Genomic DNA, 43,253 nt, shown 5'->3' on the forward strand with positions numbered 1-43,253 from the left:
AGCAACGCAGCGATGCTAAAACTCCCCTCGAGGCGTGAGCGTGAATATGCAAGGGAAGTGAGAGAAAAAAGGTCGAAATATCCCTTAAAAAACAATGCCGGTCACCTTAAGTGACCGGCATTAGCCGATTGGCTCCCTTTTTTACTTCTGCGCGACCGCGCGCGCCGCTATCCGTGAGTTTCGCTGCGTATAAACCGCATCCAGAATAAATAATGCCAGCGCTGCCCAGATAAACCCAAAGGTCAGCAACTTATCTTTACCAACCACTTCACCGTAGAACGTCACCGCCAACAGGAACATTAACGTCGGGCCGATGTATTGGAAGAAGCCCAGCGTCGAGAGGCGCAAACGCGTCGCCGCTGCGGTGAAGCACAGCAATGGAATCGTGGTGACCACGCCCGCCGCAATCAGCAGTAAATTCAGCGATATCGAGTTTTGCCCCATATGGCTGGTTGAACTGTCCGCGATGCCAAACAGGTAAATCGCGGCAATTGGCAGCAGCCACAGCGTTTCAACCAGCATGCCGGTTTGCGCATCCACGGCAATTTTCTTACGCACCAGCCCGTAAAACGCGAAGCTAAATGCAAGGCCCAGAGCGATGATTGGCAGCGAGCCGAATGTCCAAAGCTGAACCAGAACACCACAAGCGGCAAGGCCAACGGCGACCCACTGCATTCTGCGGAAGCGCTCACCGAGGAAAATCATCCCCAATAGCACGTTAACCAGCGGGTTGATAAAATAACCCAGGCTTGCCTCGAGCATGTGGTTGTTATTCACCGCCCAGATGAAGAGCAGCCAGTTACCGCCGATGAGCACCGCAGAGAGTGCCATGGCGAATACCTTTTTGCGGTTCTGACAGGATCTCTTTACCTGAGGCCACTGGCGACTAAGGCTAATTAACACCACCATAAAGAAGAATGACCAAATCACGCGGTGCGTCAGGATTTCATCAGCCGGAACATAGTGGATTAATTTGAAGTAAGCAGGCGCGATGCCCCACATAAAGTACGCCGCCAGTGCTAGTAATACGCCCTGACGGGTTTGTTTCGCATCCATGAAAAGAACTCGTTGATCAATAGTGTCCTAATTGTATCAGCAATAATTACATCACCCCACCATGTAGGTAGCGGTCGCACTGGCGATATGCAATTGATCTTCGTTGTGTAATTCCACGCGTGCCACGGCCACTTTGCGGCCTGCACGTAGAAGGGTGCTGCTGGCGGTGAAACGTTGCCCGCGCCCCGGACGCAGGTAATCGACACGCAGGTCGATGGTGCCCATTTTCGACAGTCGCTGGCGCAGTTCTTCCTCGCTAATACTGTCATGGCGAGTCAATGTGCTGCCCACGCACACCAGGCCTGCCGCGACATCCAGCGATGACGCAATCACCCCGCCGTGCAAAATACTTTGCGCCCAATTTCCTACCATCATCGGCTGGTTATTAAAACAAAGCTCGGCGTAATCTTTCTCGTAACGGATAAGCTCCAGGCCCAGAGCCCGGTTAAATGGCATGTGATAGACAAAAATTTCACCGACCAGTTGTAAAGCGGCTTCCGGGGTCAAAAATGGGGTAGACATGGATCGTTCCTCGACCAAAATAAAATCACAATGTTAATTAATTGTGTATTTTATGCTTCGAAATCGTTGATTGCCACTTTAAGAACTGTAGACCGAGCGTCCAGATTAAGAACTATGTAGAATGTGTCCCTGATAATAATTTGAAACCTTTTCTTTCAGGAGAACACCATTGATGCGCAAGTATCTAGGATGGCTGATGGCGGCATGCCTGCTTCCTTCTATGGCTAACGCAGCTGAAGCGACCATAAAGCAAGTGCATGATAAACCGGCTGTGCGTGGCAGCATCATTGCGAATATGCTTCTGGAACATGACAATCCATTCACACTTTACCCGTATGAAACTAACTATCTGATCTATACGGTGACTGATGATCTGAATAAAGAGGCGATTCGCAGTTATAACTGGTCTGATAATGCCCGGAAAGACGAAGTAAAATTCCAGCTTAGCCTCGCGTTCCCTATCTGGCGCGGTATTCTGGGGCCTAACTCAGTGTTAGGTGGCTCATATACCCAAAAATCCTGGTGGCAGTTGTCCAACAGTGGAGAGTCTTCTCCTTTCCGTGAAACCAACTATGAACCGCAGCTTTTCCTCGGTTTTGCGACCGATGAATCTTTTGCCGGTTGGACATTACGCGATGTCGAGTTTGGTTATAACCACGACTCCAACGGCCGTTCAGACCCAACGTCCCGTAGCTGGAACCGTTTATACACGCGTCTGATGGCTGAGCACGGTAACTGGATGGTTGAAGTGAAGCCGTGGTATGTGATTGGCAGCACCGACGATAATCCGGATATCACCAAATACCTGGGCTACTACCAATTACGCGTGGGCTACCAGTTTGGCGATGCGATTCTGAGTATGAAAGGGCAGTACAACTGGAATACGGGTTACGGCGGTGCAGAATTAGGCTTTAGTTATCCGGTCACTAAGCACGTGCGCCTTTATACCCAGCTTTACAGCGGTTACGGCGAGTCATTAATTGATTACAACTTTAACCAGACACGCTTCGGTGTCGGCGTTATGCTTAACGATCTGTTCTAAAAATTTGGCGGTTTTAGTGGTGTGGAAAGCGTGACACAGGCGGAAGTAATTAATCAGGCAGTACTGGCCAGACAGGTTTTGCAAGATACCTTCGGCTATCAACAGTTCCGCCCGGGTCAGGAAGCCATCATCGAAACGGTGCTGGAAGGGCGCGATTGCCTGGTTGTCATGCCGACCGGCGGTGGCAAATCTCTGTGCTATCAGATTCCGGCGCTGGTATTTGGCGGGCTGACTGTCGTGGTTTCGCCGCTGATTTCCCTGATGAAAGACCAGGTTGATCAGTTGCTGGCAAACGGTGTTGCGGCAGCGTGTCTTAACTCCACTCAAAATCGCGAACAGCAACAAGAAGTGATGGCGGGCTGCCGTTCCGGGCAGATTCGCCTGTTATACATCGCGCCTGAACGGTTGATGATGGATAACTTCATCGACCAAATCAGCCAGTGGCACTTGTCGATGGTTGCGGTTGATGAGGCGCACTGTATTTCGCAGTGGGGACACGATTTCCGCCCTGAATATGCAGCGCTTGGCCAATTGCGCCAGCGCCTGCCTTCTGTGCCATTCATTGCTTTGACTGCTACGGCTGATGACACAACGCGCGCGGACATTGTTCGCCTGTTAGGTCTGCACGACCCGCTAATTCAAATCAGTAGCTTCGACCGCCCGAACATTCGCTACATGCTGATGGAGAAGTTTAAACCTCTCGATCAGCTGATGCGCTACGTGCAAGAACAGCGCGGGAAATCCGGCATTATTTACTGTGGCAGCCGCGCTAAAGTGGAAGACACAGCTGCGCGTTTGCAAAGCAAAGGTATCAGCGCCGGGGCTTATCATGCCGGGCTTGAACACCATGTGCGTGCGGAAGTGCAGGAAAAATTCCAACGTGATGACCTGCAAATCGTCGTTGCGACCGTCGCCTTCGGTATGGGCATCAATAAACCCAACGTCCGTTTTGTCGCGCACTTCGACATCCCACGCAATATCGAATCCTATTACCAGGAAACGGGCCGTGCCGGGCGTGACGGCCTGCCTGCGGAAGCGATGCTATTTTACGATCCGGCTGATATGGCGTGGTTGCGTAAATGCCTCGAGGAAAAACCAGTCGGGCAATTACAGGATATTGAGCGCCACAAACTCAATGCAATGGGCGCGTTTGCCGAAGCGCAAACCTGCCGCCGTTTGGTGTTGCTGAATTACTTTGGTGAAGGTCGCCAGCAATCTTGTGGCAACTGCGATGTTTGCCTCGATCCACCGCGCCGTTACGACGGGCTGGTGGATGCGCAAAAAGCACTGTCCTGTATTTATCGCGTCAATCAGCGCTTTGGTATGGGTTATGTCGTGGAAGTCCTGCGCGGTGCCAATAACCAGCGCATCCGCGAGTTTCAGCATGACAAACTTCCGGTCTACGGCATTGGTCGCGACCAGACGCACGAACACTGGGTGAGCGTGATTCGCCAGTTGATCCACCTCGGCGTAGTGACGCAAAACATCGCGCAGCACTCCGCGCTGCAACTCACCTCTGCGGCACGTCCATATTTACGCGGCGAAGAACCGCTAATGCTGGCGGTGCCGCGAATCGTAGCAATCAAATCGAAATCCAGCCCGAAAGTGTTTGGCGGAAACTACGATCGTAAGCTGTTCGCCAAACTGCGCAAGCTGCGTAAAGCCATTGCCGACGAGGAGAATATCCCGCCGTATGTGGTGTTTAACGACGCCACGCTTATCGAAATGGCCGAACAAATGCCGATTACGCCTGGTGAAATGCTAGGAGTTAACGGTGTAGGTACGCGTAAACTTGAACGCTTTGGGCGTGAGTTTATGGCACTTATCCGCAGTCATGTCGACGGCGAAGATGAGTAGTAGCCAATACCCTTCATTCTTCAAGCTGCAGGGGTGTTGGCTGCACTCACTTACCCCAGTCACTTACTTATGTAAGCTCCTGGGGATAAGTTCCCTGGCCGCCTACCTGCAACTCGAAGTATTTAGGGTATAGTTATTGTCCAATTAATTATCCAGCGAGCTATTCCTATGTTGACGCTTTTTTTGACCGTAGCGGTATTACACATCGTTGCGTTGGTCACTCCCGGTCCCGACTTCTTCTTCGTTTCGCAGACCGCCGTTAGCCGTTCCCGCAAAGAAGCTATGATGGGCGTGCTGGGCATTACTGGTGGCGTGATGGTCTGGTCAGGTGTGGCGCTGCTCGGCCTGAATCTGATCCTTGAAAAAATGGCGTGGCTACACAGCATTATTATGGTCGGCGGTGGTTTGTATCTGTGCTGGATGGGCTACCAGATGCTGCGTAGTGCGCTGAAAAAAGAGAAGCCTTCCGAGGAAGTACCTGCGGTAGAGCTGGCACATGGTGGACGCAGTTTCCTGAAAGGGCTGCTCACTAACTTGTCGAACCCTAAAGCCATTATTTACTTCGGCAGCGTGTTCTCGCTGTTCGTGGGCAATGATGTGGGAAGCGCCGAACGTTGGGGTTTATTTGTAATGATCGCGCTGGAAACCTTCGTGTGGTTTACGGTCGTGGCTAGCTTGTTCGCACTGCCGAAAATGCGCCGCGGTTATCAGCGCCTTGCGAAGTGGATTGATGGAACAGCCGGTGCGTTGTTTGCCGGATTCGGCATCCACCTGATCATCTCCCGCTAATCTTCCGCTGAAAATTAGGCCTGGCGCGCTCCCGCAAGGAGTGCGCCAACCAACATAAACAGCGAACCAAATACGCGGTTCAACGCTTTCATCTGCTTTGGTCCTTTAATCCAGCCTGCAATACGTGTCGCAAGCGTCGCATAGCCAATCATCACAATAATATCGACTACTACCGTGGTCACGCCGAGCACTAAATACTGTACCGCCTGTGGCTGGTGCGGTGAGATAAACTGCGGGAAAAGTGCAGCGAGAAAGACGATGCTTTTTGGGTTTGTGAGATTCACAAAAACCGCGCGCTTAAACAGACGGCTGCGTGGTTGGGTAGTCGCCAGAGTATTCAAGTCCAGCGCACCCGCGGCACGCCATTGCTGAATACCAAGCCAGACAAGATAAGCGGCACCCGCCCATTTCAAAATTTCAAAAGCCAGCAACGAGTGTGAGAACAGCGCACCAAGCCCAATCCCAACCAGCACAATATGAATCGCAAGCCCCGTTTGCAGCCCGGCAATCGACGCGGCAGCCCCCCGATAGCCGTGGCTAATGGCGGTGGTCATGGTATTAATTGCCCCGGAACCGGGTGACAGACTCAGAATTAATGTGGTTACGAGATAGGTAAACCACCACTCAACGCTCATGTGAAATTCCCTGATCGAACACTTTTATGCCACAATACGCTATTGTTGATGAGCGTGCTACGAATCACAAAAAAGCGATATGACTCAGCATAAAAATGGATGGTCAAACAGGGAAAACGCCTTTGCGGCTTTCACCACGGGTCCACTGATGGACTTCTGGCGGCAGCGCGAAGAGTGTGAATTTTCAGGCGTCGACGAAGTGCCGGTACGCTACGTACGCTTTCGCGCACAGGATCACGACAGGGTCATTGTCGTTTGCCCTGGCCGTATCGAAAGTTACGTCAAATATGCCGAACTGGCATATGACCTTTTCCATTGCGGGTTCGATATTTTAATTATCGACCACCGTGGGCAAGGGCGTTCCGGACGCATGCTTTCGGACTCACATCGTGGCCATGTGGCGAAATTTAGCGACTATGTCGACGACTTTGACCGCTTTTATCAGCACGAAGTCGCCAACGGCCCCTGGAGAAAACGCTACGCGTTAGCGCATTCCATGGGCGGCGCGATAATTACGCTGTGGCTTGAGAAAAACTCACAATGCTTTGATGCAGTTGCGCTGTGTGCGCCGATGTTTGGTATCGCCTTGCGCTGGCCTGACTGGATGGTGCGCCATATTCTTGATTGGGCGGAAGGCCATCAGCGTATTCGTGAGGGTTATGCAATCGGAACAGGCCGCTGGCGTGCATTACCATTTAGCGTTAATGTCCTGACCCATAGCCGTGAACGTTACCGCCGTAACCTGCGTTTTTATGCTGATGAGCCAGCATTGCGGTTGGGTGGACCAACGAATCACTGGGTAAGAGAAGGGATACTCGCAGGAGAACAGGTTTTAGCAGGAGCCACTGCTATCACCACGCCGATTTTTATCCTGCAGGCAGAAGAGGAGCGTGTCGTAGATAACCGTGCGCATGACCAATTCTGTGAGATTCGCGCCGCGGCGGGCCACCCTTGTGAGGGGGAAACACCTTACGTCATAAACGGTGCGTATCATGAGATCCTGTTCGAAAAGGACGATATGCGGACCGAAGCGCTGAATGCCGTCATCGCGTTTTTTGACAGGCATAATTAATCTGAATTCAACACCAGAGGTTCCAAATCCTATGTACCATGTCGTTGCGTCTGACTTAGATGGCACGTTGCTGTCCCCTGATCACACTCTCTCCTCGTATGCTAAAGAAACGCTGAAATTGCTCACCGCTGAAGGTGTTCATTTCGTCTTCGCAACGGGCCGCCACCATATCGACGTGGGGCAGATTCGCGATAACCTAGAAATCAAAGCCTACATGATCACCTCTAACGGTGCGCGTGTGCATGATACTGACGGCAACCTGGTGTTCAGCCACGATCTCGACCACGACATCGCGCAGGACTTGTTCGGTGTGGTGCATACTAATCAAGATATCGTGACCAACGTCTACCGTGGCGACCAGTGGTTTATGAACCGCCACCGCCCGGAAGAGATGAAATATTTTAAAGAAGCGGTGTTCAATTACACCCTGTTTGAACCAGGCTTGCTGGAAGCCGATGGCGTCAGCAAAGTGTTCTTCACCTGTGATTCACATGAAAAACTGCTGCCGCTTGAGCAAGCATTGCTCGCTCGCTGGGGCGACCGCGTGAATGTGAGTTTCTCGACCCTGACTTGCCTGGAAGTGATGGCGGGTGGCGTGTCGAAAGGTCACGCGCTGGAAGCGGTATCCAAAGCGATGGGCTACGGCCTGAAAGACTGCATTTCCTTTGGTGACGGCATGAATGACGCGGAAATGCTGAGCATGGCGGGTAAAGGCTGCATCATGGGCAACGCTCACCAGCGCCTGAAAGACTTGCTGCCAGAGCTTGAAGTCATCGGCACCAACGGTGATAACGCGGTTCCGCATTACCTGCGCAAGATGTTCCTCGGCAAAGACTGATTCGTAATAAACGAGTGGTGGATTAATCACCACTCGTCAACCAAATAGTTCAACTTCTGCACATTCCCTTCGCTACAATGAAGCATTAATCTCCCGTAGTAGAGACTTCATCGTGCCGTTACTGATCATCACCACTATTCTGTGGGCCTTCTCTTTTAGCCTGATTGGCGAATACCTTGCCGGGCATGTCGACAGCTACTTTTCAGTGCTGATGCGCGTCGGGCTGGCGGCGATAGTGTTCCTGCCATTCCTGCGCTTTAAAGGCTACAGCGCGAAAACTCTGTTGCTGTATATGCTGGTGGGCGCACTGCAACTCGGCGTGATGTACCTGTTTAGTTTCCAGGCGTATCTCTACCTCACCGTTTCAGAATTCCTGCTATTTACGGTAATGACGCCGCTTTACGTTACGCTGATTTATGACTTGATCAGCGGCAACAAGCTACGTTGGGGCTACGCATTGAGTGCCGGACTTGCGGTGATTGGCGCGGCGATTATTCGCTACGACAAAGTGAGCGATCACTTCTGGATTGGCCTGCTGCTGGTCCAGGTGGCAAACATCTGCTTCGCCATCGGTATGGTGGGTTACAAACGGCTGATGGAAACACGCCCGATGCCGCAACGTTGCGCATTTTCGTGGTTCTACCTCGGCGCGGCAGTCGTGGCTGTAACGGCCTGGTTTGCGCTGGGAAATCCGCAAAAACTCCCAACCACCAACCTGCAATGGGGCATTCTGGTGTGGCTTGGCGTGGTGGCTTCCGGGCTGGGCTACTTTATGTGGAACTATGGCGCCACGCAGGTGGATGCGGGCACGCTTGGTATCATGAACAACGTACATGTTCCGGCGGGGCTGCTGGTTAACCTTGCCATCTGGCAAGAACAGCCTCACTGGCCGAGTTTTATTATTGGTGGGTCGGTGATAATGGCTTCGCTATGGGTACATCGCCATTGGGTCGCTCCGCGTTCTTCACAAACGGCAGATGCTCGCAAGCGTGTGAACGCGTCGAGCGAATAAAGGCTTCCGTCACCGGTTGACGCTGCTCGCCATCGCGCACTGCGGCGTACAACCGGCTCCACAGTCCTTCGCCCAGGGTTTTGGTTACGACCAGACCCTGGCGCTCAACATTTTCCACTACCCAATGTGGCAACGCAGCAATCCCCATGCGGGCTGACACCATCTGAATCAGCAACAGCGTGTTATCGACACTTTTCAGCGATGGGCTGACGCCCGCGGGTTGCAGGAAATGGCGCCAGATATCGAGTCGTTGGCGCTGCACCGGGTAAATCAACAACGTTTCGCTGCTCAAATCTTCCGGCTCAATACGCGTTTTGCTTGCCAGCGGGTGATCCGTTGCCAGCACCAGGCGCACTTCATAATCAAACATTGGCGAATAATGCAGACCGCTGCGCGGCAGGATGTCGGACGTTAATACGATATCCAGTTCGCTTTGTTGCAGAGCAGGCTGCGGGTCGAACGTCACGCCAGATTTGAAATCCAGATCCACCTGCGGCCAGGTTTTGTGGAAGTTTTCCAGCGCGGGCGTCAGCCACTGAATGCAGCTATGGCATTCGATGGCGATGCGAAGCCGGGTCTGGTGCGGTTCATTGCAAGCCTGAAGCGCACGGCTTATCTGCGGCAAAACTTGTTCAGCCAGTTGCAATAGCACCTCGCCCTGCGGCGTAAACCGTAGTGGCTGACTTTTACGGACAAACAGGCGGAAACCCAGGCGCTGCTCCAGATCGCTGAATTGATGGGAGAGTGCCGATTGGGTTTGATGCAACGCGGCAGCAGCAGCGGCTAAAGAACCGCAATTTCGTAACGCCTGGAGCGTCCGCAGATGTTTGATCTCGATCATGAAAGTCCTTCACTTCGGCATGAGCAAATTGCGCTTGAGGAATATACAGTACCTGTTGATTATAGATGTGTAAACATCTGGACGGCTAAATGCGTCGAATAATGAATATTGAGGAAAGAACATGACGATAAAAAATCACACCCTCGGCTTCCCTCGTGTTGGCCTGCGTCGCGAACTGAAAAAAGCACAAGAAAGTTACTGGGCGGGCAACTCCACTCAGGAAGAATTACTGGCGGTAGGCCGCGAACTGCGTGCCCGTCACTGGGACCAGCAACAACAGGCTGGCGTCGAATTGCTACCGGTGGGCGATTTCGCCTGGTACGACCACGTTCTGACCACCAGCTTGCTGCTTGGCAACGTGCCGGCTCGTCATCAGAACGCGGACGGCAGCGTCGATATTGATACCTTGTTCCGTCTGGGCCGTGGCCGCGCACCAACGGGTGAGCCAGCCGCCGCAGCAGAAATGACCAAATGGTTTAACACCAACTACCACTATATGGTGCCGGAGTTTACCCGGGGCCAGCAGTTCAAACTGACCTGGACACAGCTGCTGGATGAGGTCGACGAAGCACTGGCGCTGGGCCACAACGTGAAACCTGTGTTGCTTGGGCCGGTCACTTACCTGTGGCTTGGCAAAGTGAAAGGCGAGCCGTTTGACCGCCTGAGCCTACTACAAGATATTCTGCCGGTTTACCAACAGGTGCTGGTGGAACTGGCAAAGCGTGGTATCGAGTGGGTGCAGATCGAAGAGCCGGCTATGGTGCTGGAGTTACCGCAAGAATGGCTCGATGCGTTCAAACCGGCTTACGACGCGCTGGCTGGTAACGTTAAACTGTTGCTGACCACTTACTTTGAAGGTGTGACGCCAAACCTGAACACCATTACGGCGCTGCCGGTTCAGGGTCTGCACGTCGACTTCGTCCATGGTAAAGACGATATCAACGCGCTGCATCAGCAACTGCCAGCCAACTGGCTGTTATCGGCCGGTGTGATTAATGGCCGTAACGTCTGGCGTGCTGATTTAACTGAGAAATACCAGCAATTGCAGGCTATCGTCGGCAAACGCGAATTGTGGGTCGCCTCTTCCTGTTCTCTGCTGCACAGCCCAATAGACCTGAGCGTTGAAACGCGTCTGGATGCTGAAGTGAAGAGCTGGTTTGCCTTCGCCCTGCAAAAATGTGCCGAGTTGTCTTTGCTGACCGACGCGCTGAACAGCGGTAACACAGAAAAACTGGTTGAGTGGAGTGCGCCAATTCAGGCTCGCCGCCATTCACAGCGCGTACATAATGTGGCAGTCGGAAAACGTCTTGCGACCATTACGGCTCAAGACAGCCAACGCCAGAACAACTACACCGTTCGCGCGCAGGCTCAGCGTCAGCGCTTTAACCTGCCAGCGTGGCCGACCACCACCATCGGTTCATTCCCGCAAACAACCGAAATCCGTGGCCTGCGCCTCGACTTCAAAAAGGGAAATCTTGACGCCAACAACTATCGCACCGGTATCGCAGAACATATCAAACAGGCCGTTGCTGAACAGGAGCGTTTAGGGCTGGATGTACTGGTACATGGCGAAGCCGAACGTAACGACATGGTGGAATACTTCGGTGAGCACCTCGACGGCTTCGTGTTCACCCAAAACGGCTGGGTGCAGAGTTACGGTTCACGCTGCGTGAAACCACCAGTTGTGATTGGTGACATCAGCCGCCCGGAAGCGATCACCGTGGAATGGGCGAAATACGCGCAATCCCTGACCGACAAACCCGTTAAAGGCATGCTGACTGGCCCGGTGACGATTCTTTGCTGGTCATTCCCACGCGAAGACGTAAGCCGTGAAACCATCGCCAAACAAATCGCCCTGGCACTGCGTGATGAAGTGGCAGATCTGGAAGCGGCAGGTATTGGGATCATCCAGATTGATGAACCCGCTCTGCGCGAAGGTTTACCGCTGCGCCGTTCCGACTGGCAGGCGTATCTGGAATGGGGTGTGGAAGCCTTCCGCCTGAACGCTGCCGTGGTGCGTGATGACACGCAGATCCACACGCACATGTGTTACTGCGAGTTCAACGACATCATGGACTCCATTGCCGCGCTGGATGCAGACGTGATCACCATCGAAACCTCGCGTTCCGATATGGACCTGTTGGAGTCATTTAAAGAGTTCGAATACCCGAATGAAATCGGACCGGGCGTGTATGACATCCACTCACCGAACGTACCGAGCGTGGAATGGATTGAAGCATTGCTGAAGAAAGCGGCGGAAAGCGTTGCGGCAGAGCGCTTGTGGGTCAACCCGGACTGCGGCCTGAAAACCCGTGGCTGGCCGGAGACTCGCCAGGCACTGGCGAATATGGTGAAGGCTGCGCAGAATTTGCGTAAGGCTTAAAAATAAACGCCTTCTCTCTTTCGGGAGAAGGCGTTTTGCTATCAGAGTTTCAGGAATAACGTGTCTGGAATTGAGTGCGATGCGGTAAAACCGAAGTCCTCATAGAACTTAGCTGCGTTATCCGTCAACGCACGCACAACGAGTGCACGGACGCCAAGGCTTTCAGAAATGGCCATCGCGCGCGCAAAAGCATCCTTCACTAAATCCCTGCCAATCTTCTTTTTTTGAAAAGTATAATCAACAGCCAGGCGGCCAAGGATAATGACAGGTATAGGGTCTGGCATGTTGCGACGAATACTACTGGTTGCATCGCTATGGCTGATCCCCCCGGCTGCCAGGGCATAGAATCCAATAACGCGTTTAGTCCCAGCCTGGCAGACAACAAACGTTCGGGAAGCACCGAAAGCCTGGTTCTTTAATGCTTTTAGTTTCAACCAGTCATCCAGCGTTTTCTCTCCGCAACAAAACTCAGCCAGAATATGTTCTGAATTGAGTGGTTCAGGCGGCGTTATTCCCATACTGATTTGCTACTCAGCAGCCTGGCAAGTTTTGGATTGTCGCTAACCGGTGAGTCAATGACGTCCAGAAACTCCTGATATTGCTCATCGTTGAGTGTAAACAGGCGCTGGTCAAGAAGGATATCCTCTGCTTCGCGGCAGGCAACCTCCAGCATAAAATCTGTTCGGGATTTATGAACCAACTGTGCCGCGCGATCGATAAGATCACGCTGTTCTGCTTTTGCCCGAATATTAATCGGGGCTTCCTTTGCCTGGGGTTTCATGGCCTTCTCCCAATATGGGGTGTGTATCTAATCACTACACGCACAATAACATGGTGTGTAGTGATTCGCTACACAGGATAAATCTGTTTACTTAGTGGACGACTGATACAGCCTCACCACTCGTCATCACCAGGCCTTTCGCCGTGTTCACAAAACGCGGCGCTTTTAAATCTTCGGCCAGTAGATTCACCAGTTTGAAGAGTATTCCGATGATGTGTTCTTGCTGCTCTGGTGATTCCAGTTGATTCAGCAACACAATGCTTAGCGATGCACAATATTCGCGCAGTGTTTCTGAGTCGGTAGTCAGTGCACAGCGGTAATTATCGGGCTGTGTTATTGCACGGTAAGGCTCTTAATCATGTGGTCCGGTAGCGGTGCTTGTAAAACGACTTTCAGCACACTCACCCCCTACTCAATCTCCCCGCAACTACCGGATGCTGCAAATAATCCATACACCATTGGCACACTTTCCCCATGCCGTCTGAACGTGCAGCGAGAAATAGTTTGGTGGCGTGTTTATGTTCCTGCATCGGCTTTTTCACCAGTTGCCCGTTATTGAGTAACGGCTGTGCCAGATGATGGGGGATATAGCCGATGCCGACGTTTTTCTCTATAAGCGAAATTGCCGTAGGGAAATCGGGCACAAAGAGCGGCTTTTGCCCTTCCAGTAGCCAGGCTTGCTGGGGAATGAAATTCACTGCGGTATCGCGGATGCAAATCGCGGAATACTGGCGTAGTTCGGCATTTTGCAATGGCTGCACCTGGACCGCTAATGGATGTTGCGGGCCGACAACAAAATCCCACTCCAGTTGGCCAATCGGTTCGCTGATAATCCCTTCGCTGCTGGGAACAGCATGTGGCGCACCAATCACTAAATCAGCTCGTTTACTGTAAAGCGCATCCCAACAACCGTTATATACCTCGAGATTTACTCTCAGCATAGTCGATGGGAACTGCCGCTCAAAATCCCAAATAAAGTCCACCAACACTGGTGTGGGGATAATGTTATTCACCGCTACCACCAACTCTTGTTCCACACCGTCCTGAATCAGCACGGTATTACGCTTTAGGGCTTCCAGGTCGTGAAGGATATTTTTGCTGTGCTGGATGAAGTATTCCCCGGCAGAGGTCAGCTCGATATAACGACCTTTGCGGATAAACAACTCCGCGCCAATGCTCTCTTCGGCTTTTTTAATGGTGTAGCTAATCGCAGAAGGGACTTTGTTCAACTGTTCGGCAGCGGTTGTGATGCTCTGATATTTAGCAACCAAATGGACAACACGGATAGTTTCGTCGGAGATGAACATGGCAGGATCCCTGAATGCGTTGAAGGGCCAGATCGTTCCTCGTTCCGGCCACTTGATTACACCAATTATACCCAGGAATTAGCGGCGGTTACCTATCTTGCTTAGTACTGTATAAGCGATGCAGGCCACAAGAATGGAATCAACCGAAGGAATGGTCGTCAGAGTGAACAAACCTTTCACTGTCATAAAGCCGACCGCAGCACCGAGGATCCACGCCACAAAGGTGAGCACCTTGATTTGCGGCTCGCGGGACAGCACTGATTCTTCATAGCCGTTGCGGCGATAAAGGAAGAAGTCAGCGATATAAATCCCTGCAACGGGTGGTGTGGCAATACCGAGGAACAGCAGGAATGGAATGAACCACGCCATAATGTCCATGCTGCCCACAATCGCAGACAACACGCCGAGTGCCACAGTAATCTGCCATTTCGGGAAGCGAGTCAACAGCGTTGAAACTACCAGCGTGCCCTGGAACATGTTCCCGGCATTACCCGTTACACAGGCAAAAATCAGCAGCAGAGCCGCAGGCATAACCGCACCGAACACCGCCATTGCGCCAAGCAAAGAACCCTGGCCGCTAATCGCACTTGGTGTTGCACCAGCCCAGTACAGCAGCGGATAAGCAATCAGGAAGGTGGCTCCCGCCGCAATCAGCGCGTGTTTACGGTTATGCACAAAGCTGCCGAAATCGGGCAATGTGGCGACCAACACAATAATAGTACCCACCACAGTTGATACTGCGACACCCGTATTCATGCTGATTGCAGCAGCGGGAGCGGCAACAGCAGTATGAGTCGCAATATAAAGGATATAGCAAAGCATGGCGGCGATGACGGGTACGGCGATTTGCGCGACTTTCCCCAATACCGCAAAACCAAACGCGGTAGACGCGACAAAAATCACGCAGCCCGTAGCCACCAATAGCTGTACCGGTAACTCCAGTCCATGTTGCGCCAGCAAATCGTGTACCGAATGGCCAAACATATTGGCCGTTACGGCAATCCAGCCAAACAGGCTGATCGCCATCAGGATGTTGATCGCAATTGCGCCTTTTTCACCAAAGGGATATTTCACAATCCCGTAAGTGGGTAGGCGGGCTTTTTCGCCGACGCTGATAGTGATGGCAGACAAGATGGCCAAAATCAACCCACCCAGCAGCACAACGCTAATCAGACCAGAGCTGGAAAGCTGATTTCCCAGGCTCGAAGATGACAACAGGACCGGCGTTACGGCGATCCCCAGCAAAATCATGGCAATACGTAATCCTGATGCCGTGTTGAGACTCTCTTGGGTCTTACGCATATCTTGTTCCCTCTGAATTGCGCTGTTAAGCAGTATGGAAATGGCCGGTGTATTTACGCCAGCTTCCGAGTTCGGTAATTTCGCGCTGGCCTTCAGTCAGCCAGTTTTCAGCTAACACACCCAGCACGATGCTGCCGTCTTGCAGTTTGACTTTGCCGATAGACAACCCCGCAGGTTCGCTTTCCAGCAATGCCGCGAAGCTCGCCAATGGCAGCTCCCAGATTTCGAGCTCAACGCTGGTACCGTCGTGCTCCACGCGGATCATGCCTGGATGGTCATCGTTAATACTCCAGATGCGGTAGTGCGCGTCGGTGCGATCTTCACGGACAAAAGTACCTCCCGCTTTCTGCATATTGGGGTTAAGTTTCAGCCCGCGCATCAGGGTGCCGTTAACGGCGAGTAAAGTGGTTGCTGTCATGATAATTCTCCAGAAATTGCTAATGGGGAGGATGTCCTCCCCAGATAAATTTGATTAAGGTGCGATCCACGTGCCGCTTTGGTGATTCAGTGCGGCCTTAATTGCTTGTGGACTAGTGATAAGGCCGCTTGCGGCATTCCCCGCCTGGACGCTTGCTTTCACAAAACCAAGAATCGCTTCAACTTTTGGCTGCATGCTGCCAACGCCAAACTGACCTTCGTCGAGCAGTTTCTGTGCCTGCGCGATGGTCAGCGTGTCCAGCCATTGTTGTTGCGGCGTGCCGAAGTTAATCGCCACTTTCTCCACGCCCGTTGGGATGAGCAGCAGATCGGCACCGAGTTGCTGAGCTAGCAGGGCAGAAGCCAGATCCTTGTCGATCACCGCTTCAACGCCGCTCAGTTGCTGCTTCTCGTCGCGAATCACAGGAATACCACCGCCGCCGCAGGCGATGACGATGTAACCCTGTTTAACCAACTGCGCGATAGTGTCGCGTTCAATAATTTCGAGGGGAGCCGGTGACGGCACGGTACGACGCCAGCCGCGGCCAGCATCTTCCATCATCGTCCAGCCGAGTTCCTGCTGGCGCTGAATAGCGGTTTGCTCGTCCATAAACGCACCGATCGGTTTGTTTGGGTTAGCAAAAGCACTGTCGTTTTGATTGACCAGTGTTTGGGTAACGAGAGCCACAACAGGCTTAGAAATGCCGCGGCGAGCCAGTTCGTTGTGCAGTGCTTTCTGGAACATGTAGCCAATCGCGCCCTGGGTGTCGCCGACGGCGTAATCCAGTGGCACCGGAGCTACTTCAGGGCTCGCCAGCTCAGAGCGGCGCAGAATAAAGCCAACCTGCGGGCCGTTACCGTGAGTGAGCACCAGATCCCATCCGGCTTCGACCATATCGGTGATGTGTTTAACGCTTTCCATTACCGCTTCGTATTGGTCTGGAATGCTGTTGTGGCGATCGTCCTGGATCAGCGCATTGCCGCCTACGGCGACTATTGCTAAAGGTTTGCTCATGTGTTCTCTCCCTGGGAAACGACCTTGGCTAGTGCCTGAATGGCATCAACAAAGCAGGACATCGGTGCGGTGGTGATCCCGGCACCTATCTGACCGACCCCCGCTTGCTTATGGGCGATACCGGTATTGATAACCGGCAGAATGCCGCGGTCAGCCACTTTACGTGCGTCGATACCCGCCGCCGTTGGCGCGAAATTCAGTGCAGGCAAGGTGAATGCCGGGTTTGAGCCAAGGGTGATGAACTGCATGCGGCGGCTGTTGTTAGTGGCATCGGCTGGTGTGCCGCCGACAAATTTCACGATGGCCGGGGAAGAAGCCATCGCAAAGCCGCCAACACCTGCGGTTTCGGTAATAGCGCTGTCGCCCAAATCCGCTGCTGCGTCATCAACACCGTAGCCCGGGAAGAACAAGCCTTCGACTGGGTTTGCCGGAGCCTGATACCACTGGTCACCAGTGCCGGACAAGCGAATGCCGAAGTTTACGCCGTTACGCGCCATTACGGTCACCATCGAGCTGAAAGGCACATTGGCTGCGGCATCCATCATCGCTTTGCAGGCGGCCATAGAAAGGTTAAGGAAGAAGTGGTCGTTGCCAGTGATAAATTCCACAACCCGTTGCAGGGTTTCCAGCGGCATGTTGCTGGCCAACAGCGCAGGGACCAGGCGCTTGATCAGCAGGCCCGTTGCAGCGGCATTACGGTTATGAACTTCGTCACCCATGTGCAGCGCTTGTGCCATCAGCGGTTTTAATTCCAGTTCGCCGATGTGGCGCACGGCCACTTTCAGTGCCGGAGCCAGTTCGTTGCGCATCCAGTGCAGACGTTGTAGAACTTCGTCGTTATTCGCGCCAAAGCGCAACACTTTGCCAAGACCTTCATTGAAGTTACAGAAAGCCAGCTTGCCGTTGGTTTTGTTTTCAATCACCCACAGCGGCATGGATGGGCTAATAATCCCCGCCATTGGGCCGACGGCGTTGTAATGATGGCAAGGTTCAAGGTCAACTTTTCCGCTTTTTGCCAGCAGTTCGGCTTCTTCGTGGCTGGTGGCCCAACCTTCAAACAGAATGGCACCCACAATCGCCCCTTTTACCGGGCCGCACATATTTTCCCAGCTGATTGGCGGGCCGGAATGCAGGATAAGTTTGCGTTCTGCCATTGCCGGAATCGCTTCGTCAGCCATCATCACGTCAACCAATACTGGCTGTGCGTTCAGGTAATGCTCCATTGCGACTTGGTTTGCGTGCTCAACCAGCGGGTGGCGCAGCAAATCCGCCAGATCTAAACCCGCTTCGATATTACCTAGCGCAGGTGGCTGCCAGCTCAGCGCAATGGCATCGCCGCCGACTTTTTGAATGTTGTTGGCGAAGCCCGCAAGCCCCGCATTCACCACTTTTAGTGGCTGATTAAATAAGGTATTCATGCGGTTACTCCGTTTTTCTTAGCCTGAGTCTGCGCCACGATGCTCGCCCAAATGGCTGCCTGCGCGTTGCAATCGGCGACAATCACTCCTGCGTTGCGCAGGGATTCAATCTGTCGGCTGCGCTGTTGCGGGTCTGCTTGTGTGCCGCAGACGTGAGCGACCAACAGCGGGGCGTTGGCTTTGTCGATTTTGGCGAGCAGTTCCAGCAATTCAGCGGCAGGTTCTTCGGCTGCGCCATAGCCCAGCACCAGGTCAAACAGCACGATGGCGGTTTGTGGATCGCTCAGTTCAACCAGCAGGCGCTGGTTGCGCAGCGTCGGGTCGATCATCGGGTGCGGTTTGCCACGGGTGAAATCGTCATCACCCATGTCGATCAGGGTGTGGCCGTCACTTTTCCAGATATCAGTCAGTTTGCGGTTGCCATAAACTGGCGTGTTAGAGGAGGCTGTAAAGCCATGTTGTTGGCACAAAAGCTGTGCTTCATAACAGAAAGTGCCGCCCGCAAAGACGCCACGAATCAACTGACGGCTGGCAGGTAGCGCCTGTGCTGCAGTTTGCAGCATGGTTATTTGGGCCGCGTCTGGCTGTAAAGCGTGCTGAATCAGCGGAGTGTTATTCAGCAGCGCGACAGCAAGGTCGGCGGCGCTGGCAAGGGTTGTCGCTGCGGTGACATTTGGGCGGGTAATCTCTGCAGGAATTGCTCCGAGGAAGTTCACTACCACGGGTTTGCCTGCCGCCTGTGCCTGCTCGAGAATACGTTCGGCAACCGCTTTTGAAGGGGGCTTAGAAATTAAAACGATGACTTTTGTGGCTTCATCTTCTGCCAGCGCTTGCAGGCCGAACAGCATGGAAATGCCGCCAATTTCTTCACTTAAATCATGACCGCCGGTGCCGAGTGCCTGAGAAATCCCCGCGCCAAGCTGGTCGATACGGCAGGTAACTTCCTGCACGCCGGTACCGGATGCGCCGACCACACCAATCGCTCCGCGATTAACGACGTTGGCAAAACCCAGCGGAATACCGTTAATAACGGCTGTGCCACAGTCTGGCCCCATGACAATCAGGTTACGTTCGCGGGCGTGCACTTTAATCGCTTTTTCCTGCACGACGCTGACGTTATCGCTGAACATCATTACGTTCATACCCAAATTCAGGGCTTTCATCGCTTCGCCAGCGGCGTAATCGCCAGGCACGGAAATCAGTGCCAGATTTGCAGCAGGCTCTTTTTCCAGCGCCATCTCCATGCTCACCAGATCCGGCGTGCGCACACCGTCGTTGCTACTATCTTCGGGTTTACTGTTCAGGCGTTGATGAGCCAGTTCCAGCGCTTCCTCGCAAGCATCTTCAGCACCCATCACCGCGATAATCAGGTCGTTCGGCCCGGCGCTGATGTTGTCCCCAAGTCCTGCGTCGTGCAGTTGCTCGAGGTTAGTTGCCGTTCCCATCACCACGGATGCCTGTTGAATGCCTGGCAATTTGCTGATTTGAGCGGATATCTGCATCAGAGAAACGGAATCCTGATAGAGATTTTTGAAAACTTTATATTCTGATTTCATCGGTTTATGCCTGTTTCTTACTGCCCAATAGTGAAATTTTGGCAAAGCTGTCCCTTGCAGAGTTTTTGTGGCTCTGCATGGGGGGATTGGGTGATGTCAGAGGGTTGCTTTTAAGCTACGCAACCCGTGCAGCATTCCGGCGAGGCAATCGACACCCGAAGACGCGCCAAATTGCATGACCTGTTCTGCGGCGCGGATAACCATCGTGGTTGGCGCTTGCGAGGTGAGTTGTTCCTGCATCGCGCAGATGGGCTGGGAAAAGTGGCCTTCCAGCGCCCGGCACAGATAATGGCGGCTGATGTCCGTGGTACGCGGCAGATGTTGTTCAATTAACAGTTGCAGCCGCGTCTGGTGTGCTTGCAACTCAGGGGTGAGTTGCCACGGGCTGAGTGCCGCCAGATAACCCAACAGGTAATCATCGCCGTCCGGAGTTAAACCTTTGCCGTAACCGATGAGCTTCACCACCTGGTTTTCGAGCTGTTCTGGCAGTTCATATGGTGCCAGCCGGTGCTTGCTTTCGTCTTTGCTCATTGGGCTTGATGCCCAGAGCAAATCGCTTTCCACCTGGTGTTCCAGGCAGTAAAGCAGCAATTGTGAGGCCAGCGTTTCGTAGTGTTGCAAAGCCTCTGGCAGCGCATTCAGGCTCAATGATGAACCGTTAAGCCTGGGTTGCCAGACGACTGCTTTGCTTAAATCCACCTGCCAGCGCGGAGCTTGCCATTGCCTGGCGATCAATTGAACCGCTTCGCCGCGCATTGCCTGCTGCCGCCAGTCCCAGCCTGCGGGTAATGTCACTCGCACTGCATCGGGCAAATTCTGGTAAATATCTGCCGCTAAAAGAGTAAAAAGATGGCCATCGTCAGCGATCAGGTTGATTGCGTGTGCAAAACAGCTGTGAATATGCGCACTCTTAGGTAGCCGGGTGGCGGCCAGATAACCAATGGACTGCGCTGCAAGCGTGACGATAGCCATGCTGATTAGCCTTTCAGGCCTTTAATCACGGAGTTTGCATCGCTGACCCAGCCGAAAATTGCGCCCTGGGCTTTGATCATCTCCAGTGCGTATTTCTGGAATTCCGGGAAGTAAGAACCTACGCAGTCTTCTGGAATAATGCACTCGTAGCCACGGTCATTTGCTTCGCGTACGGTGGTGTTGACGCAAACTTCAGTGGTGACGCCGCAGACGATCAAGGTTTTAACGCCGCTATTTTGCAGAATGAGGTGCAAATCAGTTTGGTAGAACGCCCCTTTGCCTGGCTTATCAATAATTGGCTCGCCAGCAACTGGGTAGAGTTCAGGGATGATGTCGTGGCCCGCTTCACCACGCACCAGAGTACGGCCCATCGGACCTGGTTCGCCGATAAAGGTTTTGCCGCCACGAGTCAGTTTAGCTGGAGGGCAATCGGTCAGATCCGGGCGATGGCCTTCACGGGTGTGAATCACCAGCATATTTTTCTGGCGAGCGACCTCGAGCACGCGTTTGCACGGCTCGATTGCGCTGCGAACCAGCGAAACATCATTACCCAGCGCTTCGCCAAAACCACCGGCTTCTACGAAATCACGCTGCATATCAATCATCACCAGCGCGGTCGTTTTTGGATCAAAGGGCAGAGCAAAAGGTTGAGCTTCAAAAGCATGAGTCATCTTAAAATCTCCAGTTCACCAGGTGAGTAATTACATTGTCTGTAGACGAGTATTCAGAAGATATGCTGCTTAAAACAGCGAAATAGTTTCCGTAGCTGCAACGAATAATTTGTATCAACGAAATGGATTAACAAGTGCTGGAGAGGAAGTGTGAGAGGGTTCAAATTGTGGGAGAATGCTGCAAAAAAATTGATGTAAAAACCCGCCAGACACTAAAAAATTGTCGCGATAATGTGAGCCTGACGGGCTTTGAGTTAAATGGGTTACCTGCTTGCACTAAATCGTTCAAACCACGCCAGCATCCGCACCCAGCCATCCTTTGCCGATTCAGCATGATAGCTCGGGCGGTAGTCCGCATTAAAAGCATGGCCCGCTTCCGGGTAGACGATAATTTCTGCGTTGGCATTAGCGGCACGCAACGCATGGCGCATTGTTTCGACAGTATCCTGTGGAATCCCCGTGTCCTGCCCGCCATAAAGCCCAAGCACGGGCGCATTCAAATTGACTGCGATGTCGGCTGGGTGATGCGGGGAGTTTAATGTCTTCTCGCCAACTAATTTGCCATACCAGGCCACAGCTGCTTTCAACTGTGGATTGTGTGCGGCATACAGCCACGTTATACGGCCACCCCAACAAAACCCTGTCATCATCAAACGATGTGCATCACCACCGTTTCTTGCCGCCCAATTGGCGACGTGATCAAGATCCGCGAGCACCTGTGCATCGGGTACTTTTGAAACCAGCCCGCTGAACAGGGTAGGGATATCGGCATAATCATTGGGATCACCCTGGCGGAAATAGAGCTCTGGCGCGATAGCCAGATACCCTTCCAGCGCCAGGCGACGGCAGACATCGCGAATATGCTCATGCACGCCGAAAATTTCCTGCACTACAATCACGATGGGTAAAGGGCCTGCGGCATCTTTTGGCCTGGCGTGATAAGCAGGCATGTTTTCGCCCTGCGTAGGAATTGAGGTTTCCCCTGCATGAATAGCATCATCTGGGGTATGCAATGCGGTTGACGCAAGAGGGCAGGCCGCTGGCGCAAAATGCCCGCCCGGTGATTTACCTGTATGTTCTTCTTTCATTGGCATTCTCCTTACCAGAATTAGCGCAGTGCGATAACTATAGCTTTTCCCCGTTATTCTTCGAGTTGCTGGTGGATTGTTTAGTCGCACTCATCTCAATATCAGAACTATGAGCGCCACCCCTTTAAATGTGATTTTCATCACTATTGCAGTTGAAAATAATGTAACTTGTTTGATTCAAAGTGAAATGCGTCACGAAATTATTTGTGAGGGTTCTGTACAGTACCCCCATAGCAATGTAAGCCAACCTATTCAACGCAGGAGTTTGTTATGTCCAAGTCTGATGTTTTTCACCTCGGCCTCACTAAAAGCGATCTGCAAGGGGCAACACTTGCCATCGTCCCGGGCGATCCTGAGCGAGTTGAAAAAATCGCTGTGCTGATGGACAAGCCGGTCAAATTGGCTGCCCACCGTGAATTTACTACCTGGCGTGCTGAGTTAGACGGCAAGCCAGTAATCGTCTGTTCCACCGGTATCGGTGGTCCATCAACCTCTATCGCGGTGGAAGAACTGGCGCAGTTGGGTATTCGTACTTTCCTGCGTATCGGGACTACCGGTGCAATTCAGCCGCATATCAATGTTGGTGATGTTCTGGTGACAACTGCTTCTGTGCGCCTTGACGGTGCCAGCTTGCACTTTGCTCCAATGGAATACCCGGCGGTTGCCGATTTTGCGTGTACTACCGCACTGGTTGAAGCGGCGAAATCTATTGGCGCGACCACACACATTGGTGTGACTGCATCTTCTGATACCTTCTACCCAGGCCAGGAGCGTTACGACACCTTCTCAGGCCGCGTAGTGAACCGCTACAAAGGTTCCATGGAAGAGTGGCAGCAGATGGGCGTGATGAACTACGAGATGGAATCCGCAACACTGCTGACCATGTGTGCAAGCCAGGGTCTGCGTGCAGGTATGGTTGCAGGTGTGATTGTGAACCGTACTCAGCAAGAAATTCCTAACGCTGAAACGATGAAGAAAACCGAAAGCCATGCGGTTAAAATCGTTGTAGAAGCAGCTCGTCGCCTGATCTAGTCCCCCAAAGCCGGTGCAAGCCGGCTTAATTTTTACGCTTTGCGTAACGTCTCGCAGTAAACTCCTTTTCATCTGGACATTTATACAGCACAATTTTATTTTGCTGGTGCCTGGTATGACTTTGTGGGAGTGACTGTGGATATTTCTATTTTATTCGGGCTCGGTATTGCGCTGGTTGGAGTTCTGACTGGCTGGTTGCTGGCAAGTTTGCGGGCGGCCGGGCGGCAATCCGCATTGCATGAAGAACAACGAGAAATCTACGGCGAACTGACTGCGGCACGGCAGGAGTTGCAGCAAAACCAGCACTGGAAAGAAGAATGTGAACAACTCAACCGCGAGTTGCGCACTCAGCTTGAAATTAACAGTGCGCAGGAAGCCGATATCCGCGAACTTTCCACACTTCTGGAACAAACCCGTCTAAATGCTGATGACAAACATCGGCAGATGCTCAACAGCGAGCAGCGCCTCAGCGAACAATTTGAAAACCTCGCCAACCGGATTTTTGAACACAGTGGCCGTAAAGTTGAAGAGCAAAACCGCCAAAGTTTGAATGGATTGCTCTCGCCACTGCGCGAACAACTGGATGGTTTCCGCCGCCAGGTTCAGGAAAGTTTTGGCCAGGACGCTCGCGAACGCCACACGCTAACCCACGAAATTCGTAACCTTCAGCAGCTTAATGCTCAGATGGCACAAGAGGCACTGAACCTCACCAAAGCCCTGAAAGGGGACAATAAAACCCAGGGAAACTGGGGTGAGGTTGTACTAACACGTGTGCTGGAAGCCTCCGGCTTACGCGAAGGGTATGAATACGAAACCCAGGTAAACATTCAGCTAGAAAATAACAGCCGCATGCAGCCGGATGTCATCGTGCGTTTGCCGCAGGGCAAAGATGTGGTTATCGACGCCAAAATGACGCTGGTGGCCTATGAGCGTTACTACAACGGTGACGACGACGTAACTCGTGAAATCGCCCTCAACGAGCATATTGCAGCGGTGCGTAACCACATTCGCATGCTGGGCCGTAAGGACTATCAGCAGTTGCCTGGGCTGCGGTCGCTGGATTATGTACTGATGTTTATCCCGGTCGAGCCAGCATTTTTACTGGCGATTGACCGCCAGCCGGAACTTATCAGTGAAGCACTCAAGAATAACATCATGCTGGTTAGCCCGACCACGCTGCTTGTGGCGTTAAGAACGGTTGCCAATTTGTGGCGTTATGAGCATCAAAGCCGGAATGCGCAACAAATTGCCGAACGCGCAGGCCGCCTGTATGACAAAATGCGCCTCTTTGTTGATGATATGTCGGCGATTGGTCAAAGCCTGGATAAAGCGCAGGATAACTATCGACAGGCGATGAAAAAACTCTCTACCGGGCGCGGAAATATTCTGCTCCAGGCTGATGCGTTTCGTGGTCTGGGTGTTGAGGTTAAACGTGAGATTAATCCAGATTTAGTCGAGCAGGCCAGACTTGAAGACGGCGATAACACCGAGCGCCATGAGCATGAAAACGACGAAGAAAAGAACACGGACAACAGTTTAGAGAACCGACGAATTGTCGGTGAGCGTTGAGCTTCGGTTAAACCCTGCAGCTTGAAGCATAGGGCTTTAGGCCCCATTCTGTTACACTTCACAAACATTTTTTGGACAAGCAGGCATTGAGATGGTTGAAGAATCCCAGGAAACAACACACTTTGGCTTTCGCACTGTAGCGAAGGAACAGAAGGCCGATATGGTCGCTAATGTGTTCCACTCTGTGGCCGCAAAATACGACGTAATGAATGACTTAATGTCATTTGGCATCCATCGTATATGGAAGCGTTTCACCATTGATTGCAGTGGTGTTCGTCGTGGTCAGCGCGTACTGGACTTAGCAGGTGGAACCGGCGATTTAACCGCTAAGTTCTCTCGACTGGTTGGCGAAACAGGCGAAGTGGTTCTGGCTGATATCAATGACTCAATGCTGAAAATGGGGCGCGAAAAACTGCGCAACATCGGTGTGGTTGGCAACGTGAACTATGTTCAGGCTAACGCTGAAGCCCTGCCATTCCCGGATAACTTTTTTGATTGCATCACCATCTCTTTCGGTCTGCGTAATGTGACAGACAAAGAGAAAGCGCTGCGTTCAATGTATCGCGTATTAAAACCAGGTGGTCGCCTGTTGGTTCTGGAATTCTCTAAACCGGTTATTGAACCACTGAGCAAGGCTTACGATGCGTACTCCTTCCACATTTTGCCACGAATCGGTGAAATTGTTGCGCAGGATGCAGAAAGCTACCGTTATCTGGCTGAGTCTATTCGCATGCATCCTGATCAAGAAACATTGAAAGCGATGATGGAAGATGCGGGCTTTGAAAATACTACCTATTTCAATCTGACCGCTGGCGTAGTTGCTCTGCACCGTGGCTATAAATTCTGACAGGGAACTCGTGATGCCTTTTACACCGCTAATGACTGCCGGAATTGAAAATATCCTCAATACTTTTCTCTGGCGCGATCGGGGACTGAAAGCGGCACGTCAGCGCTTAGTGGGTAAGGTATTACGCGTTGAGCTTAAAGAGTTCTCTTCGCCAATTGTTCTGGTCTTTAGCGAACAGCAAATTGATGTACTGGGCCAGTGGGAAGATGAAGCTGATTGCTTGGTGCTGACCGGGCTTGGCACCTTGCCTAAACTACGTGACAGGCAGCAACTTACTGCGCTGATTCGCAGCGGTGAATTAGAGGTACAAGGCGATCTTCAGGTTGTCCAGAATTGGGTTTCTCTGATGGATCTTGCCGAGTTCGATCCTGCTGAATTATTAGCGCCTTACATCGGTGATATTGCCGCCGAAGGCATCAGTAAAGTTATCCGTGGTGGCGGTAAGTTATTCAAAAAAGAATTTACCCGTAACCAGCAATACCTGTCAGAAGCCATTACGGAAGAGTGGAAGATGGCACCGGGATCGCTTGAGGTTGCATGGTTTGCTGAGGAAACGGCAGCAGTCGAACGAAATGTTGACGCACTCAACGCGCGACTGAACAAACTGGAGAACAAATGACGCCTGGAGAAATTCGTCGCCTGTATTTCATTGTCCGCACTTTTCTTAGTTATGGTCTGGATGAACTGATCCCTCGTGTCCGCATTACGCTGCCATTACGTATCTGGCGGCGCATGCTTTTCTGGATGCCAAACCGCCATAAAGAAAAACCTCTCGGTGAGCGTTTGCGTCTGGCTTTACAAGAGCTTGGCCCGGTATGGATCAAGTTTGGTCAGATGCTTTCTACACGTCGTGACTTGTTCCCACCGCAAATTGCCGATCAACTGGCGATGTTGCAGGACCGCGTTGCACCATTTGACGGGGCACTGGCAAAAAAACAAATCGAACAAGCGATGGGAGGGCTTCCCGTAGAAGCCTGGTTTGAGGATTTTGAAATCAAACCGCTCGCGTCAGCTTCCATTGCCCAGGTACATACCGCTCGCCTGAAAGAGAATGGGCGAGAAGTGGTTATCAAAGTTATTCGTCCGGATATTTTGCCGATCATCAAAGCGGATATGAAACTCATCTATCGTCTCGCACGATGGGTACCGCGTTTGCTGCCTGATGGCCGCCGTTTGCGCCCGCTTGAAGTTGTGCGCGAATATGAGAAGACCTTAATTGATGAACTAAATTTGCTGCGCGAATCGGCAAACGCCATTCAGTTGCGCCGCAATTTTGAAGGTAGCTCGATGCTGTATGTACCGGAAGTGTTCTCTGACTATTGCAGTCAGGACATGATGGTGATGGAGCGAATTTACGGTATTCCCGTTTCTGATATTGCGATGCTTCATAAGCAGGGCACCAACATGAAACTGTTGGCAGAGCGTGGCGTGCAGGTGTTCTTCACCCAGGTTTTCCGTGACAGCTTCTTCCACGCGGATATGCATCCAGGCAATATTTTCGTCAGCTATGAACACCCTGAAGACCCGCAATACATTGGTATCGACTGCGGTATTGTGGGTTCGCTCAATAAAGAAGATAAGCGCTATCTGGCTGAGAACTTTATCGCCTTCTTTAACCGTGATTACCGCAAAGTTGCTGAACTGCATGTGGATTCAGGCTGGGTTCCGCCAGACACGAATGTTGAAGACTTCGAGTTTGCCATTCGTACAGTTTGCGAGCCTATCTTTGAAAAGCCATTAGCGGAAATTTCCTTTGGTCATGTGCTGCTGAACCTGTTCAATACGGCACGCCGCTTTAATATGGAAGTGCAGCCGCAGCTGGTTTTATTGCAAAAGACGCTACTTTATGTCGAAGGGCTTGGAAGGCAGCTTTATCCACAGCTGGATTTGTGGAAAACCGCCAAACCTTTCCTTGAAGACTGGATTAAAGATCAGGTGGGTATTCCTGCGCTTATTCGTTCTTTCAAAGAAAAAGCACCGTTCTGGATTGAAAAAATGCCAGAACTGCCGGAACTGATGTACGACAGTTTGCGCCAGGGTAAACAATTGCAGCACAGCGTTGATAAAATAACGCGTGATTTGCAACGCAACCAGGTGCGCCAGGCGCAATCTCGCTATCTGTTTGGCATTGGCGCTACGCTAATGCTAAGCGGGACTTTATTATTGATTAACAAACCAGAATGGGAATTGATGCCTGCCTGGTTAATGGCCGGGGGTATCGTGACCTGGCTGATTGGCTGGCGGCGCTCAGCCTGAGTTGTTTTTAATCGTTTTTAGCGGACAACGTGCGGTACAATATGCACCGTTATTCTTTTTATCATTATGACTCTGAGGCAACACTATGGGTGGTATCAGTATTTGGCAATTGTTGATCATTGCCGTGATCGTCGTTCTGCTGTTTGGTACTAAGAAACTGGGTTCTATCGGTTCTGATTTGGGCGCATCCATCAAAGGCTTTAAAAAAGCGATGGGTGACGATGAAGACAAAGAGAAAGATAAATCCGTTCAGGATGCTGATTTCACGGCGAAAACACTCGCGGATAAGCAGCCTGGCGAAGTGAAAAAAGACGAAGCAAAGAGCAACGATAAAGAGCAGGTGTAAACCGTGTTCGATATTGGTTTCAGTGAGTTGCTACTGGTATTCGTGATTGGCCTGATTGTTCTCGGGCCACAACGTTTGCCTGTGGCAGTTAAAACGGTTGTCGGGTGGGTTCGCGCTTTGCGTTCGCTTGCGGCAACTGTGCAAAATGAACTGGTTCAGGAACTGAAAATCCAGGAGCTGCAAGACAGCCTGAAGAAGGTTGAAAAGGCGAGCATGGATAACCTCACTCCAGAGCTAAAGGCATCAATGGATGAGCTGCGTCAGGCTGCAGAGTCAATGAAACGCTCGTACACTCAGGAACCCGAAAAGGGGAGTGACGAGGCTCATACCATCCATAACCCATTGATAAAAGATGCCGAGGATAGCCACGACGGCGTGACTCCAGCCACTGCAGCACACCAGGCCAGTGCGCCCGATCAGGCTCCTGCCGTTGAGCCGGAAACAGTTCCTGCGCCTGCGGCAGTTTCTGACGATTTGATCCAGCCTCAGATTAAACCCGTGGCAGAACCAGCCAAAATACCAGCGTCTTCTCAACCTTCGAGTGATAAACAGTAAACATGGCCGTAGAAGATACCCAACCGCTTATCAGCCATCTGATTGAGCTACGCAAGCGACTATTAAATAGCATTATCGCTGTGCTGGTGATTTTCCTGGCACTGGTTTATTTTGCGAACGACATTTACCAAATCGTCTCCGCCCCGCTTATCAGCCAGATGCCGGTAGGCTCAACGATGATTGCTACCGATGTCGCATCACCGTTTTTTGCGCCTATTAAACTGACGATTTATGTCTCGGTGTTCTTGTCAGCACCGGTCATTCTTTATCAAATCTGGGCATTTATTGCGCCTGCGCTTTATAAACACGAGCGCAAACTGGTTATGCCACTGCTGTTCTCCAGCACAATGCTGTTTTATATCGGCATCGCTTTTGCCTATTTCGTGGTGTTCCCTTTAGCGTTTGGGTTCCTTACGAAAACCGCGCCAATAGGGGTCGTGATGTCTACTGACATAACGAAATACCTCGATTTTGTCATGGCATTGTTTATGGCATTTGGTGTGGCTTTTGAAGTACCGGTAGCGATTATTCTGCTGTGCTGGATGGGTGTAACCAGCCCGGAAGCGTTAAAGAAAAAGCGCCCGTATATTCTGGTTGGTGCATTCGTGGTTGGCATGCTGTTGACTCCGCCGGATGTATTTTCGCAAACACTACTGGCAATTCCGATGTACTGCCTGTTTGAAGTCGGCGTGTTCTTTTCTCGTTTCTATGTCGGTAAAGGGCGTAGAAGAGGTGAAGAAGACCCGGAAGATGCTCCAGAAGCAGAAGACCAACACTCTAATAAAGAGTCATAATTTCAGGCCGCCCATCAGGGCGGTCGTCGTTTGGAAGGCGCTATGTTTGATATCGGTGTAAATCTTACCAGCTCACAGTTTGCGAAAGATCATGCAGAAGTTGTTGCTCGCGCGCATTCAGCGGGAGTCAGCGGCATGTTGCTGACCGGCACGAATCTGCATGAAAGCGAGCAAGCTTTGTTACTGGCACAACAGTATCAAGGGTGCTGGTCTACCGCCGGTGTTCACCCTCATGATGCCAGCCAGTGGCAAGACGAAACGGCAGAGGCTATTCGCAAACTTGCTGGTGCTTCTGAAGTGGTCGCGATCGGCGAGTGTGGCCTGGATTTCAATCGTAATTTCTCAACACCAGCTGAACAAGAGCGTGCTTTTACCGCACAACTGGCCCTTGCGGCTGACCTGATGATGCCGGTATTTTTACACTGCCGTGAGGCACACGAACGTTTTATTGCTCTGCTCGACCCATGGCTCGATAAATTGCCAGGTGTGGTGCTGCATTGCTTTACCGGTACAGAAAATGAAGCGCGTGAGTGTCTGGCGCGTGGGCTTTTCATCGGCGTGACCGGTTGGGTGTGCGATGAGCGCCGTGGCCAAGAATTACGTGAATTGCTACCGGTGATCCCAGCACATCAACTGCTACTGGAAACCGATGCCCCCTATTTGTTACCGAGGGATCTAAAACCAAAACCTGCTTCCCGCCGGAACGAACCCTGCAACTTGCCGCATATCCTGAACAAGGTGGCTCAATGGCGTGGAGAAGATCCCGCCTGGCTTGCGCAAGTAACAGATGACAATGCCCGCCGTCTTTTCCGGTTGGCTTAAATCAGGAGAAAGTAAATGAGCTATGCATTTCCCGGTACATTTCCTGGCCGCCGTATGCGCCGCGTCCGTCGTCACGATTTCAGCCGCCGCCTGGTGAGCGAAAATCAATTAACGGTTAATGACCTTATCTACCCTGTGTTTGTGATGGAAGGTCAGAATCGTCAGGAAGAAGTGGCATCAATGCCGGGCGTTTACCGCATGACTATCGATTTGCTGCTCAAAGAAGCGGAAGCCGTTGCGAAGCTGGGTGTGCCGGTGCTGTCCCTGTTCCCGGTCATCGAGAGCGCAGGGAAGTCGCTGCATGCTGAAGAAGCTTATAACCCGAACGGGCTGGTTCAGCGTGCGGTTCGCGCACTGAAAGATGCCGTGCCAGAACTGGGTCTGCTGACCGACGTTGCGCTTGATCCGTACACTACTCACGGTCAGGACGGCGTGATTGATGCAGACGGTTACGTTATCAACGACATTACGCGTGAAATTCTGGTGCGCCAGGCGCTGTCTCATGCAGAAGCCGGGGCTGAAATCATCGCGCCAAGTGACATGATGGATGGTCGTATCGGGGCGATTCGCGACCAGCTTGAGCTGGATGGTTTCGTGAATACCCAAATTATGTCTTATGCCGCGAAATACGCGTCCTGCTACTACGGCCCGTTCCGTGATGCAATTGGCTCATCCGGCAACCTGAAAGGTGGCAATAAAAAGACCTATCAGATGGACCCGGCCAATAGCGATGAAGCTTTGCAAGAAGTCGCTCAGGATTTGCAAGAAGGCGCAGATATGGTGATGGTGAAACCAGGTATGCCGTATCTGGATGTGGTTCGCCGCGTGAAAGACACCTTTGGCGTGCCAACTTTTGCCTACCAGGTTTCCGGTGAATATGCGATGCATATGGCGGCGATTCAGAACGGCTGGTTGGCAGAAAAGCCGGCTATCATGGAGTCGTTACTGTGCTTTAAACGCGCAGGTGCTGATGGTGTGCTGACGTACTTCTCGAAGCGTGTCGCGCAATGGTTGCATGACGAGCAAATGCAGCGCTAGAGTCAAAATATAGGGCCAGCAATCGCTGGCCCTTTTTTACGTCTTTTTGAAATCCGTATTCTTCACACTTTGCATCACTTGTTTATTCAACAAGTTGAGCAGCAGCATAGAGCGGGCTTCTCCGTCTGGTTCGCTAAAAATCGCCTCCAGACCTTCGAATGCCCCTTCGGTTATCACCACGCGATCGCCTTCGTACGGCGTATCCGGGTCCAGAACGTTCTCCGGGGTGTGGCTGATGAGCTGCTCAATCACATCACTCGGTACAGTAGCCGGCAGGCTGCCGAAACGCACGAAATGGCTGACGCCACGCGTAGAGTTTATGGTTGTGGTATGAATATTTTCAGGGTCAAACCGGACAAACATATAGTTTGGGAACAATGGTTCATCGACCGCAGTGCGTTTGCCTCGAACGATCTTTTCAATTTTGATCATCGGGGTAAGGCAATTCACGTCCTGACGCTCGAGATGCTCTTGCGCCCGTAGTAATTGACCTCGTTTGCAGTACAACAAATACCAGGATTCCATAGTGTCTCTTTTCCTCATTAACCGAGGAAGAATAGCAAAAGGCCGTTATCAGGGATAGACGGCTCAGGTATAACCAATCACTGATTGGTTATCAGATAAGCATTTACGCGTTATTAACAAAAATACAGCATGCTGTGCATGAAGCCCGTATAATGACCGCCAAATCCTGACTACGATTAATTGCATGAAATACCACGACCTACGCGACTTTCTGGAACTACTCGAACAACGCGGTGAGCTAAAGCGTATCGCAATGCCAGTCGATCCGTACCTGGAAATGACTGAAATTGCCGATCGTACTTTGCGCGCCAATGGCCCTGCGCTGCTATTTGAGAACCCTAAAGGGTATGACATGCCAGTGCTGTGCAACCTGTTTGGCACGCCAAAACGTGTCGCGATGGGGATGGGGCAGGAAGATGTGTCGGCGCTGCGCGAAGTGGGTAAATTACTGGCCTTCCTGAAAGAGCCGGAGCCACCGAAAGGTTTCCGCGACTTGTTCGATAAGCTGCCACAGTTTAAACAAGTTCTGAATATGCCGACTAAGCGCCTGCGTAACGCCCCTTGTCAGGAACGAATCTTTGAGGGTGATGAAGTCGATTTGACGCGCATCCCTATCATGCAATGCTGGCCGGAAGATGCAGCACCTCTGATTACCTGGGGTTTGACGGTAACGCGTGGCCCGCATAAAGAGCGCCAGAATCTGGGCATTTATCGCCAGCAGCTTATTGGTAAAAACAAACTGATTATGCGTTGGTTGTCGCATCGCGGCGGCGCACTTGATTTCCAGGAGTGGTGTGCGGAACATCCGGGTGAGCGTTTCCCGGTTTCAGTCGCGTTAGGTGCAGATCCTGCCACTATTCTTGGCGCGGTAACGCCGGTGCCTGATACGCTTTCCGAATATGCGTTTGCTGGTTTGCTGCGCGGCACAAAAACGGAAGTCGTGAAGTGTATTTCCAACGATCTCGAAGTGCCTGCCAGTGCGGAAATTGTGCTTGAAGGTTATATCGAGCCAGGTGAAATGGCACCGGAAGGGCCATATGGTGACCACACGGGTTACTACAATGAAGTAGATGACTTCCCGGTATTTACCGTGACGCATATTACCCAGCGGCAGAATGCGATTTATCACTCAACTTACACCGGACGTCCACCGGATGAACCTGCGGTTCTGGGTGTGGCACTTAACGAAGTGTTTGTGCCGATTTTGCAGAAACAATTCCCGGAAATTGTCGATTTTTATCTGCCGCCGGAAGGCTGCTCTTATCGCCTTGCGGTTGTCACCATCAAGAAGCAATACGCTGGCCATGCGAAGCGCGTGATGATGGGAGTCTGGTCTTTCCTGCGACAGTTTATGTACACCAAGTTTGTCATCGTTTGTGATGATGATGTCAACGCGCGTGACTGGAACGATGTAATTTGGGCCATCACCACGCGTATGGATCCGGCGCGTGATACCGTACTGGTAGAAAACACGCCAATTGATTACCTGGATTTTGCCTCGCCGGTTTCCGGTCTTGGTTCAAAAATGGGACTGGATGCCACCAATAAATGGCCTGGGGAAACCCAACGTGAATGGGGTCGTCCTATTAAGAAAGATGCAGAAGTATGCGCGCGTATTGATGCAATCTGGGATGAGCTGGCTATTTTCGACGACAGTAAAAACGCCTGAGTGGCGGATTTTACGGTTTTGCATTATTGACCCGACAGAGGGGAAGCATGACAACCTTAAGCTGTAAAGTGACCTCGGTAGAAGCGATAACCGACACGGTATATCGCGTTCGATTACTGCCGGAAGCGAAGTTCTCCTTTCAGGCCGGGCAGTATTTGATGGTGGTGATGGATGAGCGCGACAAACGTCCGTTCTCCATGGCATCCACGCCGAGCGACCACGAGTTTATCGAGCTGCACATTGGCGCGTCAGAGATTAATCTGTACGCCATGGCCGTGATGGACCGTATTTTGAAAGAAAAAGAGATCGTTGTTGATATTCCACACGGCGATGCCTGGCTGCGCGACGATGAAGATCGTCCGTTGATTCTGATTGCTGGCGGTACCGGCTTCTCTTATGTGCGTTCAATTTTGCTGACGGCGCTGGCGCGTAATCCACAACGTGAAATCGCGATTTACTGGGGCGGCCGTGAAGATAAACATCTTTATGACCTGTCTGAGCTGGAAGCGCTGTCCGTGGTTCATCCAAATCTGCGTGTTGAAGCGGTTGTTGAACAACCTGAAGCAGGTTGGCGTGGGCGTACTGGCACTGTGCTGACTGCGGTGATGCAGGATTACGGAACGCTTGCCGGGCACGATATCTATATTGCCGGGCGTTTTGAGATGGCGAAAATTGCCCGCGACTTGTTCTGCAATGAACGTAGTGCGCAGGTTGATCGCATGTTTGGTGATGCGTTCTCGTTTATCTGATGCATAAAGGCCACCGTTTTATGCGGTGGCCAAGTGTTAACAACGTTTATTCAAACGGTGTGTAATGGAAATAGAGCGGTTTTTTGTCTGATTCATACAGACACAGAATGGAGCCGCGTATTTCTTGCGAACTGCTTATAGTTGCCACAACCTCGCTAGACACAGGCTGCTTGCCTACCTTTTCTTCGTATCTGTTAATCTGAATCCCTTCGTTTTTTATTTTTGCCTGATTTAGCACAACCATCATATCTGGGTTGTTTTTCATGACCCGCTTTCCATAAGCCAGGCAATCTTTAGCCGTTTTGATATCACCCGATTCCGCTGCATTGGCCCCGATAGAGGCCAGACATAGGCTGGTCATCAGTAAAGCCGGAACAATCTTCATCTTATTCCCTTAATTAGAATGGCGTCATAGCCAGGCGAAATATAGAACGTTGAGATGTTCAGAGCAATATATGTACAGCGAGGGAGGTTCGAGGAGAAGAAAAAACCCGCCCCTGACAGGCGGGAACAACAGCAACTAAACCTTCCCCGTCATAATTCGTGCTGCCTCTTTGTTGGCTGTCTTCGTTCACCCCGGTCACATAGTTATCTATGCTCCCGGGGATTCACTCAGTTGCCGCCGCGATGCAACTCGAATTATTTAGGGGATGACCTCTTAATTTAGGGTATTAATTCCTTAAACTCGTTCAATAACAGTGGCAATACCCTGACCTAATCCGATGCACATGGTGGCGAGGCCAAACTGCGCATCACGACGTTCCATTAGATTCAATAACGTGGTGCTAATGCGCGTACCGGAACAACCGAGCGGGTGACCCAACGCAATCGCACCGCCGTTCAGGTTAATCTTCTCGTCGATCTTATCCATCAGACCCAGATCTTTAATACATGGCAGGATCTGTGCAGCGAATGCTTCGTTCATCTCAAACAGGTCAATATCGGCGGCAGTCAGGCCCGCTTTTTTCAATGCCAGTTGTGATGCCGGAACAGGTCCGTAACCCATAATGGAAGGATCACAGCCAACGACCGCCATAGAGCGAACATAAGCGCGAATCTTCAGGCCAAGCTCTTTGGCGCGTGATTCGCTCATCAGCAACATGGCTGAAGCACCATCGGAAAGAGCAGAAGAGCTGCCCGCCGTGACGGTTCCGTTGACCGGGTCAAATGCGGGTTTCAGAGCGGCCAGACCTTCAACGGTAGTTTCCGGGCGAATCACTTCGTCATAATCAAAACGTTTGAGCACGCCGTCTGCGTCATGACCGCTGATCGGCAGAATTTCATTTTTGAAATGACCAGCTTCTGTCGCAGCCCATGCTCGTTGGTGTGAACGAGCAGCAAACTGGTCCTGCATCTCACGGCTGATACCGTGCATGCGCGACAGCATTTCGGCGGTTAAACCCATCATGCCTGCCGCTTTAGCCACGTTACGACTCAGACCCGGATGGAAATCAACACCGTGGCTCATCGGCACGTGGCCCATATGTTCCACGCCACCAATCAGACAAGCATGTGCATCCCCGGTTTGAATCATACGAGCAGCATCGTGCAGCGCTTGCATCGAAGAACCACACAGGCGGTTTACGGTGACAGCCGGAACCGAATGTGGGATTTCTGCCAGCAATGACGCATTACGCGCGATATTAAAACCTTGCTCCAGCGTCTGCTGCACGCAGCCCCAATAAATGTCATCAAGTGCTGCGGCTTCAAGTGCCGGGTTACGTGAGAGAATCCCACGCATCAAATGGGCGGAAAGATCTTCTGCACGCAGGTTACGGAACGCACCGCCTTTTGAACGGCCCATCGGGGTGCGGATGGCATCAACAATTACAACCTTTTCCATGATCACTCCTCAGGCACTTTTCAGGTCACTGGCTGGGCGCGCGGCTTCAACCGGTGGATAGTACGGCTCGTTACGGGACGCTTTTATACGTAGACCATCTGGCACCTGGTATAGCGGGCCGAGATGCTCATACTGCTGAGCCATATCGAGATATTTGGCGCTGCCAATGGTGTCCAACCAGCGGAAGGCACCGCCGTGGAAAGGAGGGAATCCGAGCCCATAAACCAGTGCCATATCAGCTTCTGCCGGGCTTGCGATAATGCCTTCTTCCAGGCAACGTACCACTTCGTTGACCATTGGGATCATCATGCGAGCGATGATCTCTTCGTCGCTGAAGTCGTGGCGTGGTTTGCTGACATCAGCCAGCAGGCTGACGGTTGCTTCATCCTGCTCTTTACGTGGTTTGCCTTTGCTGTCTTGTTTGTAGCGATAGAAACCCTGCTGGGTTTTCTGGCCATAACGGCCTGCATCAAACATCGCATCAACGGCATCGCGATAATCTTTCTGCATGCGCTGTGGGAAACCGGCCGCCATGACCGCCTGCGCGTGGTGCGCGGTATCAATACCGACCACATCCAACAGATACGCCGGACCCATTGGCCAGCCGAACTGTTTTTCCATCACTTTGTCGATTTGACGGAAATCGGCACCGTCGCGCATCAACTGGCTAAAGCCTGCAAAGTATGGGAACAGAACGCGGTTGACGAAGAAGCCCGGGCAGTCGTTCACCACGATTGGCGTTTTGCCCATTTTGCTGGCCCACGCCACGACTTTCGCGATGGTTTGCTCAGACGTTTTCTCGCCGCGAATCACTTCCACTAATGGCATGCGATGCACCGGGTTGAAGAAGTGCATACCGCAGAAGTTTTCCGGGCGCTTCAGGCTGTTTGCCAGTTCGCCAATCGGAATAGTCGAGGTGTTCGACGCCAGCACGGTGTCCGGACGCACTTTGTCCTCCACTTCCGCCAGAACCGCTTTTTTCACTTTCGGGTTTTCAACAACCGCTTCAACGACCACATCGACACGCTCAAAACCTGCGTAATCGAGCATCGGATGAATGGTTGCAATCACGCCCGCCAGTTTCATGCCGTCGATTTTTCCGCGTTCCAGCTGTTTGTTCAGCAGTTTGCTGGCTTCGTTAATGCCTAGCTCCAGCGACTTTTCGTTAATATCCTTCATTAATACCGGTACGCCTTTCCAGGCAGACTGGTAAGCAATGCCGCCACCCATAATTCCGGCGCCAAGAACGGCGGCCTGTTTCGGGGTTTCGGTATTTTTGGTCAGCTTTTTCGCCTGACCTTTTATGTATTGGTCGTTAAGGAAAATCCCGACCAGCGCACGGGCCTCATTAGAACGCGCCAACGGCACGAAACTTTGAGTCTCCAGTTTTAATGCTTCATCACGGCCCAGACGTGCCGCTGCTTCAATTGTTTTTACGGCGGTCATTGGTGCCGGGTAATGCTTACCGGCAATCTGCATCACCATGCTCTTGGCAATGGTGAAGCTCATAGTGGCTTCGATCTTGCTCAGTTTCAGCGGTTGCAGCTTCGGTGCGCGTTTGGCTTTCCAGTCCAGATCGCCATTAATTGCCTGGCGCAGTATTGCCAGTGCGCCATCGCGCAGTTTTTCAGTTTTAACGACACCATCAACTAAACCGAGTTTTTGCGCTTCAACCGCGCCGACATCTTTCCCGGCGGTGATAATTTCCAGCGCGCTGTCAGCACCCAGTAAACGTGGCAGACGTACAGAACCACCGAAGCCTGGCATGATGCCCAGTTTGGTTTCTGGCAGGCCGATGCGGGTATCAGGTGTTGCCAGACGGTAATCTGTTGCCAGCACACATTCACAGCCGCCGCCAAGGGCATAACCATTAACTGCCGAAATGGTCGGGACCGGTAAATCTTCCAGACGATTGAAAACGCTGTTGGCGAATTGCAGCCAGTGAGTCAGTTGTTCCGCAGGAACCAGGAACAGCGACAGGAATTCGGTAATATCTGCACCGACAATAAACGCTGCTTTATTGGAACTGAGCAGCAGGCCTTTTAACTGCGGCTGCTTTTCCAGCACATCCAGCGCGTGCCCGAGGCTCGCAACGGTCGCGGTGTCGAGTTTATTCACTGAGCCGGGTGCATCGAATACCAATTCTGCGATGCCATCTTCCAGCCAGTCGAGATGTAAGGTTTCACCTTGGTAGAGCATGTCAGTCTCCTGAATCCAGCAATGGGATCTGGTCGTACCAGATGGAGAGGAGTGTGGAATTGATGTTAATGAAATGCAAATAACTCTTTAAATATTTGCAAAGATGATCACAGCCACTGGAAATAAGTTCGCAAACTTTACGGTGTGCTAAGATGCGTGGCGTTCAGTTTATGAAAAAAACAGAAGGGTAAATCATGGATTCACTGGCCTCACTTTATAAAGATCATGTGGCAACTTTGCAGGAACGTACCCGCAATGTTCTGGCGCGTTTTAATCTCGACGCGCTGTTGATTCACTCGGGCGAGCTAGTCAACGTCTTCCTCGATGATCATCCGTATCCGTTCAAAGTTAACCCACAATTCAAAGCCTGGGTTCCGGTGACACAAGTGCCAAACTGCTGGCTGCTGGTGGATGGCGTTAACAAACCGAAACTGTGGTTCTACTTGCCGGTTGATTACTGGCACAACGTTGAGCCGCTGCCAGAATCCTTCTGGACTGACGAAATTGAAGTGATTGCTTTGCCAAAAGCAGATGGCATTGGCAGCCAGTTACCTGCTGCACGTGGCAATATCGGTTACATCGGCCCAGTACCAGAGCGTGCTGTGCAGCTTGAAATTCAGGGTGCTAACGTCAACCCTAAAGGGGTGATTGATTACCTGCATTACTATCGCTCTTATAAAACAGATTATGAATTGGCGTGCATGCGTGAAGCGCAGAAAACCGCAGTGGTTGGCCATCAGGCAGCTCATGAAGCCTTCCTGTCTGGAATGAGTGAGTTCGATATCAACCAGGCTTATTTGACTGCAACAGGACACCGCGATACCGATGTGCCATATGGCAATATTGTGGCACTCAACGACCACGCAGCGGTTCTGCACTACACCAAATTAGATAATCGCGCTCCTGCGGAAATGCGTAGCTTCCTTTTAGATGCTGGCGCGGAATACAACGGTTATGCGGCTGATTTAACACGTACCTGGTCGGCTAATAGCGACAATGATTATGCTCAATTGGTGAAAGACGTTAACACCGAGCAACTTGCGTTAATTGACACCCTGAAAGCGGGTGTGCGTTACACCGATTACCATATTCAGTTCCATCAACGTATCGCGAAGCTGCTGAACCGCCATAAGCTAGTAACGGGCATTAGCGAAGAAGCGATGGTAGAAACCGGTATTACTGGGCCATTTATGCCACACGGTTTAGGCCACCCATTGGGCCTGCAGGTTCATGATGTCGCTGGTTTCATGCAGGATGACACCGGTACGCACCTTGCTGCCCCTTCTCAATATCCGTATCTGCGCTGCACGCGTATTCTGGAACCGCGTATGGTTCTGACTATCGAGCCGGGCATTTACTTCATTGAATCTTTACTCGCGCCGTGGCGCGAAGGCCAGTACAGCAAACACTTTGACTGGCAGCGTATTGAAGCAATGAAACCTTTCGGTGGCGTTCGCATTGAAGACAACGTGATTGTTTATGAAAACAGTGTTGAAAACATGACGCGTGATTTGAAACTGGCGTAATGGATAGCTGGCTGATTCCTGCTGAGTCCGTCACGTTCAGTGAGGAAATCAAGAAAAGTCGCTTTATTACGCTGGTCGCGCATACGGCTGGTGTAATAGCGGCGAAAGCGTTTCTTGAAAAAACACGTTCTGAACACCCGGATGCCAGGCATCATTGCTGGGCCTGGGTGGCTGGTGCGCCGAATGACTCGCAGCAGTTAGGCTTTTCTGATGATGGCGAACCCGCAGGCACTGCTGGAAAACCAATGCTTGCCCAGCTTATGGGAAGTGGTATTGGTGAAATTACAGCTGTAGTCGTTCGCTACTCTGGCGGAATCAAACTCGGAACAGGCGGTTTGGTGAAAGCTTATGGTGGCGGTGTGCAGGCGGCATTAAACCAATTGCCTACTGTGCTCAAAGTTCCGTTAACCGAATATACTTTGCAATGTGACTACGCACAGCTTGCCGGAATCGAAACTCTGCTCAAGCAGTACGACGGCATTGTGATGCAAAGTGATTTTCAAGCATCTGTATTATTACGTGTGGCATTGCCACAAGCAAAATTCGCTGATTTTTCAGTCAGACTTGCTGATTTTAGCCGCGGTGCATTGCATTTATTGCCGGCTGAATAATAATTCCCTCTCGTTATTTTTTGATAGTTAAGGAAGCGGCTGAAATGCATTTTCGCGCCATAACCCGAATCGTTGGTCTGTTAGTTATTCTTTTTTCCGTGACCATGATTATTCCAGGGTTGGTAGCTTTAATTTATCGCGATGGTGCTGGCCGAGCTTTCACCCAGACTTTCTTCGCAGCGTTACTCATTGGTTCTTTTTTGTGGTGGCCTAACAGGCGACAGAAAAGCGAGCTCAAACCTCGAGAAGGGTTCCTGATCGTCGTATTGTTCTGGACGGTGCTGGGGAGTGTGGGGGCGTTGCCCTTTATTTTTGCGGAACAGCCTAATCTCACTATTACCGATGCGTTCTTTGAATCATTCTCGGGCTTAACCACCACCGGGGCGACGACACTTGTTGGGCTGGATACGCTCCCACACGCGATTTTGTTTTATCGGCAAATGCTGCAATGGTTTGGCGGTATGGGGATCATCGTGTTGGCAGTGGCAATACTGCCAATCTTGGGCGTCGGTGGGATGCAGTTATATCGCGCGGAAATGCCGGGGCCGCTTAAAGATAACAAAATGCGCCCGCGTATTGCTGACACCGCAAAAACACTGTGGCTCATTTATGTCTTGCTAACGGTTGCTTGTGCACTGGCGCTTTGGTTTGCGGGTATGCCTGCGTTTGACGCGATAGGCCACAGTTTTGCGACGATCGCCATTGGTGGATTTTCTACTCACGATGCCAGTATCGGCTATTTCGATAGCCCAACGATTAACACTATTATTGCCATCTTCTTACTGATCTCCGGTTGTAACTATGGCCTGCACTTCTCTTTATTAAGCGGGCGTAATTTAAAAGTCTATTGGCGCGACCCTGAGTTCCGCATGTTCATTGGCGTGCAACTGACGCTGGTGGCTATCTGTACCCTCGTATTGTGGTTCCATAATACTTACCAGACGGCACTGTTAACGCTGAATCAGGCATTCTTCCAGGTTGTCTCAATGGCGACAACTGCGGGATTTACTACAGACAGCATTGCACGCTGGCCTCTGTTCTTACCTGTGTTGTTACTGTGCTCTGCTTTTATAGGCGGCTGTGCTGGTTCAACGGGTGGTGGCCTCAAGGTCATTCGTATCCTGCTGTTATTCAAGCAGGGTAACCGCGAGCTTAAACGCCTGGTGCACCCAAATGCGGTGTATAGCATTAAGCTTGGGAACCGTGCGTTACCAGAACGTATCCTTGAAGCGGTATGGGGATTCTTCTCTGCTTATGCACTGGTCTTTATCGTCAGCATGCTCGCCATCATCGCGACTGGCGTGGATGACTTCTCGGCCTTTGCTTCCGTCGCAGCAACATTAAATAACCTTGGCCCAGGGTTGGGGGTTGTGGCGGACAATTTTGCCAGCATGAACCCAGTGGCGAAATGGATACTGATTGCCAACATGCTGTTTGGCCGTCTTGAAGTGTTTACCTTACTCGTACTGTTCACGCCAACTTTCTGGCGAGAGTAACCGGAGCCTGCAGTGAGAACTTTGATTCTGTTTTCGACCCGTGATGGTCAAACTCGCGAGATTGCTTCTTATATAGCATCTGAGCTGAAAGAGCTGGGCGTAGAGAGCGATGTGGTTAATCTGCATCGCACCAAAGATATTGCCTGGGATAACTATGAGCGCGTCGTTATTGGCGCGTCTATTCGGTACGGACACTTTCATTCATCAGTTGCGGCGTTTGTGAAGAAGCATCAGCAAGTGCTGAACAACATCCCAAGCGCTTTCTTTTCCGTAAACCTGGTTGCACGCAAACCAGAGAAGCGTTCACCACAAACCAACTCTTATACGCGTAAGTTCTTGCTGACCTCGCCGTGGCAACCAAAACACTGTGCAGTGTTTGCTGGTGCGCTGCGTTACCCGCGTTATAGCTGGTACGATCGCATGATGATTCGTTTGATTATGAAGATGACAGGCGGTGAAACGGATATTAGCAAAGAAGTTGTTTATACAGATTGGCCTCAGGTGACGCGTTTCGCCCGCGAGATAGCTCGCTTAAACATCAAATAGTGTCCAAAACACCCGTTTTGATGAAAAAAGATGCGCTCAGTCATTTATTTGCAATAAACACTTGTCAGCCCCCAGAAAATCCCTATACTGCGCCTCCACTGACACGGCACAACGGCTTACAAACCGGCCCGTCAGCCAGATGAAAAGCGAAAATAAACGCTTGACTCTGAAAGAGGAAAGCGTAATATACGCCACCTCGAGTTAGCAAGCGAAAGCGCGTAACTCACTGCTCTTTAACAATTTATCAGACAATCTG

General features: G+C 51.7%; 43 protein-coding genes. 23 read left to right on the plus strand and 20 right to left on the minus strand.

The window, feature by feature from the left end; translation table 11 throughout:
• Nucleotides 1-141: 141 nt before the first annotated feature.
• Both rarD and LVQ79_RS21475 read right to left on the minus strand, forming a co-directional pair.
• The gene (rarD, locus tag LVQ79_RS21470) at nucleotides 142-1,056 is read right to left on the minus strand and encodes an EamA family transporter RarD (protein WP_232866765.1); all 915 of its coding nucleotides are present in this window, start codon (nucleotides 1,054-1,056) and stop codon (nucleotides 142-144) included.
• 51 nt (nucleotides 1,057-1,107) lie between these two features.
• Nucleotides 1,108-1,578, minus strand: coding sequence for a thioesterase family protein (locus LVQ79_RS21475; protein WP_064515204.1), 471 nt, complete (start codon nucleotides 1,576-1,578; stop codon nucleotides 1,108-1,110).
• Nucleotides 1,579-1,750: 172 nt separating this feature from the next.
• Between LVQ79_RS21475 and pldA the strand changes: the two genes are divergently transcribed.
• The 3 genes from pldA (at nucleotide 1,751) to rhtC (ending at nucleotide 5,266) form a co-directional block, all read left to right on the plus strand.
• Nucleotides 1,751-2,620, plus strand: a complete 870-nt coding sequence (pldA, locus tag LVQ79_RS21480; protein ID WP_255669194.1) for a phospholipase A — start codon at nucleotides 1,751-1,753, stop codon at nucleotides 2,618-2,620.
• A gap of 30 nt (nucleotides 2,621-2,650) precedes the next feature.
• Complete coding sequence (recQ, locus tag LVQ79_RS21485) at nucleotides 2,651-4,477, plus strand: ATP-dependent DNA helicase RecQ (RefSeq protein WP_232866766.1); 1,827 nt, start codon at nucleotides 2,651-2,653, stop codon at nucleotides 4,475-4,477.
• Between the two features lie 168 nt (nucleotides 4,478-4,645).
• Nucleotides 4,646-5,266, plus strand: a complete 621-nt coding sequence (gene rhtC / locus LVQ79_RS21490; protein WP_232866769.1) for a threonine export protein RhtC — start codon at nucleotides 4,646-4,648, stop codon at nucleotides 5,264-5,266.
• Between the two features lie 14 nt (nucleotides 5,267-5,280).
• On the opposite strand, the gene rhtB is transcribed toward rhtC, so the two are convergent.
• Complete coding sequence (gene rhtB, locus LVQ79_RS21495; protein ID WP_232866773.1) at nucleotides 5,281-5,901, minus strand: homoserine/homoserine lactone efflux protein; 621 nt, start codon at nucleotides 5,899-5,901, stop codon at nucleotides 5,281-5,283.
• A gap of 79 nt (nucleotides 5,902-5,980) precedes the next feature.
• On the opposite strand from rhtB, the gene pldB reads away from it, so the two are divergent.
• The 3 genes from pldB (at nucleotide 5,981) to LVQ79_RS21510 (ending at nucleotide 8,823) form a co-directional block, all read left to right on the plus strand.
• The gene (pldB, locus tag LVQ79_RS21500) at nucleotides 5,981-6,973 is read left to right on the plus strand and encodes a lysophospholipase L2 (RefSeq protein WP_064561634.1); all 993 of its coding nucleotides are present in this window, start codon (nucleotides 5,981-5,983) and stop codon (nucleotides 6,971-6,973) included.
• 31 nt (nucleotides 6,974-7,004) lie between these two features.
• A complete protein-coding gene (gene yigL / locus LVQ79_RS21505; RefSeq protein WP_151995935.1) occupies nucleotides 7,005-7,811 on the plus strand; it encodes a sugar/pyridoxal phosphate phosphatase YigL in 807 nt (268 codons plus the stop codon).
• A 112-nt stretch (nucleotides 7,812-7,923) separates the two neighbouring features.
• On the plus strand, nucleotides 7,924-8,823 hold the full coding sequence (locus tag LVQ79_RS21510) for a carboxylate/amino acid/amine transporter (RefSeq protein WP_232866776.1): 900 nt from the start codon (nucleotides 7,924-7,926) through the stop codon (nucleotides 8,821-8,823).
• Here the strand turns inward: LVQ79_RS21510 and metR are convergent.
• On the minus strand, nucleotides 8,711-9,664 hold the full coding sequence (metR, locus tag LVQ79_RS21515) for an HTH-type transcriptional regulator MetR (protein WP_232866779.1): 954 nt from the start codon (nucleotides 9,662-9,664) through the stop codon (nucleotides 8,711-8,713). The two genes, LVQ79_RS21510 and metR, sit on opposite strands and share 113 nt — an antisense overlap.
• 121 nt (nucleotides 9,665-9,785) lie before the next feature.
• Here metR and metE point away from each other — a divergent pair, with 121 nt between their 5' ends.
• Nucleotides 9,786-12,047, plus strand: coding sequence for a 5-methyltetrahydropteroyltriglutamate--homocysteine S-methyltransferase (gene metE, locus LVQ79_RS21520; protein ID WP_232866781.1), 2,262 nt, complete (start codon nucleotides 9,786-9,788; stop codon nucleotides 12,045-12,047).
• Between the two features lie 41 nt (nucleotides 12,048-12,088).
• Here metE and LVQ79_RS21525 read toward each other — a convergent pair whose 3' ends face one another.
• From LVQ79_RS21525 to LVQ79_RS21580, 12 genes are all read right to left on the minus strand, one after another.
• Nucleotides 12,089-12,565, minus strand: a complete 477-nt coding sequence (locus tag LVQ79_RS21525) for a GNAT family N-acetyltransferase (protein ID WP_232866784.1) — start codon at nucleotides 12,563-12,565, stop codon at nucleotides 12,089-12,091.
• Nucleotides 12,556-12,828 carry a type II toxin-antitoxin system TacA family antitoxin gene (locus LVQ79_RS21530; protein WP_154155068.1) on the minus strand — a complete coding sequence of 91 codons (273 nt, stop codon included), beginning with the start codon at nucleotides 12,826-12,828 and terminating at the stop codon, nucleotides 12,556-12,558. The genes LVQ79_RS21525 and LVQ79_RS21530 overlap by 10 nt, the downstream gene beginning before the upstream one ends.
• A gap of 91 nt (nucleotides 12,829-12,919) precedes the next feature.
• Nucleotides 12,920-13,081 carry a hypothetical protein gene (locus LVQ79_RS21535; protein WP_232866787.1) on the minus strand — a complete coding sequence of 54 codons (162 nt, stop codon included), beginning with the start codon at nucleotides 13,079-13,081 and terminating at the stop codon, nucleotides 12,920-12,922.
• A gap of 148 nt (nucleotides 13,082-13,229) precedes the next feature.
• Nucleotides 13,230-14,135: a LysR substrate-binding domain-containing protein gene (locus LVQ79_RS21540; RefSeq protein WP_232866788.1), complete on the minus strand. Its 906-nt coding sequence runs from the start codon at nucleotides 14,133-14,135 to the stop codon at nucleotides 13,230-13,232.
• Between the two features lie 78 nt (nucleotides 14,136-14,213).
• Nucleotides 14,214-15,437 (minus strand): cytosine permease, encoded by a 1,224-nt coding sequence (locus LVQ79_RS21545; RefSeq protein WP_232866791.1) that lies wholly within the window; start codon nucleotides 15,435-15,437, stop codon nucleotides 14,214-14,216.
• 25 nt (nucleotides 15,438-15,462) lie between these two features.
• Entirely contained in the window at nucleotides 15,463-15,855 is a 393-nt protein-coding gene (locus LVQ79_RS21550) for an allophanate hydrolase-related protein (protein WP_232866793.1), read from the minus strand.
• 54 nt (nucleotides 15,856-15,909) lie between these two features.
• Nucleotides 15,910-16,869 carry a carbamate kinase gene (locus tag LVQ79_RS21555; protein WP_232866795.1) on the minus strand — a complete coding sequence of 320 codons (960 nt, stop codon included), beginning with the start codon at nucleotides 16,867-16,869 and terminating at the stop codon, nucleotides 15,910-15,912.
• Entirely contained in the window at nucleotides 16,866-18,287 is a 1,422-nt protein-coding gene (locus tag LVQ79_RS21560; protein WP_232866798.1) for a YlbE family protein, read from the minus strand. The genes LVQ79_RS21555 and LVQ79_RS21560 overlap by 4 nt, the downstream gene beginning before the upstream one ends.
• Nucleotides 18,284-19,843 carry an acyl-CoA synthetase FdrA gene (fdrA, locus tag LVQ79_RS21565; RefSeq protein WP_232866801.1) on the minus strand — a complete coding sequence of 520 codons (1,560 nt, stop codon included), beginning with the start codon at nucleotides 19,841-19,843 and terminating at the stop codon, nucleotides 18,284-18,286. Before fdrA ends, LVQ79_RS21560 begins: the two co-directional genes overlap by 4 nt.
• A 96-nt stretch (nucleotides 19,844-19,939) precedes the next feature.
• A complete protein-coding gene (locus LVQ79_RS21570) occupies nucleotides 19,940-20,815 on the minus strand; it encodes an oxamate carbamoyltransferase subunit AllH family protein (RefSeq protein ID WP_232866803.1) in 876 nt (291 codons plus the stop codon).
• Nucleotides 20,816-20,820: 5 nt separating this feature from the next.
• Nucleotides 20,821-21,486: a cysteine hydrolase family protein gene (locus LVQ79_RS21575; protein ID WP_232866807.1), complete on the minus strand. Its 666-nt coding sequence runs from the start codon at nucleotides 21,484-21,486 to the stop codon at nucleotides 20,821-20,823.
• A gap of 263 nt (nucleotides 21,487-21,749) precedes the next feature.
• Nucleotides 21,750-22,574, minus strand: a complete 825-nt coding sequence (locus LVQ79_RS21580) for a dienelactone hydrolase family protein (protein WP_151995931.1) — start codon at nucleotides 22,572-22,574, stop codon at nucleotides 21,750-21,752.
• 270 nt (nucleotides 22,575-22,844) lie between these two features.
• On the opposite strand from LVQ79_RS21580, the gene udp reads away from it, so the two are divergent.
• The 10 genes from udp to hemB all read left to right on the plus strand — a co-directional run bounded on the left by udp (nucleotide 22,845) and on the right by hemB (nucleotide 31,833).
• On the plus strand, nucleotides 22,845-23,606 hold the full coding sequence (gene udp, locus LVQ79_RS21585) for a uridine phosphorylase (RefSeq protein ID WP_034461657.1): 762 nt from the start codon (nucleotides 22,845-22,847) through the stop codon (nucleotides 23,604-23,606).
• Nucleotides 23,607-23,741: 135 nt separating this feature from the next.
• The gene (gene rmuC / locus LVQ79_RS21590; RefSeq protein WP_232866810.1) at nucleotides 23,742-25,175 is read left to right on the plus strand and encodes a DNA recombination protein RmuC; all 1,434 of its coding nucleotides are present in this window, start codon (nucleotides 23,742-23,744) and stop codon (nucleotides 25,173-25,175) included.
• Nucleotides 25,176-25,266: 91 nt separating this feature from the next.
• Entirely contained in the window at nucleotides 25,267-26,022 is a 756-nt protein-coding gene (gene ubiE, locus LVQ79_RS21595; protein ID WP_120064999.1) for a bifunctional demethylmenaquinone methyltransferase/2-methoxy-6-polyprenyl-1,4-benzoquinol methylase UbiE, read from the plus strand.
• A 13-nt stretch (nucleotides 26,023-26,035) separates the two neighbouring features.
• Complete coding sequence (gene ubiJ / locus LVQ79_RS21600) at nucleotides 26,036-26,641, plus strand: ubiquinone biosynthesis protein UbiJ (protein WP_232866813.1); 606 nt, start codon at nucleotides 26,036-26,038, stop codon at nucleotides 26,639-26,641.
• The gene (gene ubiB, locus LVQ79_RS21605) at nucleotides 26,638-28,278 is read left to right on the plus strand and encodes a ubiquinone biosynthesis regulatory protein kinase UbiB (RefSeq protein ID WP_232866815.1); all 1,641 of its coding nucleotides are present in this window, start codon (nucleotides 26,638-26,640) and stop codon (nucleotides 28,276-28,278) included. Before ubiJ ends, ubiB begins: the two co-directional genes overlap by 4 nt.
• Nucleotides 28,279-28,363: 85 nt before the next feature.
• On the plus strand, nucleotides 28,364-28,624 hold the full coding sequence (gene tatA, locus LVQ79_RS21610; protein WP_034492140.1) for a Sec-independent protein translocase subunit TatA: 261 nt from the start codon (nucleotides 28,364-28,366) through the stop codon (nucleotides 28,622-28,624).
• A gap of 3 nt (nucleotides 28,625-28,627) precedes the next feature.
• The gene (gene tatB, locus LVQ79_RS21615) at nucleotides 28,628-29,179 is read left to right on the plus strand and encodes a Sec-independent protein translocase protein TatB (RefSeq protein ID WP_232866818.1); all 552 of its coding nucleotides are present in this window, start codon (nucleotides 28,628-28,630) and stop codon (nucleotides 29,177-29,179) included.
• Between the two features lie 2 nt (nucleotides 29,180-29,181).
• Nucleotides 29,182-29,973 carry a Sec-independent protein translocase subunit TatC gene (gene tatC / locus LVQ79_RS21620; RefSeq protein ID WP_151995926.1) on the plus strand — a complete coding sequence of 264 codons (792 nt, stop codon included), beginning with the start codon at nucleotides 29,182-29,184 and terminating at the stop codon, nucleotides 29,971-29,973.
• A 42-nt stretch (nucleotides 29,974-30,015) separates the two neighbouring features.
• Entirely contained in the window at nucleotides 30,016-30,795 is a 780-nt protein-coding gene (gene tatD, locus LVQ79_RS21625; RefSeq protein WP_232866821.1) for a 3'-5' ssDNA/RNA exonuclease TatD, read from the plus strand.
• A gap of 15 nt (nucleotides 30,796-30,810) precedes the next feature.
• Nucleotides 30,811-31,833, plus strand: a complete 1,023-nt coding sequence (gene hemB, locus LVQ79_RS21630) for a porphobilinogen synthase (RefSeq protein ID WP_232866822.1) — start codon at nucleotides 30,811-30,813, stop codon at nucleotides 31,831-31,833.
• A 36-nt stretch (nucleotides 31,834-31,869) separates the two neighbouring features.
• Here hemB and rfaH read toward each other — a convergent pair whose 3' ends face one another.
• Nucleotides 31,870-32,358 (minus strand): transcription/translation regulatory transformer protein RfaH, encoded by a 489-nt coding sequence (gene rfaH / locus LVQ79_RS21635; protein WP_232866824.1) that lies wholly within the window; start codon nucleotides 32,356-32,358, stop codon nucleotides 31,870-31,872.
• A gap of 184 nt (nucleotides 32,359-32,542) precedes the next feature.
• On the opposite strand from rfaH, the gene ubiD reads away from it, so the two are divergent.
• Together ubiD and fre are read left to right on the plus strand one after the other, a co-directional pair.
• The gene (ubiD, locus tag LVQ79_RS21640) at nucleotides 32,543-34,027 is read left to right on the plus strand and encodes a 4-hydroxy-3-polyprenylbenzoate decarboxylase (RefSeq protein ID WP_232866826.1); all 1,485 of its coding nucleotides are present in this window, start codon (nucleotides 32,543-32,545) and stop codon (nucleotides 34,025-34,027) included.
• A 47-nt stretch (nucleotides 34,028-34,074) separates the two neighbouring features.
• Nucleotides 34,075-34,776 (plus strand): NAD(P)H-flavin reductase, encoded by a 702-nt coding sequence (gene fre / locus LVQ79_RS21645; RefSeq protein WP_151995921.1) that lies wholly within the window; start codon nucleotides 34,075-34,077, stop codon nucleotides 34,774-34,776.
• A 46-nt stretch (nucleotides 34,777-34,822) separates the two neighbouring features.
• Here the strand turns inward: fre and LVQ79_RS21650 are convergent, their stop codons facing one another.
• The 3 genes from LVQ79_RS21650 to fadB form a co-directional block, all read right to left on the minus strand.
• On the minus strand, nucleotides 34,823-35,161 hold the full coding sequence (locus LVQ79_RS21650) for a hypothetical protein (RefSeq protein ID WP_232866828.1): 339 nt from the start codon (nucleotides 35,159-35,161) through the stop codon (nucleotides 34,823-34,825).
• Between the two features lie 294 nt (nucleotides 35,162-35,455).
• Nucleotides 35,456-36,619, minus strand: a complete 1,164-nt coding sequence (fadA, locus tag LVQ79_RS21655; protein WP_232866831.1) for an acetyl-CoA C-acyltransferase FadA — start codon at nucleotides 36,617-36,619, stop codon at nucleotides 35,456-35,458.
• Nucleotides 36,620-36,628: 9 nt separating this feature from the next.
• Nucleotides 36,629-38,818, minus strand: coding sequence for a fatty acid oxidation complex subunit alpha FadB (fadB, locus tag LVQ79_RS21660; protein WP_232866834.1), 2,190 nt, complete (start codon nucleotides 38,816-38,818; stop codon nucleotides 36,629-36,631).
• Nucleotides 38,819-39,012: 194 nt separating this feature from the next.
• Here fadB and pepQ point away from each other — a divergent pair, with 194 nt between their 5' ends.
• Genes pepQ through hemG form a run of 4 tightly spaced genes read left to right on the plus strand, consistent with a single transcriptional unit; the run spans nucleotide 39,013 to nucleotide 42,997 of the window.
• A complete protein-coding gene (gene pepQ / locus LVQ79_RS21665; protein ID WP_232866836.1) occupies nucleotides 39,013-40,344 on the plus strand; it encodes a Xaa-Pro dipeptidase in 1,332 nt (443 codons plus the stop codon).
• Nucleotides 40,344-40,955 carry an IMPACT family protein gene (locus LVQ79_RS21670; protein WP_232866839.1) on the plus strand — a complete coding sequence of 204 codons (612 nt, stop codon included), beginning with the start codon at nucleotides 40,344-40,346 and terminating at the stop codon, nucleotides 40,953-40,955. The genes pepQ and LVQ79_RS21670 overlap by 1 nt, the downstream gene beginning before the upstream one ends.
• Nucleotides 40,956-40,999: 44 nt before the next feature.
• A complete protein-coding gene (gene trkH, locus LVQ79_RS21675) occupies nucleotides 41,000-42,451 on the plus strand; it encodes a Trk system potassium transporter TrkH (protein ID WP_034461629.1) in 1,452 nt (483 codons plus the stop codon).
• Nucleotides 42,452-42,463: 12 nt separating this feature from the next.
• On the plus strand, nucleotides 42,464-42,997 hold the full coding sequence (hemG, locus tag LVQ79_RS21680; RefSeq protein ID WP_232866842.1) for a menaquinone-dependent protoporphyrinogen IX dehydrogenase: 534 nt from the start codon (nucleotides 42,464-42,466) through the stop codon (nucleotides 42,995-42,997).
• Nucleotides 42,998-43,253: the final 256 nt, after the last annotated feature.

Origin of the sequence: Buttiauxella cochleicola, assembly GCF_021282405.1 — a bacterium.
Classification (GTDB): Bacteria; Pseudomonadota; Gammaproteobacteria; order Enterobacterales; family Enterobacteriaceae; genus Buttiauxella; species Buttiauxella massiliensis.

Coding starts and splice junctions, on each gene's coding strand:
- rarD (WP_232866765.1), bottom strand. CDS start 1,056: ATGGATGCGAAACAAACCCGTCAGGGCGTATTACTAGCACTGGCGGCG.
- LVQ79_RS21475 (WP_064515204.1), bottom strand. CDS start 1,578: ATGTCTACCCCATTTTTGACCCCGGAAGCCGCTTTACAACTGGTCGGT.
- pldA (WP_255669194.1), top strand. CDS start 1,751: ATGCGCAAGTATCTAGGATGGCTGATGGCGGCATGCCTGCTTCCTTCT.
- rhtC (WP_232866769.1), top strand. CDS start 4,646: ATGTTGACGCTTTTTTTGACCGTAGCGGTATTACACATCGTTGCGTTG.
- rhtB (WP_232866773.1), bottom strand. CDS start 5,901: ATGAGCGTTGAGTGGTGGTTTACCTATCTCGTAACCACATTAATTCTG.
- pldB (WP_064561634.1), top strand. CDS start 5,981: ATGACTCAGCATAAAAATGGATGGTCAAACAGGGAAAACGCCTTTGCG.
- yigL (WP_151995935.1), top strand. CDS start 7,005: ATGTACCATGTCGTTGCGTCTGACTTAGATGGCACGTTGCTGTCCCCT.
- metR (WP_232866779.1), bottom strand. CDS start 9,664: ATGATCGAGATCAAACATCTGCGGACGCTCCAGGCGTTACGAAATTGC.
- metE (WP_232866781.1), top strand. CDS start 9,786: ATGACGATAAAAAATCACACCCTCGGCTTCCCTCGTGTTGGCCTGCGT.
- LVQ79_RS21525 (WP_232866784.1), bottom strand. CDS start 12,565: ATGGGAATAACGCCGCCTGAACCACTCAATTCAGAACATATTCTGGCT.
- LVQ79_RS21530 (WP_154155068.1), bottom strand. CDS start 12,828: ATGAAACCCCAGGCAAAGGAAGCCCCGATTAATATTCGGGCAAAAGCA.
- LVQ79_RS21540 (WP_232866788.1), bottom strand. CDS start 14,135: ATGTTCATCTCCGACGAAACTATCCGTGTTGTCCATTTGGTTGCTAAA.
- LVQ79_RS21545 (WP_232866791.1), bottom strand. CDS start 15,437: ATGCGTAAGACCCAAGAGAGTCTCAACACGGCATCAGGATTACGTATT.
- LVQ79_RS21550 (WP_232866793.1), bottom strand. CDS start 15,855: ATGACAGCAACCACTTTACTCGCCGTTAACGGCACCCTGATGCGCGGG.
- LVQ79_RS21555 (WP_232866795.1), bottom strand. CDS start 16,869: ATGAGCAAACCTTTAGCAATAGTCGCCGTAGGCGGCAATGCGCTGATC.
- LVQ79_RS21560 (WP_232866798.1), bottom strand. CDS start 18,287: ATGAATACCTTATTTAATCAGCCACTAAAAGTGGTGAATGCGGGGCTT.
- fdrA (WP_232866801.1), bottom strand. CDS start 19,843: ATGAAATCAGAATATAAAGTTTTCAAAAATCTCTATCAGGATTCCGTT.
- LVQ79_RS21570 (WP_232866803.1), bottom strand. CDS start 20,815: ATGGCTATCGTCACGCTTGCAGCGCAGTCCATTGGTTATCTGGCCGCC.
- LVQ79_RS21575 (WP_232866807.1), bottom strand. CDS start 21,486: ATGACTCATGCTTTTGAAGCTCAACCTTTTGCTCTGCCCTTTGATCCA.
- LVQ79_RS21580 (WP_151995931.1), bottom strand. CDS start 22,574: ATGAAAGAAGAACATACAGGTAAATCACCGGGCGGGCATTTTGCGCCA.
- udp (WP_034461657.1), top strand. CDS start 22,845: ATGTCCAAGTCTGATGTTTTTCACCTCGGCCTCACTAAAAGCGATCTG.
- ubiE (WP_120064999.1), top strand. CDS start 25,267: ATGGTTGAAGAATCCCAGGAAACAACACACTTTGGCTTTCGCACTGTA.
- ubiJ (WP_232866813.1), top strand. CDS start 26,036: ATGCCTTTTACACCGCTAATGACTGCCGGAATTGAAAATATCCTCAAT.
- ubiB (WP_232866815.1), top strand. CDS start 26,638: ATGACGCCTGGAGAAATTCGTCGCCTGTATTTCATTGTCCGCACTTTT.
- tatA (WP_034492140.1), top strand. CDS start 28,364: ATGGGTGGTATCAGTATTTGGCAATTGTTGATCATTGCCGTGATCGTC.
- tatC (WP_151995926.1), top strand. CDS start 29,182: ATGGCCGTAGAAGATACCCAACCGCTTATCAGCCATCTGATTGAGCTA.
- tatD (WP_232866821.1), top strand. CDS start 30,016: ATGTTTGATATCGGTGTAAATCTTACCAGCTCACAGTTTGCGAAAGAT.
- hemB (WP_232866822.1), top strand. CDS start 30,811: ATGAGCTATGCATTTCCCGGTACATTTCCTGGCCGCCGTATGCGCCGC.
- rfaH (WP_232866824.1), bottom strand. CDS start 32,358: ATGGAATCCTGGTATTTGTTGTACTGCAAACGAGGTCAATTACTACGG.
- ubiD (WP_232866826.1), top strand. CDS start 32,543: ATGAAATACCACGACCTACGCGACTTTCTGGAACTACTCGAACAACGC.
- fre (WP_151995921.1), top strand. CDS start 34,075: ATGACAACCTTAAGCTGTAAAGTGACCTCGGTAGAAGCGATAACCGAC.
- LVQ79_RS21650 (WP_232866828.1), bottom strand. CDS start 35,161: ATGAAGATTGTTCCGGCTTTACTGATGACCAGCCTATGTCTGGCCTCT.
- fadA (WP_232866831.1), bottom strand. CDS start 36,619: ATGGAAAAGGTTGTAATTGTTGATGCCATCCGCACCCCGATGGGCCGT.
- fadB (WP_232866834.1), bottom strand. CDS start 38,818: ATGCTCTACCAAGGTGAAACCTTACATCTCGACTGGCTGGAAGATGGC.
- pepQ (WP_232866836.1), top strand. CDS start 39,013: ATGGATTCACTGGCCTCACTTTATAAAGATCATGTGGCAACTTTGCAG.
- LVQ79_RS21670 (WP_232866839.1), top strand. CDS start 40,344: ATGGATAGCTGGCTGATTCCTGCTGAGTCCGTCACGTTCAGTGAGGAA.
- trkH (WP_034461629.1), top strand. CDS start 41,000: ATGCATTTTCGCGCCATAACCCGAATCGTTGGTCTGTTAGTTATTCTT.